Raw genomic sequence first — 57671 nt, forward strand, 5'->3', positions numbered from 1 at the left:
CCGCATCACCCCGGCCACGGACAGGGGGGGGGGGGGTTTCTGCAGGGGTTTGAGGTAGACGCCGACGCCCAGGTCCTCACGGACTTCCCGGCCCACGTGCACCTGCCAGAAACGGCCGTTGATGTCGTAGGGCGGATCGGTGGTCCAGAGGGTCATAATCATCTGGATTGCCTCGCCCACCATGGCGCCGGAGTCCTCGGGCCGGATCCCGAACATCTCCAGGTCGGTCGGAATCGCGCCTGGACCGAAGCAGATGTTCAGCCTGCCGTGGGAGAGATGATCGAGGAAGGCCAGGCGGCCGGCCACATGGGCGGGATGGTGGTAGGGCAGGCATACGGGCGCGGCACCGAGCCGCATGCGGCTGGTAAGCCCCAGGGCCTTGCCGATGAAGATCTCGGGCATGACGATGTTCTCGTAGCTCGACGAGTGGTGTTCGCCGATCCAGAACTCGCTGAAACCGAGCTCCTCCGAACGCACCAGCAATTCCATGTCTTCGTCGTAGCACTGTCCCGGCGGCTTGGCCGGGTCGTGCACCGGCATGAGGAACATGCCATAGTCGATCATTTCGAGCTCCCTTTTCTCATTGAGTTCCGGACCGGCTCGGTTGTGGCTCGCTGCCCGGGTTACAACAGTTCCTGACTGTCGCGCGTGTCCCCGGTGGTTACAACAGTCCCTTGCGGCGCTTGTTTTTTATGGTTTTATCCACGAATCCGGGTCCGCACATAGCGTCGAATCCGCTGCCCGGAAACCGCGCGGCCCATGCATAGACGGCGTTGATCCGTGCTTCGTCGCCGCCGAAGGCGGAGGGCTCGGCCCGTACCGCGTCCAGTGCTTCGATGACGGCGTCCGCCATTCGGTTGTAGAGCCGGTCGGACCAGTCGGGCGCCGGTGCGTCGTCCCCCGGACCGCTATCCACCGCGCCTCCGTGCCCCGTATCGCCGCCCGAACCGTCGTCCCGGCGCGCTTCCTGGTACCACGCCATGGCGTTGAACTGGACCGTTCGCGACCGGGGATAGAAGGAACACATCAGGTTCCAGGGATCGCCTTCCCGTTCCTGGTCGCCCGACGCCCGGAAGTCGGAACGGAGGAGGACGGAAGGGATGTCGAGCATCTTGGCCATCATGAACTCCACCACCGTGCCCGAGTCCAGGTCCGTCCCGTCGAAGTTGAAAAGCCCCAGGTCGCAAGCCATCACCTGCATGAGGTCCTGGTTACGGATGTCGACCATGCGTTCCGACGCCTGTTCGAGGTCCTGGGGCAGGACGCAGGCGTAACGCCCTCCGGACCGGCGGTCGACAGCCCCGGCCAGGAGTTCGTTCCCGGCGAGGTGCTTGTGATCGAAGAGATCGCCGGCGAAGTACACGGTGTAGGTCGTCATGCGCTGCCGCTGCCCGAAGGGTTCTCCAGATCGCGTCCAGTATGACGCTTACCGATTTCGGCCGCCTCAAAGCTACAGCCCGAGACCATCACGCCCTCGTCGATTCGGTCGGTCACGTTCTCGGGCGTCGCCCCGTCCAGGAAGGCGACGCCGTTGGCCTTGCAGGCCTTGAGCACCGTGGTCCGCGCGGCGATCATCTCCGGCGGGTAAGGCGGGTCGTGGCGGTCCGGGTACCCGAAGGACATTCCCATGTCGCCGGGACCCCATTCGGCGAAGGCGATGCCGGGTACGGCGAGGCTTTCGTCGACGTTGGCCAGGGCGCGCTGGTTCTCGATCTTGAGACCGAGCATCAGCTCCCCATCCGGGTTCAGGGGCCAAACGTCGGCCTTCATCACGTATTCCGGCACGGGAAGTCCCCAGCTGCGCGCGGCAAAGCCCTGGCCCCCCGAGCCGCGCTGGCCCACTTCGAGTCCGTCGCCCACGTCCCGGGTATGGAAGGGGTAACGGGCGGCTTCCACGAAGGCCCGCACGGCGCCCGGCGTCTCCGCGTGACACAGCAGGAGACCGTGGACGCCCAGCGCCAGGAGCTGCTTGACCATCCAGGCGTTCGCCCGCATGACCGCCTCGCTGGTCCCGTTCGTGGGCAGCGTGACGATGATGCAGGGCGTCAGATGTCCGGTAGGCGCGGGACCGCCGTCCGCCAGCCCGGTCATGAAGGCCTTGAGACTCGGCAGGTCGAAGAGGCCGTGTTCCATTTCGACGACGAGGTAGTCCTCCCATCTCCCGGAGGTTTCGACGCCTTTTTCGTAACTCAGTTCGCCGGCGCCGCCGTAGTAAATGGGCTGACCTCGCTTGAGCAGTTCGACGGCACGGTTTACGGTGGACATTTCGTAGTCCTCTCTGCAAGTCGTCTGTACGTCAATTCTGAATACCAGCCGCGCTCATAGTTTCAACGAACGATGCGCTTCAAGGCAGGTCGTAGGGCAGACTGTCCAATTGGCCCGTATCTTCGGCCAGACCCTTGAGGTTCTCCGCCGCCATACGCGTGAGCGGAACGCCTTCGCGGCGGGAGATGGCCTCGCTGTCGTATTCCATTTCGCCCGGAACATAGGTGCGTTCCACCCCGGCGGCTTTCGGCGCTTCCCGCATGCGGCGGACAAGTTCGTCGATGCGATCGTAGTAGTCGTCCAGCGGCATCATGGCGCCGATGTCGATGGCCATGAAGGTGTGTCCCTCGTCGCAGGTGTCGTCCGAGACCTTGGACCAGGACAGGATGTCGGTCGTGACCCCCGCGCCGGCAAGCACCCCGGCCAGGGATTCCACCAGCAATGCCAGGCCATAGCCCTTGTGCGCACTGAAAGGCGTCAGGGCGCCGGTGACAGTGTATACGCCGGGATCCGTCGTCGGAAGCCCTTCCGCATCGGTGAGCCATCCCTCCGGGAGCGGTTCGCCGCGGGCCTGGTACGAGGCCACCTTGCCACCCGCCACCGTACTCATGGCGATGTCCAGCACGATGGGCGGCTGGGACCGGGCCGGGACGGCGTAGGAGAAGGGATTGTTGCCGATGGCCGCGCCGCGTCCGCCGGGTATGTTCATGACGACGTCAGTATTGCTCATGGCGACGCCGATCATGGGCCGGTCCGCGTTTTCGACGGCCATGACCGTGTAGGCCGATGCCGCGCCGAAGTGGTTGCTCCGGCGTACCGTGGCCATGCCGATCCCGCACGCTGCGGCCTTGTCCATGGCCACCGTCATGCCACAGTGCGAGGCCACCATGCCCACGGCCCGGCGGGCGTCGATCCGCGCCCAGGCGGGACCGTCGTCCATGACTTCCGGTACGGCGGTTACATCGATCCCGCCGTCGCGCATCAATTGTACGTATCGCCTCAACGCGACCGTTCCGTGCGTGAAGATCCCGCGCATGTCGGTGCGGATAAGGACATCCGCCGTCAGCCTGGCGTCCGCCCTTGAGAGTCCCGCCGCGGCCATCGCCGATGTACAGAAGTCCGCGAGCGGTTCGGGCGCCGTACGCAGGACGTAGAGTTGATCTTCCGATGAAGTCCGGCGGGAATCGGTAACCAGTCCGATGCCTTTCTGAAGGCGTGCTTAACCGTCGCCGCGGACTCCGGCGGCGACCCTTTCGAAACCACTGATCAGGTAGCTGTAGTCGCAGTCAACCTGTATCCAGTCTACGCCCCGGCTGCTCCAGCGACGGCCGAAGGCGTACTGCGATCCCATGCCCATGCCGATGGAAAGGCCCGCCTCGTGCCCCACGTCGATGATCCGCTCCATGGCGGCCACGATCTCGTCGTCTTCGAGCCGCCCCAGGGTGCCCATGGAACCGCTCAGATCCACGGGCCCGATGACCAGGCTGTCCAGGCCGGGTATGGCCGCGATGGCCTCCAGTTCACGGTAGGCCTCTGCATGTTCGATCTGGACCGAGACGAAGAGGTCCCGGTTCATGTCGTCGACATAGGCGTCGAAATCAGCAAACGCCCGTCCGTAGTTCGACGGGCGATGGGGGCCGAAACCCCGGTCTCCCGCGGGCGGGTATCGACAGGCGTCGACCACGCCTCGCACCTCGGCGGCGGAACGGACCTGCGGGACGACGATCCCGGGCGCGCCGGCGTCCAGGATGGGCTTGACATGCCCTATGGCGCTGGAAGGCACGCGGACCAGCGCGGCGGTACCCCCCGCACGCGCAGCCATCAGATGCCTTGTGACCGTCTCCAGGTTCATCGCCGTGTGCTCGGTGTCGATCCAGATGAAGTCGGCCGAATCGCACAGGGCCTCGGTCACGGCCGGATCTGTGAAGGTCACGGCGGGACCGAGACACAGTTCACCGCCGGCCAGCCGATCTCTGAATGCGCTGATTTCCCTGGAAAACAATCGTACTCCCTGGACGATGCTATGTCGCCACGGTCCCTAGACCGCACCTTTCTGCCAGGGGCCCCAGATGGCGTAAGTCAGCCCGGGCCGCTGCATGTTGACGAAGAGCGTTTCGCCGTCCGGGCTGAAGGTCGCCCCGGCGAATTCGCCCCGGTAGGCGATGCCGGCCACGTCACGAGCCACATCGAATACCCGTCCGTCCTTCGTCAGGCCCCGGATGTGCTGAATGCCGTTCCGGTTGTCCTCGCACACGATCAGGCCGCCGCGGGGACTCACGCAGACGTTGTCGGGCGCGGCCATGAGCGAGGCGTCGGGCGATTCGAACAGGAGCGTCAGCTCGCCTTCGTCGTCACTTTCGGGGCGGTATTCCCATACCTGTCCGAGGCCTTCGTCGCCCCCGGTAGTCGCCGTGAAGAAGATGCGTCCGTTGCCGTGCCAGCACCCTTCCAGGCGGTCGAAGGCGGCGCCGCCCTTGTCAGCCCCCTCCTGGTACACCAGGTGATTGTCCAGACCTGCCCCCGCGGGATCAGGATCTTCGATCTCGACCCAGATAACGGGCAGGGCATTGCCCATGGTCTGGCCATCGCGCGTGTCAAATCCGGGCCTGTCCTTGACGGCAAGCATGCGCAGGCGTCCTCCCCGGGCAAGCTCGCTGGGGTGATCGGGGATGTACTGGAAGAATCCGCTCGGATTGTTGTCTTCGGTCTCGTACACGATACCGGAGGCCGGATCGACGGCGATGGCCTCGTGGACGAACCGTCCCATCCCGGTCAGAGGCTCGGCCGCCACGCTCTCCTCGGCGTGAACCGGCACTTCGAAGCAGTACCCGTGCTCCTTGTCGTACCCGCCCAGATACTGGAGCCAGCGCGCACTGAAGAACCGGTCCGTGCCCATCGTAGTCTCTTCACAGGTGATCCAGGACCCCCAGGGCGTGGGGCCGCCGGCGCAGTTATGAAGCGTACCGCCCACGCTGACGAAATCGCGGACCAGTTCGCGCGTCCGTGGATCTACAATGAGCGTGGTGACGCCGCCGGGCGCCGTGGGATCGTAGGCCGCGTCCCGGTTGCCGATGGCTTCCACCGGTTTACCCGTATTTATCTCGTGGTTTCTCAGGAGCCGAACCATCCCGTCCATGGGAAAGGCGGCCATGCCGTCGTGGGCGGGCGGCGTGGGATGGCCGTCCGACATGAGCCCGCCTTTCTTGCCGAAAACGGTATAGGAGAATCCCTGCGGCAGTTCAAGCATGGTCTCCCCCGTGTTTTGCGAGGGCACGGGAAAAAGGGGTCCGTATCCCCCTTCCCCGCGGGGCGCAACCAGGTGGGCGTACCCGTCGGCCATGGCTCGAGCGCGCCGGGCGATCAGGCCCTGCAGTGCCGTGGCGCCGACGGTCAGCGCGCTAGCGGATATGGCGGTGTTTCGAATGAAGGAACGGCGGGTCAGACGGGACACTTTCGAGGATCTCCTTTATTGATCATACTGCGATGGCGGCGATTACCTGCGACAGCAGCGATAATCCAGCGACAACACCGAAGCGCGAGGACGGATCGGGTCACAATCGGATCACGAAATGAATCGCTAGGCAATGTAGTCATTCCAACCCGCAAAAGCAAGACGCGTTACGTGGTATTTCACGTCCTGCTTCAACCGAATTTGATGAAGACGAGTCCGGCGACGATCATCAGCACCGAACCCACTTTCAGCGCGGTGACGCGCTCCTTGAGAAAGACGAATCCCAGCACGGCTCCGAGCACCACGGCGAACTCCCGCAGCGCGACGATGTAGCCGACCTGCCCCACGGTCATGGCGAAGAGAATCATCAGGTAGGCGGCCGTGGATCCGATGCCGATCAGCGCCGCGGGCCGCCAGGTCTCCGCGAATCCGCGCCACCGGATCCCCAGGTGACGGACCGCGACGAAGGGCGTGGCGAACAGGGCGCTCAAAAAAAACATGCCGAAGATGTATACGACGGGATGGACGATACTCACGCCCACCTTGTCGACGAGGGAGTAGCTCACGATCGTGGCGCCCACCACCAAGGCGGATGCGAATCCGCGGTTGACGGCCCTCGTGTGCCGGAAGACCGATACCCCCATCAACAGAATGCCGAAGCAGATCAGGCCGATGCCGGCCACCCCCATCGGCGTCAGTTCCTCACCGAGCAGCAGCCAACCGAGGAATCCTGTGAGTCCGATGCCCGATCCCCGGGCGATGGGGTAGACCAGAGAGATCTCTCCGTGTTCGTAGGCCCGAGCCAGGAACAGAAAGTAGAAGGTATGGATGACGCCGGTGGCGAGCACGTAGAACCATCCGGCTTCCAGCATGGAGATGAATCCCGCGGGCCCCATTCCAGAGGCCACGATCGCCACGAAGGGCAGAAGGAACAGGCAGCTGATCCAGAGGGACCACCAGAAGACGGTCAGATTCCCAGAGCTGCGCCGGGCGACGAAATTCCACGTGGCGTGCAGGACGGCGGACAGCAGAACGAAGACGAAGAGGTCAGTGGGCATGGACGGGTAAGTTGAACCGGCAAACACGCCTGTCAACGGTTTTATGGTGGCTTGACAGGCACTCGGTGCACGGCTAACTTTTTCTTCCGGAATGCATTTGTTACAAGCATCTCCTTTTGCGAAAGACAGTCGTATCCAATTCCAGTTTTTCGTATAGCACTGCCCTCATTCCTTCCAACCACCGAAAGGAACCCCCGATGCCCCTGAAATTCGCGTACCTGGGCCTCTGGCACAGCCACGCCGGCATGCATATCCGCGACGCCGCGAGCCGGCCGGACGAGTTCCAGCTCGTCGGCGCATACGAGCCGGATCCCGCGATCCGGAACACGAAGCTGGGTGACTGGGTGGCGGACCTGCCGGACATCCCCGTCTTCGATTCGATCGAGCAGGCGTTGGACAGCGATGCGGAAGCGATCATCTGCGAGGGCCGCGTCTCGGAGAACCTGGACTACGCCGAACGGGCGCTCGCGGCGGACAAGCACGTGCTTCTCGAGAAGCCGGCGGGCGTGGACATGGCCCAACTCGAGCGGCTGCACGACACGGCGCGTCGCAAGAACCTGCACCTCCAGATGGCCTACATGTGGCGATATAATCCTGCGGTCGCCGAAATGATCCGGCTCTGCAGGGCCGGCGCGCTGGGCGATCCCTTCTACTTCAGGGGGCACATCCCGAAGCCCATGGGGTACCACGCCAGGCTGGTGGAGGAACTCGACCGGTACAAGGGTTCCCTCTATTTCGAGATGGCCGGGCACCTGGTCGACATCATGGTGACGTTTATGGGCGAGCCACGGCGGGTGGACGCCACGTTCGGGCAATTCCACGGCGAACGAAAGCACGTGGACAACGCGGTGGTCGTCCACCGGTTCGACGGCGGCGGCCTGGGGACGATCGACACCGCGTCCATGCACGTGGAGAGCGGGCTGACCCGGCGTATCGAGTTATACGGGGCCCGGGGCACGGCCATCCATACCCCGATCGGTTCGAACAACCTGACGCTTTCGCTGGCGGATGCCTTCGAAGGCTATGCGGCGGGATGGCAGGAGGTCACCGTTCCCACGCCGCCGGGACCGCCTTCGCTGCTGACCGAACTCGCGGCCTGTATATCCGGCGCGAAGGAGCCGGACTATACCCTGGACCACGATATGGCGGTGCATCGCACCCTCTTCGCGGGGTGCGGCATCACCGATGGTTCGGCGATGACGGACGTGCCGCATTCGGTAAAAAGCGGTTGACAGTAGCCGCGAATTCCGTATATTAATGGATAGACGACGCGGGGTGGAGCAGTCTGGTAGCTCGTTGGGCTCATAACCCAAAGGTCGGAGGTTCAAATCCTCCCCCCGCTACTTTGATCGATCAGGGGCGGTTCCCGGACCGCCCCTGTTTTTGTTTGTGCCGCTTCCGCCGTCTGGACCGCACGGCGTTGGGTCGCTTGTGGCAAGAGATCCGCGGTGAAACGCCCCAGACCGATCATACCTGAAACTTGTGGCAAAGGAACCCCGATGGCTGAAATGACCGGCTACCGGTACATCGCGGAGATGCTGCGCGGCTACGGGATCAGGGCCGTCTTCCACGTTCCCTACGTTCTGGACGGCGCCCTCGTGGAGATGGAGAAACTGGGCATCCGGCGGATCCGGTGCCATTCCGAGAAGGCCGCCGCGTACATGGCGGACGGTTACGCGCGGGTCGCCCACGGTCCCGGTATCGCCATGGCGCAGTCCGTGGGCGCGGCCAATCTCGCCGCCGGGCTCCAGGACGCCTGGCTTGCGTGCTCCCCGGTCATCGCCGTAACGGGCCGGTGGATGCCCCACTACCTATACCAGCAGGCCTACCAGGAGATCGACCACCGCCCCCTCTACGATCCGGTCACCAAGTTCAATGCCTACGTGGACGGCGTGGAACAGATCCCCTTCCTGCTGCGCCAGGCCTTCCGCGAGGCCACCACGGGCGCGCCCCGTCCGGTCCACCTGGACTTTCTGGGCCTGTCCGGCGATCTCGCGGCGGGGTCGAAGCTCGACGCCGAGGTGACCGTGGAGCCGTCCTTCGCCCGGTATCCGGCCTTCCGGCCCGAACCGGAACCGGGTCGTGTCGCGGATGCGGCGCAGCGCATCGCGCGGTCGCAGCGGCCGGTACTGGTTGCGGGGGGAGGGGTCACCGCATCGGGCGCGAAGGCCGAGGTGGTCCGGTTGGCGGAGAAGCTCTCCGTCCCGGTGGCGACTTCCCTGAACGCCAAGGGGGCGACACCGGAGAACCACCCATTATCCGCAGGCGTGGTGGGCACCTATTCCCGCAAGTGCGCCAACGAGATCGTTTCGGAGGCGGACCTCGTGATCTTCGTGGGCAGCCATACGGGCGGGCAGGTCAGTCACTTCTGGCAGATTCCCCGGCAGGGGACGCCGGTCATACAGATCGACGTGGACCCCGCCCAGATCGGCCGCAACTATCCCGCCGAAGTCGCCATCCAGGGCGACGCGAAGGCGACGCTGGAACGCCTCATCGAGGTCGTGGCCCCGGTCTTGGACCGAACGGCCTGGACAGAGCGCGTGCGCGTACTCGTCGACCAATGGCGGGGCGAATTCGACGATCTGCTCAAGTCTGATGCCGTACCCATCCGCCCCGAACGTCTGTGCCGCGAAATCACCGAATTCCTCCCACCCGACGCCATCCTCCTTTCGGACACGGGCCATGCCGGCATGTGGACGGGCGCCATGATCGAGATCACGAACCCGGGACAGACGTACCTTCGCTGCGCCGGGTCCCTGGGCTGGGCCTTCCCCGCGGCCATGGGCGCGAAGTGCGCGGCGCCGGACCGTCCCGTCATCTGCTTCACCGGCGACGGCGGATTCTGGTACCATCTCGGGGAACTCGAGACGGCCGCCCGATTCGGGATCAACACCGTCACGGTGATCAACAACAACCGGTCCTTCAACCAGTGCCGGGACGCTTTCGAAGATGCGAGCGGCGGGCGGGACCAAGATTCAGACGACCTGTGGGTCTTTGAAGACATCGATTTCGCCGGGGTGGCCAAATCCATGGGATGCAAAGGGATACGCGTGGAAGAACCGGAGCGGATCCGGCCGGCTCTTGAAGAAGCGATGGCGGCCGACGGACCGGTTGTCGTAGACGTGGCCACCGATATCGACGCCATGGCGCCGAAAGCCTACGTACCGGAATAGAACGGGCGATTGTCTTTACCGAATCGTGGTCCATATCACGCATCGTTCACGATGGTCCGTCGGACGCCCAGTCCACGGACGCCCTCCCTCCGGGCATCCCAGCCTTCCACAGAAACTGTTTCCTGTTTGTCAAATAGTTAGTACATTACAATCAAACAGCGACGCTTTCTCAGCATTTCCAGAATCCAATACTGGCTATTACGCGATTCCAAAGGCAGGAGGTCTACCATGCGCTGTCTGGTATTCGCATTTGCCATGATTTTCGCCGGATGCTCGTCGTACACCCAGCTTGGATCTGGCGGATCCGGCGACTCGCGCGGTTCAAGCACGGCGGACGGTTCGGAAACGACAGTAGTCTGGCTGGACAGCCAGGGCGCGTTACCATCGGTCGGGTACTTCGACGTGCAGACCATCTTCAACGTGTCTGAACTGGGGCCCGGTTCCTACATACGCGTCGCGGCCATCCACATCACGGGGACGGCGCGGGAGGCCCTCGTCAATAAGTTGCGGCTGAGCGCATCGCAGATCGGGGCGAACAGGCTGCTCATCGTCAAGGTGGAGGAGACCAAAGAGGAAGTCTCGCTCTATTCCGAACTCGAGAACGTGGCCCGGTTTTTCTCCGGAGAGAAAGCAGACGCGGACCTGAGCAACGAAGCCTACACGCTCAGGATCGACGCGATCGCGATCCGGCAATCGGATGACCTGACAAACATTCTTCCAACCCGACAAGGGCAGGACTGGCCAACCGTCTATCGACCCCGTTCGTCCTATGATCGGCCGACCGTTTATCGGCCCCGCCGGCCCCGCCGGCCCTATGACCGGCCGACCGTCTACCGACCGCCTCGACGGGATAACCGTCCGATGGCGAAGCCGCCACGACGGGATGACCGGCGACCGGTGAATCCGCCGACACCAAAGGATGAACCGCCGATCGTAGCGCCGCCCCCTCCGAAGGATGACCGTCCACCCGACAGGACGCCTCCACCGAGGGACGAACCGCCCGAGATGAAACCGCCGCCACCACCTCCGGAGGAAGACAGGTCGTCCCGTAAGCAGCCCCGCATGAAGACCCATCGGCCTTGATACGGTAAGGTCAGAAACGGGCACTTTCCGCGTCGGGGAGGATGCCGCCTTCATCCCTGGGCAGGACCGAAAGGGGCAGGGCAATAGAGGAGCCCGCATCGACCGGGAGCGTGATCCCCGTGATCCAGCGGGATTCGTCGCCGGCCAGGAAGGCGGCCGCGTTGGCCACGTCCCAGGCCGTGCCCTCGGTACCCAGCGGCGTGGAGCGCCGCCGGAGTTCCCGGTGCGCGTCCGAGAGTTCGGCGGTGAAGGACCCGTGTAGGTGCCCAGGGGCGATGCAGTTCACGCGGATCCCGTCCTTGCCGTGCTGTACCGCCATGTTGATGGTCAGGGCGATGACCCCGCCCTTGGAAGTCTCGTAGGCGACGTTGTACGACCATCCGCTCCGGAATCCGTCGATGGACGCCACGTTGATGATGGATCCTCCCCCGGAATCCATCATTGCCGGTATGGCGAACCGGCTTGCGAGCATCATGGCCTTGAGGTTCACCGCCATGATCTCGTCCCAGTGCTCCTCTTGCACGTCCACCACCGTACCCGGATGGCTGAGACCCACGTTGTTGAAGAGGATGTGCAGCCCGCCGTACCGGTCCACCGCGGTCTCGGTCATGGCCCGGCAGTCCGCCGACCGGGTCACGTCCCCGGCGAAGACCGACGCCGTGCCCCCTTCTTCCTCGATGACGGCCAGCGTCTTTCCGGCGTTCTCCGCGCTTCGGTCCGCCAGCAGCACCTTCGCGCCTTCTCGGGCGAGGAGCACGGCGGTCGCCTGCCCGGTGCCCGCCACGTCGCTATGCGCGCCCGCGCCCGTCACGACGGCCACCTTGTCGTCCAGACGGGGTTTACGAGGGTTCATCAGAAGATCTCCGCGCCGCCCGCCACCACCAGGTCCACGGCCGTGAGGTAGTCCGATTCCGGTGAGGCCAGGAAGGCCACCGTTTGCGCCACGTCGTCGCTCCGGGCCACCCGTCCCAGGGGTGAAATACCGGCCTTTTCCTGGATAAACGCCCTGTGGGCTTCGCTGTTCTTCCACGATGTGCCCTGGACGGCGCCGTCGGATACGGCCTCTTCGATGAATCCCAGGCGCTCGGTATCGACCGCGGTAGGCGATACCGAGTTGACGTTGATCCCGTGGGGACCGAGTTCCTGCGCCAGGGCCTGGGTGAACCGGATGATGGCCGCCTTGGACGCGCAGTAGGCCGAGAACCGCTTCCTCCCGATCCTGCCCGACGTGGAGGCGAGGTTGATGATCTTGCCGCCCACACCCCGCTCGATCATGTGGCGCGCAGCGGCCCGGCACATGAGGAACACGCCCTTTGCGTTGACGTTCATCTCCTTGTCCCAGGCTTCCTCTTCCATGTCGACGACGAGCACGCGGTCCTTGCCCGGCAGGGAGCCGGCGCCGTTCACGAGGATGTCGATGCGGCCGAACCGGTCGATCCCCCCGGAAACGAGCCGTTCCACCTGGTCGGCCTGCGAGACGTCGGCCAGGATGGCCTCCGCGCTGCGCCCCGCCGCCTCGATCTCCCCGACCACGGAGGGCAGCCCCTGCCATTCCGACGAGTCGCCGGGATAGGGATTTGCGACCCGGTCGCTGACGATGACGTCGGCGCCTTCCTTCGCGAGCCGCGTGGCGACGGCCCGGCCGATGCCACGTTCCCCACCCGCGCCGGTGACCAGGGCGGTTTTGCCGTGCAGGTTGTACATTATTGACCTTCTGGACGGATCACTCGAGTTCTGTTTCAGACGCTCAGCAGATCTGCGAAGAAACCAATCACGCCGTAAACCGCACCTGGAGACCCAGGGCACGCACGATACGAACTACCGTGGAGAATGCGGGATTGCCGTCCTCCGACAGTGCTTTGTACAACCCTTCCCGGCTCATTCCAATCTCACGGGCCAGCCAGCTCATGTTCCCCGAACGGGCGATATCGTTCAGGGCGGCACGTATCAGGCTGCCATCTCCTGGATCTTCTTTCGCGCATGCTTCCAGGTAAAGACGAGCGTCTTCCAAGGTGCGCAGGTGCTCCGTCACTTTCCACTTTGAAAATGAAATACTCATTTCCACCTCCAACCTCTCGCCAGCCTGACGGCGTAATCTTGCCCAGTGATCCTCACTCGCCCTCTCTCCGCGGCCTCACCACGGTTTCGCCGTCGTCTTCCACGATGGGGTGGTGGTAGATGTAGGGCGGTTCCAGCACGGCGCGCTGGGCCTCGGTGAGCTCCGAGGTCCATTCGGGCAGGTTTGTTTCGTAGATGCCGCCGGCGTAGTGCAGGTACTTGGGCGTGTACCGGTACAGGGCGACCCGCCGGTCGTGCTTGCCGTGCCAGGGCAGGGTGCCGTGGGCGGTGGCCTCGTTGAAAATCACCAGGTCGCCGGCCTTCTGTACGATGTGATGGACCAGGTTCTGGTTGGCCTCCCAGGTCAGGATGTCGTCGGGACAGGGGAAGTTTGCCTTGTGGCTGCCCGGGATGACGCAGAGCCCGCCCGCGCCGAGATCCACGTCCGCCAGGGCGAACTGGCAAACGATAAGCCCCGAGCGCATGCGGCCGTTATGATAGTGGTAGTAGCGGGATCCGTTGAAAGTCGCGTTACCGGAGCCATGGATCTTTAGCCCCTCGCAACCCGCTTCGGCGACCAGCACGTCGACGCCGTGGTCAAGCTTCCAGCCGCGGCCGAAGAGGGTGTTGAGATAGGGTATGATCTTCGGATGGGCCAGGAGGTCGCGGAAGGGCTGGCACCAGGGCTGCGGCCAGGTGAGCATGCCCTCGTAGTGGCGGAAGGGGGCGTACTTGCCTTCGAAGGGCCTGCCCCGCCAGTCGCCGCTGAGTTCGTTGGGTCCGTCGTAGGAACCGAGCCGGTCGGGATTGGCGTCGAGGGCCGCGTTCAGTGCCTGTACTTCGTCCCCGTCCAGGAAACCGCGCACGTGAAGAAAGCCCTGCAGGTCGTACAGGTACTGTTCCTCTTCGCTCATGGTGGAAAAGGCCGGCGATTCGGGCATGGGGCATCCTCCCAGAAGCCTGTTCGTTCCCATCCGATTGGCGGGCGCTGAAATCGTGTGTGTCGACGTACAAAATGAAAGCCTTCCCGGTCCGGTACGCAACAACAAAAGGAGCTTCGAGGAAGGCGCGCCGAAGGACACAAAATGCCTTGACAGCCATGCCCGTCCCGGTTAACGTCCCCAAGTCCATTTCCGTGGTGAATGCCGTGGTGGTGAACGCCGTTGCGCAACCCGGAACGGACGCCGGATTTCCCCTGGAAAACCACGCCCCAAAACCGCGGAATGCCGTGTCCGAAGAACCCGAAGTACCCGAACAGATCGAAGCGCAACAACTCGACCGTCCGACGGTACCCGAACTGGACGAGATCCTGGGCGTTCCCTTCAAGGTGCTCGACGACGGGTTCGTCCGCGTCGTGGACTACATGGGCAGCGATCATTCCATCGTACAGGCCGCCCGCGTGTCCTACGGCGTCGGTACCCGGCAGGTGCACCAGGACCGGGGGCTGATCCGCTATCTCATGCGGCATCAGCACACCACCCCCTTCGAGATGTGCGACATCAAGTTCCACCTCCGGGTGCCCATGGATTGCTGGCGGCAGTGGATCCGGCACCGGACGGCTTCGGTCAACGAGTACAGCACGCGCTACTCGCTGGCGATCGACGCGACACAGACGACGTCACCCGATGCGTGGCGGTTCCAGGCGGAGGGCAACCGCCAGGGCAGCGGCGGCTTTGTGGACACCGAGCGGGGCGCCTATTTCTCCGAGAAGGAACGGGAGCTCCAGGAGGCCGCCCGGACCCGTTACGAAGAACGTATCGAGGCCGGAATCGCCCGGGAACAGGCCCGCAAGGACCTGCCCCTGTCCACTTACACGGAAGCCTACTGGAAGGTGAATCTCCTGAACCTGCTGAGGTTCCTCTTGCTGCGCATGGATGATCACGCGCAATGGGAGATCCGCCAGTACGCCCATCTGATCGGACACCGCATCGTGTCGGCCTGGTGTCCCATCGCATGGCAGGCCTTTCTGGATTACAGCGTGAACGCGATGCACCTGACCCGCCTCGACTGGGAAATCATCCGGGCGATCCAGGCGGGCGATAATGGAAGGGTCAACGAACTGCTGGTGGAATACCGGTTCGTTTCAAAGTCCGGCAAGCTGCGCCGCAGCCGGGAGCGGGACGAGCTCGAATCCAAGCTTCAGCAGCTGAACATGCCGGTTCCGTGGCGGTCCGGAGACGATCCCGCCTAGCACGACCGGAAAGCGGTGACCGATGAACCGAGGCAGACCGGAACCCGTATCCCGCAGATACGATATCGCCGACGCCGGCACGCGGCACGGTATCCTCGAAGCCCTGGAAAACCTCGGCCCGACGGAGCGCAGGACCGAAGACTGGTGCGACTGGGTACTGGCGTTCGAGGACGAAGGCGAAAGACTGGTCCTCAAGCAGTACGGGAAAGGCACCCTGATGATCCAGGGCAGGGCGGGTCATCTGCTCCAGGTGATCCTGCACGTGCTTTCACCCTTCCTGGATGAGCCCGCTGAATCGGCCGCCGATGGATCCGGCGGCGGTAATGGATCCGGCGGCGCCGGGACACGTAAGCTTCCCCTTCCCCACATCGGGACGGACGAGTCCGGCAAGGGGGATTATTTCGGTCCGCTGGTGGTCGGCGGCGTCCTGGTCGAAACCGGGACCCGGGAGCGGTTGGTGACCCTGGGCATCCGGGATTCCAAGAAGCTGGGCGACGCCACGTGCCGCAAGCTGGCGGCCGAGATCAGGCGGATCTGCGTGGGAAAATACCGCGAGGTGATCATACCGCCGGAAAGATACAACACGCTGTATGAGGAATTCCGGCGGGAAGGCCGAAATCTCAATCATCTCCTGGCCTGGGGACACGCCCGCACCATCGAGAGCCTGCTGGAAGGTACCCCGTGCCGACTGGCCGTGACGGATCAGTTCGGCAACGAAAGCTACATTCGGTCCCGGCTCATGAAAAAGGGCCGGGAGATCGAACTCATCCAGGAACACCGGGGAGAGCGGTACCTGGCCGTCGCCGCGGCGTCCATTCTCGCCCGGGACCGGTTCCTGGAATACCTGGAAAGGCTGTCGGGCGAAGCCGGCCTCATCCTGCCCAAGGGCGCGAGCGCGCCGGTCGTCGCCGCCGGCAGGAAATACGTCGCACGGCATGGCGTGGAAAAACTGCCTTCCGTAGCCAAGATGCACTACAAGACCACGGCCCAGGTGGTGTAAACCCAGGTAGTGTAAACCCAGGTAGTGTAAACCCATAGAAACGCGGACCGCATGCGACAGACCACGCTATACGCCCACACGAAATTCCAGATCGCGCCGGTCGATCCGAGGATCTTCGGAGGATTCCTGGAGCATATCGGCAGGGCCGTCTACGAAGGCGTGTACGACCCGGACTGCACGCACGCGGACGAAGATGGGTTCCGCACGGACGTGATGGATGCAATGAAACGTCAGGCTATGACCGTCATGCGGTATCCCGGCGGCAACTTCGCGTCCGGTTATCACTGGATGGACGGCGTGGGTCCGCAGAAGCTGCGTCCCACCGTGCGCGAACTTGCCTGGCAGAGCGTCGAGCCGAACGCTTTCGGTACCGACGAGTTCATCCGTCTGTGCCACAAGATGGACTGGCAGCCCATGCTCACGGTCAACCTCGGCACGGGCTCGCCCGAGGAAGCCCGGAACTGGGTCGAGTACTGCAACTGTCCCGCGGGCACGAACTTCGCCGACATTCGTGTGGGCAACGGGGAGGAGATGCCCTACGACGTCGGCCTGTGGTGCCTGGGCAACGAGATGGACGGCCACTGGCAGCTCGGCCATGTGCCGGCGGACCAGTACGCGATCCGGGCCCAGCAGGCCGCGAAGATGATGAAGGACGCGGACCGGCGGATCGAATTGGTCGCCTGCGGCTCCTGCTCCGTGGACATGTTCGACACCTACATGGAATGGGACCGGCAGGTCCTCGATTACCTGGGTGATTACGCCGACTATATCAGCCTGCATCGTTACGTGGGCAACCCGAAGGACGATACGCCGGACTACCTGGCGGTCACGAACTCCATCGACCGGCAGATCGAGGAGATGGACGCGGTATGTCGTTTCGTCCAGGCCAGGCGCCGGAGCGACAAGCGCACGTACCTGTGCTTCGACGAATGGAATGTCTGGTACAAGAACCGCGAAACGGACGGTGAAGGGAAGTTCGCGCCGCACCTCGTGGAGGAGGTCTACAACCTCGAAGACGCCCTCGTCGTTTCCGGTTTCCTGAACAGCTTCGTGCGCCACGCCGACTCGGTCCGCATCGCGAACATCGCCCAGATCGTCAACGTTATCGCGCCGCTGATCACCCGGGGAGACGACCTGCTCGTGCAGTCCATCTACCACCCCTTTACCATGTACGCGCCGCGACAGGAAGGCACGTCACTCCGGACCTTCGTGGACGGCGCGGGATACATGAGCGAAAGCTACGGGCGGGTGAACTACATCGACGCCGCCATGATCCAGAACGACCGTAAACTGCATGTCTTCGTCACGAACCGCAGCACGGACACCGACGTGCCCCTGCGTATCGTGCTCGAAGACCGGCGGATCGAATCGCTGGTCAGCGCCGAGATACTCACCGGAGGCCAGGACCCGAAGGCGGCCAATTCGTTCGAGCAACCCGACCTGGTCGGGAAGCGGCCCTACCAGGAGATCAAGGTCGCCGGGGGCAGGTGCCAGTGTTTTCTTCCCCCGCTGTCCTTCGCGGCGATGACCTTCGAACTCGAGAAGTGGTAGGCCGCGACGTCCCATCCATCCCATGACCGCATCTGCCAAACCCCGGAAACTGACCCGCCGCGAAGCCCTGAAAATCAGCGGCGGCGCCCTGCTCGGCGGCGGCGCCCTGCTCGGCGCGGCCGTGTCCAGCTGCGGCGGCGGCGGTGACGACGGGACGGGCCGAACCGGCCAGGCCGGCCAGGCTGACCGGACGACCGTGCGTTTCATGACGGCCCAGACGCTGGAGAAGCACCGGTCTCTGGAACCGCTCATCGCGGAATTCATGGAGATCCATCCCGGGATCCGGATCGAACACATCAAGGTGCCCTGGGACCAGGCCCATTCGAAGTATCTCACCGCAATCCTGGGGGGCGCGCCGCCCGACGTCATGACCATTCCCAGCTGGTGGGTGACCGAGTTCCGGGCCATGGGCGCCCTCGAGGACCTCGGACCCTGGGTGCGGGACTGGCCCCATCTCCAGGGCTACTCGGAACAGGTGAAGAGGCTGACCAGGGCGACCATGGCCTTCGACGGGGACCAGGTATTCGGCCTGCCCACGGAGGTGGCCGTCCGCTCCATGTTTTACCGCACCGAGTGGCTCGACGAACACGGCCTGGCGCCGGCGGAGACACGCGAGGAGTGGCGTGTGCTGCTTGAAAAGATAACGGATCCCTCCCGCCAGCGTTACGGTTACGCGCTTCGGGGGGCCCGGGGCGGTTTCTGGTCGTGGTGGGCCATCGCCCAGGAATTCGCCGGGTCGAACGCCTGGTTCGACGAAGACCACCGGTGCATCATCAACAGTCCGGACCACGTGGCGGGCTTGTCCTACTGGAACGACCTCTACCAGGACGGCCTCGCGCCACCCGACTCGCTGAACTGGGGCTTCAACGAACTGGTCCAGGGATTCTGGTCGGGGCTTTGCGGCACGATGGAGCAGGACCCCGAGGTCGTCCGGACCTGCCTGGAGCACGGCCTGGACGAAGACAGCCTCGCCATCACGGTCATGCCCGCCGGTCCCAGGGCCCGCGTGGCTCTTTCCGACGGGGGATATACGTCCATGTCGTCGGCTTCCCCGCACAAGGACGAAGCCTGGACGTTTCTCGGCTGGCTGATGGCGCCCGATCAGCGGCTCAGGTACTGCAGGGACGTCAACATGATCCCGCCCTTCGCCGACGCGATGGAGGACCCTGCATTCGGTCAGGGTCTCTACCGGTCTTTCGTGGAAATGGTCACGGATCCGTCCATCCTGCAGAACTGGTATCCCAACTACCTGCCGGAGATGGGGGAGTTTCTGGAGGTGCGGGTGACCGAGGAGCACCAGAAGATGCTGCTGCGGCGACAGTCTCCCCGGGAGACGCTCGACCGGCTGTCCGACTTCCTGACCCGGGCGCAGAGGAAGTACGTGGACCGGTACGGCCCGGATTCGCCGAGGCCGCCGGAGTAGCGCGACAACAGACCTTTCCGTGCGAAAGCGCGTTGGACCGTGCAAGCGACCGATTCGCTGTTGTGAGACCCACACGATGCCTCATCACGCCAGACCCCTCAGGAGAATCCGTCACCTCACCCGCCGCGACATGCTGCGGCTCGGCGGAACCGCCGCCGCGGGCGCGGCCGTCCTGGGCTGCGGAGGCGGGGACGAACGCCGGACCGTCTCGGTCTTCAGCCCGATGGGCGAGGTGAAGAACCAGGCCCTCGCCCGTCAGGTAGACCGCTTCATGGCCTCGCGAGACGACCTGCGCGTGGAAGTGATGCCCGTGCCGTGGGACCAGGGCCACGCCAAGCTGCTCACCATGATCGCCGGCGGCAACCCGCCCGACGTGATCACGGCGACCGGCCAGTGGATGGCCGAGTTCCGGGCCATGGGCGCCATCGAGGACCTGACGTCCTGGCATGCGTCATGGCCCCACCGCGACGCCTTCACGCGGACGGCGCTGCTCCGGTGCGAGAGCAGCACGGCCATCGAGGACGGCCGGGTCTACGGCCTGCCCCTGGAATTGACGACGCGGGCCATGTTCTACCGCAGGCGGTGGCTGGACGAGCAGGGACTGGAACCCGCGGCGACGCGGGCCGGCTGGCGCGCGTTGCTGGAGCGGATCACCGACCGGGACCGGGGCCGTTACGGCTATGCCCTACGCGGGGCCCGCGGGGGCTTCTGGACCTGGTGGCCCATCCTGGAGGAGTTCTCCGGCACAAACGAATGGTTCGACGGGGACCAGCACTGCATCATCAACAGCCCGGAGCACGTGGAAGGACTGACCTACTGGAACGATCTCTACCGGGACGGGCTGGCGCCGGCGGACGCGGTGAACTGGGGATACAACGAACTGGTGCAGGGATTCTGGTCCGGGATCTGCGGCTGCATCGAGCAGGACCCGGAAGTGGTGCGCACCTGCCTGGATCACGGCATGGACGAGTCGACCCTGGTCACAGCGCCCATGCCCGCCGGGCCCCGGGCCCACGTGGCCTCCAACGACATCTGGATCCTCTCCATATCCAGGGAGGCGAAGAACCCCGACGGCGCCCTGGCGTTCTACGAGTGGATGATGGCACCGGAGCAGCTCATCGCCTACAGCAAGGACGCGAGCGTGCTGCCGACGGTGAAACAGGGCATGGACGACCCCTACTTCGGCCAGGGGTTCCTGCGCCCCTTCATGGACATGGCCACCGATACGAGGCTCCTGCAGAACTGGTACCCGAGCTACCTGCCCGAAATGGGTGAATTCATCGAGGTGCTGGTCACCGAGGAACAGCAGAAGATGCTCCTCGGCCGACAGTCGCCGCGGGAAACACTCGACCGGCTGGCGGACTTCCTGGGCCGGGCCCAGCGGCGTTACGTGGAACGCCACGGACCCGATACGCCGCGGCCGCCCAGGCTGTCCGAGCCGTCCGAGCAACCCCTCTCGCCATGAAGAAGGCCGATCCCTACCTGCTCCTGGCGCCGGCCTACCTGCTCATCGCGGGATTCCTGTTCTACCCCATGGCCACGGTGTTCCTGCTTTCACTGCGGGAATACCAGCTCATGGATCCCCTCAATACGCCCTTCGTCGGATTGGACCAATACGCCATCATGCTCGGGGACGAGTACTTCTGGCGGAGCCTGTGGAACTCCGTGGTCTGGGTGGTCGTATCGCTGTGCTTCCAGTTCCTGCTCGGTTTCTGCCTGGCGCTGCTGCTCAACAGCGCGCGGTTCAGGGGCCGGGGGATCTTCCAGGCCATCGTCTTCGCGCCGTGGGCGGTTTCGGGCTTCCTGATCGCCATCATCTGGGCCTGGCTGCTGAACGGGGAATTCGGGCTGGTCAACGACCTGCTCATCCGTGCCGGCCTGCTGGATCAGAAAGTCGGGTTCCTGTCCCGCGAGGAGACGGCGCTCCTCTCCTGCGTGCTCGCCAATATCTGGTTCGGGGTCACCTTCTTCGCCGTCATGCTCTTCGCCGCCCTGCAGGCCATCCCGCCGAGTCTGTACGAAGCGGCCGACATGGACGGCGCCACGGCCTGGCAGTCCTTCTGGCGCGTCACCGCGCCCATGGTGAAACCGGCCATCGTCATCACCATTCTGCTCCGGGCGATCTGGATCTTCAACTGGGCGGACCTGATCTGGGTCATGACCGGGGGCGGTCCGGCCGGGGCTTCCCGCACCCTGGCGCTCTACGTGTTCCAGAAGGCCTTCCTGGGCCTGGATTTCGGGTATTCGGCCGCCCTGGGCGTGGCGCTGACCGTGGTCTCCCTGGCCTTCACCGCCGTATTCCTCCGCGTCACCCGGTTCTACGGCGACGAGGCCGCCATTTGAGGCAGCTATTAAAGGCAGGGACGATGATCCGTATGCATCCATTGCGCCGAGGGGTTCAGTTCACCGGACTGTGCGCGTTCTTCCTCTTCGCCGTTTTTCCCGTGTACTGGATGGTGGCTACTTCCCTTACGCCGGCGCAGGACCTCTTTGTATGGCCCCTTCGGTATTTCCCGGCGGCGCCGACGCTGGAACACTACGCCGAGGTCTTCCTGCGCACCGACATCCCCCGGTTTTTCACCAACAGCCTCACGGTCGCCAGCCTGGCTTCGGCCTGTACGCTCACCGTGTCCGTGCTGGGAGGCTACGCCCTGGCGCGCTACCGGTTCCGGGGACGCCAGGTCACCCTCCTGGTCTTCCTGGCGACCCAGATGATGCCCGTGGTAGTGCTCATCGTCCCGCTCTTCATCATCTTCCGGATACTCGGCCTGCTCGACACGCTCTACAGCCTGATGATCGTTTATACCGTGTTGAACATCCCCTTCTGCACGCTCATGATGCAGGGCTTCTTCGCGGGTGTCCCATCGGAACTCGAAGAGGCCGCCATGGTGGACGGGTGCAACCGGATGGGCGCGATCCTGCGCGTGGCCGTGCCGCTGGCCCGTCCCGGGCTGATCGCCACCTTTCTCTTCGCCTTCATCGGCGCATGGAACGAACTGCTCTTCGCGGTGATGTTCCTGAACTCGGAATCCACCTTCACCCTGCCCGTGGGCCTGTACAACTTCATCAGCAAGTACGACGTCCACTGGGGCCGCATGATGGCCGGCGCCACGCTGGCGCTGCTTCCCGCGCTGGCCGTGTTCGCCTTCGTGCAGCGGTACATGGTCAGGGGATTGGCCCTGGGGGCGGTGAAGGGATAGGGGTTAAGGGAGGCGTTAAATCAGGGCAGCAGGACCGGGCGCACCCAGACGAGGTACAGCTGTTCGCCGGAGCGGATCACCTGGTTGACGGTCAGCAGCCCGTAGGCTTCGCGAGCCGATGATCCGGTGAGCGTGCGGTATCCCCGCGGACGCTTCCCCGTCACCTCGGCCAGGTCGATCGAATCCAGCGGCCAGTCCACGGCTTCACCGGACTGGTCCGCCATGTACCGGGGCAGAAGCTGCACGGCGATCTCGACGCGGTCGGGGACGAAGGGTTCGGCCCTCGGGTGGGTGAACCCTGCGAGGAAGAGGTTGAACTTGTACATGGCGTTCCACGCCGGCGCGATCACGTCGTTGACGGAACGGGCCTTGAGCAGCGCGGGCGAGTAGGTGTGCAGGCTCGGCGGGGAGTGCATGCCGATCCAGATGGTCACCTTGTCGTTGTTGTCGCGATAGGGCTCCTGTATGCTTCTGGCGTAGGTCAATTCGTTATCGAGCCATTCGTTGGTCAGGCTCGACAGGCCGAAGGTGGTCTGCATGACCAGGTACAGTCCGGGCACTTCCTCATCTACCAACCGGACGTAGCGGTGCAGCGCCTGGGCATCGTCGTCCCGGAAAACGACGAGGCCGTTGCCGTAGATCACGATCTGCGGCGTACGCGAAAGGAAAACCTCGTGCACGGTGGTCGATGCACGTACCATTTTACGCCAGATCGCCGGATCGCCTTCGGATCCATGGGCTGTGGGGGCGCCGAGGAGTGCCGCCAGCGCCATCAGGACGCCTGGAATCAAGTTATTGAGTGTGCCGGTCCTGCCGGTCCTGCCAAATACGTTATTCATAAACTGTCTTCCCAATTCCGATACTCATGCGTTGCAATCGTTGCGACCGAAAGATGATCGAGGAAAAGCGCAGCTTTCACAAGCAGCGCAAGTGGCGGTGTCCTAACTGCGGCCGTAGCCGGTTTCAGCGGAACAGGTCACGGAGATGGTCCGCACGGTCCGCGAAGTACCGCCGTGGGGACTGAACATTCCGCTTCAACTTCCCACCTGCTCCGCATGCTCTTCGTAGGTCGCCCGGTGCTCGGGATCGATCTTGATGAGCATGTCGTAGGCTTCCCTGGAAGATTCCGCATCGGGCACTTCGGTGGGTGATTCCGCGCTGAAAACATCCGCCAGCTGCAGGTAGTGGGCGTTCAGGAACTCACTCAGCCACTTGTCTCTCGGGTTCTTCTCGTGGATTTCCGCCATTAAATCCACGGCCTCTCGGCAGAGGGTGCGGGCCTCCACCAGCTTGTTGTCCTTTTGTGACGCCAACCCCCGGTAGTACCGGTTCCGGACCAGGCGGTAGGGCCTGTAGCCTTCGGCCAGAATCCCGTCGATCAGGTCCAGCCGTTCGTCCCACCCCCGCTGGAATTCGCGGCTGAACCGGCCGTCCAGCGCGATGGCGTTGGCACGCTGGAAATGGCTCTGGCCGCCGAACTCCGTGTACTTGTCCAGCGCGTGTCCGATCATGATGTGCACGTAGTAGTCGATCAGCCACGTCAGGGCGTTGAACTGTTGGTCGTCATGTTGCAGAAAGTCTTCCCGTTCGTACTCGAAAAACCACCACCGGTCCAGGTACTTCAGGTCCGTTCCGCTGTACACGGTCAGGCGCGAGCCGTACTGGGTCTTTACCGCGCTGCCCATGAAGGCCAGAATGGCTTCGATGCCCACGTGTACCGGCTCGGGCAGGTCCTCTTCCAGCCAGTCCCATTCTTCGATGTAGTCGGCGAGCGTAAGGCCGAAGTCCGCCATCTGCTCGCGGTGCAGGACGGGCAGGGCTTCCAGGTGCGCCATGACGTCGGCTCTCACCTGTTGCCCGCGGGCCTCCTGCGGTGGAATCGCCAGCAGGCAGAGCGCCAGTACGCCGGCCGGTATCCACGGTCTTTTCCGACTCTTTCGGCGGTTCATCACATCCATGCGCAGGCTCCCGGCATACGGGGTACCGCTACAGCCGTCGTTTGTCGAAAAACTAACCGCGGGAACGCGGCGTGTCAAGCCTATCCCGCACCGCCGCAGCCGCGGTGCCCGCCCTGGCGCGAGCCTTGACACCCGGGTCCCGGGACTGTATTTTGGCCGTCCATAGCGGATGGTGACACGGACGATCGGTCCGGTGCGGCCAGGCAAGCGGGGCCACGGGGCCGATCAGCGTTTCGGAAGGGTGCATGTTCGGACAATCCCTGGCGGAAACCCTCGCCCGCGAACGCGGGACCATATACAAGAAACCGGGCGGCAAGGCCGTTCGTATCGCCCTGGTGTACCCCAATACCTACTACCTGGGTATGTCGAACCTGGGGTTCCAGACCATCTACCGTCACCTCAACGAACGGGACGACGTCGTCTGCGAACGCGCCTTTCTCCCGGAACCCTCCGGCCTTGAAGCCCTGTCCAGGTCCCGGAAACCGCTGGTTACGCTCGAATCCGGGCTGCCGCTCGGTTCGTGCGACATCGTGGCCTTCTCCGTATCTTTCGAAAACGACTATCCCAACCTGGTCCGCATCCTGGAACTCGCCCGCGTGCCGGTGCTCGCGGCAAGGAGGACGCGCTTCGATCCGATCGTGCTGATCGGCGGCGCGATTACCTACATCAACCCGGAGCCCCTGGCGGATTTCGCCGACGTGATGGTCATCGGCGACGGCGAAGAGGCGGCTTACGCCTACATAGACCGCTACCTCGCGGACCAGGGACTGGACCGGGAACGCCATCTCGCCCGTACCATGTCGCTGGCGGGCATGTATGTACCTTCCCTGCAGACCGCTTCCCCCGGTGACCGGGAGGGACCGGCGGATTCCGCGCGGATCGCCAAGCAGCAGGTGCGCGATTTCGAGGACTATCCCGCCCATTCCGCCGTCCTCACGCCCGACACCGAGTTCGGCGACATGCTGCTTATAGAGATTTCCCGGGGGTGTCCCCGCCGGTGCCGTTTCTGCGCCGTGAGTTACGTCTATCCGAAGTTCCGCGCCCTGAAGCCGGATACCATACTCGACGTCATCCGGTCCAAGAACGCGTCCCTGGCGCGCGACGGCAAGGAGGGGCTGAAGGCCGTGGGCCTGGTCAGTTCGGCCATGTGCGACTATCCCCACCTCGACGAACTCTGTGCGGGCCTGGAGGAAACCGGTCTCCGCGTAGGCGTTTCGTCGGTTCGGGTCGACCTGGTCCCGGACAGCCTGCTCAGCCTGATGCTGAAGACGGGGCTGCGTACCATGACCATCGCGCCGGAGGCCGGATCGGAAAGGCTGCGCAAGGCGATCAACAAGCCTATATCCTCGGAAGAAATCCTGACCGGCGCACGAAGGATTCTGGAGAAGGGCATCAAGCACCTCAAGGTGTACTACATGGTCGGCCTGCCGACGGAGACCGACGAGGACATCGAGGAACTCATCGAGATGACGCGCCGGCTTGCCCGCCTGCAGCGGGACTGCGGGGAACCGGGTGGACGGCTGCGGTTGAGCATCAACCCCTTCGTGCCGAAAGCGTTGACGCCATTCCAGTGGAGTCCCATGGCGTCTCCGAAGGAGGTCAAGCGCAAGTTGAACCGCATACAGAAAGCCCTGCGCGGCACGGCGGGGGTGGACGTCAAGCACGAGAGCCTGAAGTCCGCCTACTTCGAGGCCATCCTGTCCCGCGGCGGCCGGGAACTGAGCGGATTCCTGATGGAAACCGCGCGGCGGGAAGGCGACTGGAAACGCGCCGCGGCGGAGCTGGGGATGGATACCTCGCAGTATCTCGGGGACATGGCGGACCTGCGGTCGCTTCCCTGGGATTTCATATCGACGGAGAAGGAGAACCACCGGATCCAGTGGGAGTACCGGAAGAGTCACCAACTGCCTTATCGCAAACGGCAGCCCGCGCCCAGCGCCGGCCGGCCGGATGCGGGGCATCCCGCGGTCTGACCCCTGGACGGAGAAGCCGGGGTCAAACCATCATTTCAAGTCAGTGGAGGCGAAAGATGCGTATTCCGGGTCTATTGATGGCCGCTTTTTCCATGTTGTTCCTGGCCGCGTCCTGCGGCGAATCGTCCGACCAACCCGAAACCAGCGGAGAACCCGCAAACATGTTGATCATCGAAACCACCCTGGGCACTATAAAATGCGAATTGTACCCGGACAAGACGCCCATGACCGTGGACATCATCTCGAGCCTGGCCGAAGGCACGCGGGAGTGGATCCACCCGGTTACCAAAGAGACCATGACCGGCACGCCTTACTATGACGGCGTGATCTTTCACCGGGTCATTCCGAACTTCATGATCCAGACCGGCGATCCGGCCGGCACCGGCAATGGCAGCCCGGGATTCGTGTTCGATGACGAATTGCGCGAGGAACTGCGTTTCGACCAGCCCGGCCGCCTGGCCATGGCGCATCGCGGCCCCAACACCAACGGCGGACAGATCTTCATCACGGTGGCGCCTACGCCCCATCTCGACATGGTACATACCATCTTCGGCCAGGTCGTGGAGGGACAGGAAGTGGCCGACGCCATTTCGGAGGTGTCCACGAACCAGTCGCGGCCCGTTGAAGAGGTCAGCATCATCAAAATGACCGTGGTCCGAGGGGAGGGCGAGTAAAGGATGAGACGGATACGAATCACCGCGATGACCGCCGCGCTGGCGGTGCTCGTCGCCTGGTCCGCATGGGCCGCGGCGAGTCCGCCCGCCCAGTCGAACGACGCGGCGAATCCGCCCGCCCAGTCGAACGACGCGTCGTCGTCGGAGACCGGCGAACTGGCCTCCCAGGCCCTGGGGCCGGGGACCTACGCCGTGTTCCAGACCAACATGGGCGTCATCATTTGCAAGCTCTTCGACCGGCTGGCGCCCGCCACCGTGGATAACTTTATCGGGCTCGCCGAGGGCACCCGGGCCTTCAAGGACCCCAGAACCGGGCGGGAGGTAAAGCGCCCGTTCTACGACGGGACCCTCTTTCACCGGGTCATACCCAACTTCATGATCCAGGGCGGTGATCCCACGGGCACGGGTCAGGGCGGCCCGGGATATGAGATCAAGGGCGAAATCCGGGGTTCGCTGCGCTTCGACCGTCCGGGCCGGCTGGCCATGGCCAACGCTGGATCGCCGGATACCGCGGGCAGCCAGTTCTTCATCACCCACGGTCCGAAGTCATACCTGGACGGAGGCTATACCATCTTCGGCCAGGTCATGAAGGGCCAGGAAGTGGTCAACGCCATCGGCCGCGTGCAGACGCGGAGCGACCGGCCCCTTTTCGATATCGTGCTGGAGAAACTGACCATAGAGCGGGTGCAGTAAGACCGGCCGAACCACGGACTACAGGGGGAATCGGCATGAGGTGCGCATTCCGTGGGCATGCAGGTTTGAGAAGAGCGCTCCCGCTGCCGTGGTTAAGCGCCCGGGCGCTCCCGCTGGCGTGGTTAAGCGCCGCCTGGCTGGTCCTTGCTCCTCCGGGCGACCTGAAGGCCTTCGAACCGGCCACACCCCACCTGGACGCCTTCCTGGCCGGACTGGAACAGCGCGAGCCGCAGCCCGTTCCCCGGGGGTTGCGCGCCTTTGCCGGCGATTCCACGGCCCTCCGGCTGAACGCGGCGGACTTGATTGACATGTTTACCGCCGCGGAACAGGATACGCTCACGCTGTTGCGGGTCAACGTGGTCCTGGCCCGGTGGATCGCCGAACGAAACGTACCCCTCTATGCCGACGGGGAGGCGATCGACGAAGCGCTGACGAAGGGGTTTTCCCTGGGCCTCACCTTTCCCCTCCACCACGTCGCGTACCTCTTTTTCAGCCCCGACGCCGCCCGGTCAGGCGATTTCCTGGTCCACATCCGCGCGCTCTACGACATGAACTACACGTTCCGCTTCGACCGGGACATCCTGAACGCCGACGTGATCGTCCACGGCGCCGAGACCGCGTACACCGATGACGGCGGTCCCAGGACGAGCTACCTGGTGAAGCTGGCTCTGCACGACGAACTGGAATGGGCGAGGTACACCGACTTCGAGGGCCTGTCGGGCCGGAAGCGGGGCGTGGCGGGGTTCTTCCAGCGGGTTTTCTTCTTCATTCCCAAGACCCTGGACGGCCTGGAACTCTGGGACGGACACCTCAAGATCAAGGCCTTCGTGGACCAGAACATCGAAGACTTCGAACGGCTGGAGCGCTACCACGTGAGACGCTAGCCTTCCTGGCCGGGATCGCTACCGCGTGAGGCGTTAGTCATCCTGGACGCCGTCCTGGCCGTCTTCCTGGCCGGGATGGATTCCGCCTAAGGGAATGCGGCGGGCGAAGAGGTACCAGGCGACCACGATCAGGATACCGGCCGCCCCCGCCATGAAGGCCACCAGGCGGGCCGCCAGGGCGTCCAGCAACAGGCCCGTCCCCAGGGTCGAAATGGAGAACGCCAGGGTGAACAGGCCGTGGTCCGCGGCGAATACCCTCCCGCGGTAGTCTTCGTTCACCACGAGTTGAAGCCCCAGGGAAGAATAGACCCACATCACCATGCTGCCCGCGGCGGCGAGGATGATGCAGACTGCCGCCAGCCAGATGGACGGGGCCTGCGAGAACAGGATGAAGAAGGCACCGTAGCCGATGAGTCCGACCAGGATGCCCGTCCTCAACTGACCCAGGCGGACCGTGTCGAAGAACTTGATGAACACGGCGCCCAGGAGCGTCCCGATCCCCCGGGCCGTGTACAGGATGGCGATGCCCGTGTCGCCCGCGCGGTAGACCTGTCCCCCGAACACGGCGTAGAGCAGCACGGCGCCGCCCCCGGCGAGTCCCCAGGTGGCCTTGCCCGGCAGGTAGACCCGCGTGGGCCGGTCGCGCCCGATATACTTCATGCCTTCGATGAAATCCGACAGGAACCGTACCGGCTGCCCCGCGCCGGACGCGGCGGGAATGGCGATCCGGGCCACGAAAACCGCCGATACCACGAAACTGAAGGCGTTCAGCTGAAAGGCGGCGGACCGGCCCAGGTGATCGGCGACCAGGCCGCCCACGGCGGAACCGATGGTCAGCATGGCGGCCCAGGTCGTGCTGGACAGGGCATTGGCCGCCAGCAGCGCCTTGCCCCGGGCGATGCTCGGTAGTGCGGCCGTCCGCGTCACGTCGAAGAAGGGCTGCAGGCCGGACAGCAGCGCCATGAAGAGGTACAGCATCCAGACGTCGTCCGCCGTTTCGACCAGCAGGAATCCCAGGGCGACGCCGGCTCGGAGGATATCGGCCGTAATCATCACCCGCTTGCGGTCGTACCGTTCGGCGACGACGCCGGCCAGCGGGGTCATCAGGAAGGGGGGCAGCATCTGGCAGATCGTGACGATGCCCAGGGCGAGACCGGAGCCGGTCAGGGCGAGGGTCAGGCCCAGCACGGCGATGGTATTGAACCAGTCTCCCGCGTTGGATACGACCTGCGACAGCCAGACGAACCGGTAGGTCCGGTTCTCCCTGAGCAACCGGGTGTACGAGAGGGCCGAACCTGTTTTTGTCGTCACGGGCCAGACCTGCGGTTGACAAGGGCGGGTGGTCCGTATACCCTTCGGTTAATCACTTTGATGGTAAGACTGCGGTTGGAGATGTTACAGGAGGCATGCTGATGAGCAAGCTGAAGTCGATCATGCACAACCGGACACACGGCCACCTGGGGGAAACGCGACGCGACTGCACCGACTGCGTCCACGTCATGCCCGGCATGCACGGAGACGAGGTGACCTGCGAGATCTATACCTTCAAGTACGAGGCCTACAAGGTCCCGAGGCGAAGCTCCCTCTCGCCCTCCTTCGCGAACGACTGCGGATTCTACCAGGCCATGACGCCGGTGCAGAAGGCGGAATCGGAACGGAAATTCAGGGAATTCTACAAGCGCCTGAAGTGAATGGACGGCATCCGGCGGCGATACGCCCGCCGGGACCGCGAGGGCCTGGCCGGCCCTCAGCTCGAGCTGACGCGCGCGCCGCTACTCGTTCATGGACTTGAGGAAATTCACGTTCGTCGGCGTCCGGGAGAGGCGCTCGGTCATCAGTTCCATGGCTTCCACGGGTCCCAGGCCGTCCAGGAACTTCCGCAGGATCTTCACCTTGCCCAGGATGTCCGGTTCAAGGAGGAGTTCCGCCTTGCGGGTGGACGACGCGCTCAGGTCGATCGCCGGGAAGATCCACCGGTTCGCCAGCTTGCGGCTGAGCTCCAGTTCCATGTTGCCCGTGCCCTTGAATTCCTCGAAGATTCCCTCGTCCATCCGGCTGCCGGTCTCGATCAGCGCCGTGGCCACGATGGTGAGGCTCCCGCCTTCCTCGATGTTCCGCGCCGCGCCGAAGAAACGCCGCGGCTTCTGCAGCGCGTTGGCGTCGATACCGCCGGACAGGATCTTGCCGCTGTGGGGCGTCACCGCGTTGTGGGCCCGCGCCAGGCGCGTGATGCTGTCGAGCAGGATGACCACGTCCCGGCCGTGTTCCACCAGGCGCTTGGCCTTCTCGAGGACCATGTCCGAGACCGCCACGTGGCGCTCCGGCGGCTCGTCGAAGGTGGAGCTGATCACCTCGCCCTTGACCGAGCGTTCCATGTCGGTCACCTCTTCCGGCCGTTCGTCAATGAGCAGGACCATGAGCACCACCTCGGGGTGATTGTCCGTGATGGCGTTGGCGATCTCCTGCAGCAGCATGGTCTTCCCGGCCTTCGGCGGCGACACGATCAGTCCGCGCTGCCCCTTGCCGATCGGCGTCAGCAGGTCCATGACCCGCGTCGGCAGCTTGTCCTTCATGTATTCGAGCTGGAAGCGCTCGAGCGGGTAGATGGGCGTCAGGTTGTCGAAGAGCGTCCGTTCCTTGCTTGCCTCGGGATTGTCGAAGTTGACCGTGTCCACCCTGAGCAGCGCGAAGAAGCGCTCCCCGTCCTTGGGTGGCCGGATCTGTCCCGAGATGGTATCCCCGGTGCGCAGGTCGAAGCGCTTGACCTGGGACGGCGCCACGTAGATGTCGTCGGGGCCGTGCAGGTAGCTGTAGTCCGGCGACCGGAGAAACCCGCAGCGGTTGTCCGGCAGCACCTCGAGTACGCCCTCGCCGAAGATCACGCCTTCCTTCTCCGTCTGCGCCTGGAGAATGCTGAAGATCAGTTCCTGTTTCCGCAGGCCCGTATAGCTCTGCAGGTCGAGCTCCTGGGCGATGGAGTACAGGTCCGGCAGGGTCTTTGTCTTGAGTTCCAGGATGTGCATGCTTCCTTCCCTTTGTAAAAAACGTTCGGTGAACTCCCGTGAACGTCCGCCGTCCGGGCGTTCCTTAAGGCGCCGATTCCCGCGACGCGTCGTGGGGAGTGTTTTTGAAGTCAGACTGGGTTGTGAACATGGTGTGCGGCGGAAACGTCGGCTTGCGAACGGGTCGTTTCCGGCAGTCGGGCCCGGGCGTGCCGCGCCTGGAGACGCGCGGCTTTTCTGGTTCTGGTTATGCCATCAGGATACGGGCAAACGCAACTTGCCTTGGTGATGGGGTAATCCCGTAGAATGCGGTACCGGCCGTCATGAATCTTGTTCTAAGGAAGAATCGGCTTTCCAATGAGGAATCAATCAGGGGAACGTGCAAGGATCGGGTTGCCGCCGAGTCGGCGACACGGGTAAATATACGGGTTTATGTCGTGCTGTCAAGTCCCAAGCCCACTTTTTTTTGTGAATGCGTACATTGCCGGGCCCTTCCGCGGAGCGGCCTACTCGTTCATTTTGGGGTCGAGGGCGTCACGGAGTCCGTCGCCCATCAGCTGGAATCCGAGCATGGTGAGGGCGATCATGATGGCCGGAAAAGTCGCCAGGTGCCAGTAGGACCGGATGTAGTTGGCGTTCTCGCCGACCATCTGCCCCCAGCTCGGCGTGGGCGGGCTGATGCCGATGCCGATGAAGCTCAGGCCGGCCTCCGCGAAGATGGCCGACGGGATGCCCAGAGCGAGGGCCACGATCAGCGGTGTCAGGCTGTTCGGCAGGATGTGGGTCACGACGATGCGCAGGTGGCTGCCGCCCATGGCCTTGGCCGCCCGGACGAACTCCTTCTCCTTCAAAGACAGAATCTGCCCCCTCAGGAGACGGCATACCCCGACCCATCCGGTCACCCCGATGGCGACGAAGATGTTGAAGAGCCCAGCGCCCAGCCACGACATGATCAGGATGATGAAGAGCAGCCCCGGAAAGGCCGACATGATGTCGACCCCCCGCATGATGACGCTGTCCACGCGGCCGCCGGCGTACCCCGCCAGCGCGCCCAGGGGAACGCCGATGGCGAAGATGATGGCCTGCACGAGGACGCCCACCGTCATGGAGATCTCCGCGCCGTAGATGACCCGGCTGAAGAGGTCGCGGCCCAGGCCGTCCGTGCCGAAGGGAAACATCCACGACGGTTCCTGCCAGGCGACCAGGAAGTTCTGCTTGGTGTAGTGCAGGGGCGCGATCCAGGGCGCGAGCAGCGCCGTGTTGCTCAGCAGCAGCACCAGGAAGAGTCCCACCAGGGAGAGCTTGTTGCGGGAGAAACGCCGCGTGGCGTCCGCCCAGAGCCCGCTGTCGTGTTTCTTGAAATACCGGTAGGCCCGCGGCCAGAGCAAGGTGAACTCCGTGGCCAGCGCGACGCGGAAGATCTGTCCCGCCCAGGAGAAGAAGGGCTCGAGGCCGTCCCAGCTCATGGACTCCGACAGGCTTTCGGGGATGTCCTCCGTGCCGTAGGGGTACTGGTCCATCCAGGGGCCGAGGAGCCACCACGCCGCGAGCAGGGCGACGACGCCCGCGGCCACGAAGTAGGACTTGCGCTGGACCACCGTGTGGCAGAAGGACGCCCATCTTCCGGTTTCGTCCCGGTGTCCCAGGCGGTGCATACGGGGCAGGTAGAGCACCAGCTGGATCGCCAGGGCGATCCGCCCCACCTCGAGGATCATGGTGTCCCAGCTCCATCCCAGGATCGCGCCGAGGACCCAGACGATGCCGACTTCGCCCGTTGTGCCGATCGGATCCATGCCTAATCCTTCCTATACCGGATGCGGGGGTCCACCAGCGCGTACATGAGGTCCGTGATGACGTAGATCACGACGATGAGCGACGACCAGAGCAGGGCCGTGGACATGATCATGGGGTAGTCCCGGGCGAACACGCTCGTGGTGAAGTACCGCCCCAGGCCGGGGATCCGGAAGATCGTCTCGATGAAGAAGGACCCCGTGATCAGGTTGGCCATCATCGGTCCCGCGATGGTCAGCAGGGGGATCAGGGCGTTCTTGAACACGTGCACCACCACGACCGAGATTTCGGTGAGGCCCTTGGCCCGGGCGGTGCGCACGTAGTCGGCCCGGATGGCCTCGATCATGTTCGACCGGGTATACCTCGCCACCACGGCCATGTCTCCGAGGGACAGGGCGATCACCGGCATGACCCAGTCCTTGGGCGAATTCCAGCCTCCCGTTTCGAAGAGGTGCAGCCACAGGGAAAAGACGACCGTCAACCCGACGGCGACGACGAAACTGGGCGTGACGATGCTGAATACGGCCGTGAGCGAGGCGACGTAATCGATCCAGGTGTTCTGGTATACCGCCGCGAGAATGCCCAGCAGCAGTCCGCCGGTGAGGGCCACGATCAGGGCCATGCTGCCCAGGTGGACGGAGACGGGCCAGGCCTGGGCGATGAGCTCCTGGCAGGTCTTGCTCTGGTGCTGGAAGGAATAGCCGAAGTCGCCCCGCACGACATTGCTCACCCAGGAGATGTACTGGATGTGCAGCGGCTGGTCGAGGTTGTACTTCCGCATCAGGTTGGCGCGGACCTCGGGCGTCAGCGGTATGCCGCCGGTCTCTCCGCCCGCGTCGAAGGGACCGCCGGGCACGGCGTGCATGATGGAGAAGGTGATGACGGAGACGGCGAAGAGTACGGGGAAGATCCAGAGTATGCGGCGGACCAGGTACCGGAAGCCCAGGTTCAGTCCGAGGAGGAAAATGCTGGTGACCGCGAGCATGATCAGCGTGCGGATCAGCATGACGTTCTGGGAGTCGGTGCCCCACAGCGCCAGGCTTACGGCCGCCAGCGCGATGGCCCGCGCGGCCAGGTTCGGCACGCGAAACCGCCGCAACAGGGTGGAAGCGGCGACGAACAGGAGGAGCCAGAGCGTCGCGAGGGCGGTATTGAATACGCCGAGCTGCGGCGCCGCGACGGCCAGGGCGACGATGGTGATCAGCGTCTGGACGCCCTTGACGAAGGCCGCGTCAAGCTTGCGCCGGTTACCCCAGTATCCCGCGGCCAGGACGAGCAGCAGCCACAGGACGCCAATGATCCCTAAAACGGGCATCCGATCGTCTGATCCTTTGCTTGTGCAGGAGAATCACTTGCGATACCGCGATTCGAGGGATGAGGAAACTGCCTGGTGGGGCGAGCCCGTCCGACTGGCCGCGGCGCCAACGGAGTCCGGCTCCGCTGGATGCCAGACAACCTAAGGTCCACCGGGGATTCTGTCAACGTATTTCGGTCGCTCCCACGGGGCAAAAACCTGTTGATTCGCCGGGCCGTTTTGTTGTTTCATAGGGGTTATGGAATACCTGTACAATGGATTACAGGAAGCGGTCCGCCTGCTGTTCACGGGCGAATCCGGCGTGTACACCATCGTCGGCGTTTCCGTTTTCGTCGCGGTGTCCGCGATCCTACTGGCCTCCGTGATGGGACTGCCCGCGGGCTACCTGCTCGCCACCCGCCGGTTCCGGGGCCAGCGCTTCGTGACCACGGTACTCAATACGATGCTGGCCATGCCGACCGTGGTGATCGGCCTCTTCGTCTACTCCCTGATCTCCCGGCGCGGCCCGCTCGGCTTCATGGAACTGTTGTATACACCGGGCGCCATGATCATCGGCGAGACGCTCCTCGCCCTGCCCATCGTGGCCGCCTTCACCCTCTCGGCCTTTCGTGCCGTGGATTCCCGGATCACGGAGACGGCCCTTACGCTGGGCGCCACGACGGCTCAGACCGCCCGCACCCTCATTTCGGAGGCCCGGTTCGGCATCATGGCGGCGGTGGTGGCCGCCTTCGGGCGGGTCATCGCCGAGGTGGGCGCGGCCATGATGCTGGGCGGCAACATCAAGGGAAGCACGCGGACCATGACGACGGCGATCGCCCTGGAGAGCAACAAGGGGGAGTTCGGCCTGGCCATCGCCCTCGGGATCATCCTGCTGCTTACGGCGTTCGGCGCGAACATTCTCTTTCACTGGCTGCAGGGGTTCGACGACTGATGGCCGATCCGATGACGGCCGATCCGATGACGGCCGATTCGAAGACGACAGGTCCGAAGACGACAGGTCCGAAGACGTCCGGTCCGATTATCGTGGGCGAGCACCTGGCGCACCGGCACGGTTCCGGGTTTCATCTGCAGATCGAAAACCTCGCCCTGTACGCCGGAAGGACCTATGCCGTCTACGGAGCGAACGGATCGGGCAAGTCCACGCTTTTGAACATCCTCGCCTTGCTGACCCTGCCGCAGGAGGGCCGGATCCTCTTCGAAGGCCGGCCCGTGAACGGGGCTGATCCGGGCCGCAGCCGTCAGTACCGCCGCCGCGTCACGCTGCTCATGCAGCACGTGTACCTGTTCCGGTCCACCGTATTCGAGAACGTGGCGTCCGGCCTGCGGTTCCGCGGCATGGCGAAGGAGGCCATCGAAGCACGCGTGACCGGCATGCTGGACAAGGTGGGCCTTCGCCAATTCGCCCACCGGCCCGCCCACAGCCTGTCGGGCGGAGAAGCGCAGCGCGCGGGACTCGCCCGGGCCCTGGTCACGGACCCCGACGTCCTGCTGCTTGACGAGCCCACGGCCAGCGTGGACGCGACGCACGGGAAACAGATCGAGGCGATTCTCGCGGAGACGTGCCGCCATCGGCGCATGACCGTCGTGCTGTCGACGCACCAGTACGACCAGGCCTATCGCATCGCCGACGAAGTGCTGATCATGCGCGACGGGCGGATGCTCGAGAAGGGACCGGAGAACGTCTTCAAGGGCCACATCGAGGAATCGGCCGACGGCCCGGTCGTAATATTGGACGGCGGTGTGACCCTGCGATCGGACACGACCGCGCGCGGACCGGCCCACATCGTCATCTCTTCGCAGGAGATCCGGCTGGCGAAGTCGCCGGCGAAGCCACCGCGCACGCCGGACGCCGAAAATACGCTCACGGGCGTCGTGAATACGCTCATGGGTGTCGTGACCGCCGCCGCGGTGGACGGAGACCGCATACGCCTGGACGTGGACGCCGGTCCGCGCCCGGACGCGGAGGCTGGCCCGAACTCGGATGCGGCGTCCGGACCGCGCGCGGATGCGCCGTCCGGCCTTCGCCTGACCGTCCACGTGGCGCGGGCGTCTTTTTCGGACATGGGCATCACTGTCGGGGATACGGTGCATGCCGCCATCGACGCCTCGGCCGTCCGGGCTTCATGAACGACCAACCACGGAGGAACCAATGACCACCCGGGAACCATCAAGCCTGGTCATGGGCAAGGACGAGTTGCTGATGGACGGGAAGTACCTGTCCACGCTCCGGGAAGCGAACGAACTGCTGGACGACGCGGAAGCACTGCGGGAACGAATGGCCGAGGACGGCTACCTGCTCATCCGCGGCCTTCACGATCCGGATAAGGTCGCCGAAGCCCGCAGGGTCGTGCTGGAGAATCTCCAGGCCAACGACCAGATCGATCCGGGCTATCCCCTCGACCTGGGAGTGGCTGCGCCGGGCAAGCGGGGCGCCTTCTTCGGCGGCGCCAAGCGGGTGACGCACACGGACGAGTTCCTCGCCGTGGTCAATTCCCCCGAAATCATGGGGTTCTTCGAGCGGTTCCTGGGCGGCCCCGTCCTCACCTTCGACTATAAATGGCTGCGGGCCGTGGGCCCGGGCGACAATACCGGGGCGCATTACGACATGGTCTACATGGGCCGGGGCACCCCGAACCTGTATACCGTGTGGACCCCCCTGGACGACGTGTCCTTCGACATGGGCCCCCTGGTCATCCTGGCCGGCTCCCACCAGTTCGAGGCCGTCAAGGAGACCTACGGCCAGATGGACGTGGACCGTGACCACGTGACGGGCCACTTCACCAACGAGCCCATCGAGATGGTCGACCAGTACGGGGGCCAGTGGCAGACGAGCGAATTCCGGATGGGGGACGTGATCGTCCTCGGCATGTACACCATGCACGGCTCCGTCAACAACACGTCGAACCGGTTCCGCATCAGCACCGATACCCGCTACCAGCTGGCCAGCGAGCCCGTCGACCACCGATGGGTCGGCGAAAACCCCGTCGCCCATTACGCGTGGACCGAAGGGAAGACCGTTTCCATGGAGGAGATGCGGCGGAAGTGGAAGGTCTAGCGCGGATCGATCGGTTGTTCCGTCCCACCCAACCAGCGGAAAGACGCCTTGCACCTTAAACGAACCCTTTTCGGCCCTCTTGCCGGCCTGGTCCTGCCGCTCGCAATATTCGCGGTCTCCGCGTGCCAGACGTCGGGCGTCCGCGAGCGCGTGGCATACCTGGCCGAACCCATCGGCGACGGCCAGGTGGCCGCCGTGGTCGACTCGGTGCGGATCCGGCAGACCATCACCGACCTGGTGTCCTTCGGCTCGCGGGTGGCTGGCTACCCGGGCGCCACCGAAGCGGCCCACTACCTGGTCGGCCGCATGCGGGAGATGGGGCTGGAGGACGTGGAGCTGGAGGAGTTCGTTGCCTCCGTCCCCCATGACGAGGGCGGCGAACTGGCCCTCCTCGACGACGCGGCCCTGGAATCCCGGACGATACCCATACACGCCGTGTGGCCCAATCTGGTCCGCACCTCTACGACGCCGCCAGGCGGGATCACCGGTAAGCTATACTACGTGGGCAACGGCGAATGGGAGGATTTCAACGACATCGATCCCACCGGCGCCGTCTTCCTGATGGATTTCAATTCCGGCGTCAACTGGCAGCGGGCCGCCCAGCTCGGCGCCGGCGCCGTGATCTTCGTGGAACCCGACAACACCACGCGGGTGGACGGCGAGGAGAAGTATCTCCAGGTCCCGGTGGACTTCCCCCGGTTCTGGATGGCGAAGGAACAGGCCCGGCCCCTCGTCGCATACCTTGAAGAAAACGGCCCCCTGACCGTCCGGGCAAAGGGCCGCATGACGTGGAAACGCCTTCCCGCTTACAACGTGCTGGGCAAGATCACGGGCACCCACCCGATGCTCAAGGACGAAGTCATCGTACTCGAGTCCTACTACGACTCCATGTCGCCCGTGCCGGCGGTGTCTCCGGGCGCGAACCAGGCCTCGGGCGCGGCCGCGCTCCTGGAGATCGCCCGGTACTTCGCCGCCCACCCGCCGGCCCGCACCGTGTATTTCCTGGCGACCTCGGGGCATTTCCTTTCCCTGAGCGGCGTGGACGACTTCACGAACCGCCATACGCGCAAGACGTCCTATTTCGCGGAGAAGCTCGACGAACCGATCGACATGAAGCTCTTCGCCGGCATCGATCTCTCCAGCGCCCGGGACCAGATCGGGGTCGCCTACGCAGGCATCCTCTTCGCCGGGAACTCCTTCGAGAAACAAAGGTTCTTCACGCCCTTCGGCCGTACCTTCATGGGGTACGCGGACGAAGTGATCCGGCGCGGCTTTTTCCCAAACGACGCGTTGATGAACGTCATCACGCCGTCCCAAGGCATCCTGAGCACGGAGTTCTTCCCCGCGGGCAACATCGCCCTCGACGCGGAACTGGTCTTCTGGACGGGGTTTCCCGCCCTTACCTTCGCCACCGTGTTCGACGTGCGGGAGTACGTGGACACCCCCCTCGACGAAATCGACCGGGTGAACATCCGCAACGTATACACTCAGACCTTGCTGCTTTCGGAACTGTTCGGCAGGGCCGTCAACGACGCCATGCTCTTTCCGGATTTCAAGATGCAACTCGAAGACCGGTTCGTGCGGGGCCGCATCCGGGTGGTCGAATTCGATCCCCGGGAAGACTACATCCCGAGCAAGCCCAAGCCGGGGGCCGTGGTCCGCTTCCGCCGCTACAACAAGACCATCAGCGGGGTGAAGAACGAGATCTTCGTCGTGGCCGACAGCACCGGCGTGGCCGAGAGCACCGCGCTGGAGGCGGGCCGGACCTACCCGACGGAAGGTTTCGTCATGGACCCCGAGACGGGGGAAATCATCTACGCGCCGGACCGGGGTCCCTACGGCGAAGGCGCCTACCCGCTCGAGATCACGATGGACTGGGTGGACAAGGAGAAACCCACGGTGGTCTTCCGGTCCGACGCGACCAACCTCTACGACCTGGTGGACCCCCGGTTCCTGACCCGGCTCAACGAGGCGGTGGTGCTGGACGAATCGGGCAATCCGCCCCTGGAATGGGGCATGACCTTCCAGGAAGCCGGCTGGACCACGGGTTTCTCCTACGAGGAGGACACGGCCGTCGTCTTCACGCCGCCCGATAGCCGGTTCAAGGTCACCATGTCCACCGGCCTGTTCGGCCGCCGCCTGATCCTGACCAATGCCGACGAAGCAAACCCGGAGGGGGTCGGCTTCGAGTCGGGGGTCGGCGCCATCCCGCTGACTTCCTACCAGGTGGCGCGCGACATGTGGCACCTGGACGAGGCGCGGATCGGCGCGCTCAGATCCGTCGGCGTGAACAACACCCGGCTGGACGATTTCCACCGCGAGTCGGGCCGCCTGCTGGACCTGGCCGAAGCGGCCCGGCAGGCCCTGCAGTGGGACCGGTTCATCAAGTACGCCCGGGCCGCGTGGGGATACGAGTCCAGGGCCTACCCCGACGCGACGGGAACCGCCAACGACGTCGTGGAGGGCGTGCTCTTCTACATGGTACTGGTGATCCCCTTCGCCTACGCCCTCGAGCGGCTGCTCTTCGGCTTCGCCAATATCTATAAGCGGATCGGCGCCACGGCCGGCATCTTCCTCGCGGCGTACGGGGTGCTGCGCTTCACCCACCCGGCCTTCCAGATCACCACGGCGCCCGACATCGTCCTCCTCGCCTTCATGACCTTCGTACTCGCCGCCGTGGTCATCTGGCTCATATCCCAGCGGTTCAGCCAGACCATGAGGGAGGTCCGGCAGCATGCCCACAGCGTCCAGACCACCGACGTGCGGCGCTCGAGCGCCCTGGGCACGGCCTTCGCCCTAGGCATCGGCAACATGCGCAAGCGCAAGGCCCGGACGCTTTTGACCTGCGCCACGCTGGTCCTGCTGGTCTTCACCGTGCTTTCCTTCACTTCCGTGCAGACCTTTCTCCGGATCCAGAAGGTGAGCACCGACACGGAGGCCGCCTACACGGGTTTCCTCGTACGGAACCCCAACTGGGCGCCGCTCCAGAAGCAGACGCACCAGTACGTGCGTTCCGAGTTCGGGTCGACCGAGGCCGAGGACCGGGGCATCACCATCGTGCCGAGGTCCTGGTACGCCGGCGCTTCGCCCGGGGTGAAAACCTACATCAAGGCGGAGCATGCCGGGGCCAATGGGGCCATCCATTCCACCTACGCCTCGGGCATCCTGGGCGTGATGCCGGACGAACGGATAGTCAGCGGGCTGGACCGGGCCCTGATATCGGGCCGGTGGTTCGAAGGCGACGAGCGCGACGTGTGCATCATTCCCACCGAAATGGCGCGGCTGCTGGGGATGGCGGAAGGGGCCGACGGCCCGGCAACGACGGACGGTAACGGCGGCCCGGTGAGGGCTGAAGGGTCCGGCGGCCCGCGGGAGATCCGCATTTTCGGCAAGCCCTTTACGGTCATCGGCATATTCGATTCAGCCGTGATGGACCAGATCACCGACCTGGACGGCGAACCGCTCACTCCCGTCGACTACACGGCGACCGGACGCGATCTGCTCACGGAAATCGCCCTGATGGACTACGAGGAAGAACCGGTGGAGATGGTCCGGTTCGAACACCTCCCCGCGGCGAACCTGATCCTCGCGCCGCAGGCCTATGTGAACGACCTGGGCGGAACCCTGAGGTCCGTGGCGGTCCGGTTCCCGACGGAGGATGCGGCCGAAGCCCGCCTTGACCGCTTCATGCAGCGCCTGGGGATCCCCGTGGTGGCCTCAGTCGGCGGCGAGGTCGCGGTGCACAGCGCCATGTCGCTGAGTTCCCTGTCCGGCCTGGGCAACCTGTTCATCCCCATGGTCGTCGCCGCCCTCATCATCCTGAACACCATGATGAACGCCGTCTACGAGCGCTTCAGCGAGATCGGGGTATACAGCGCCGTGGGCCTGGCGCCGGCCCATATCGGCGCGCTCTTCATGGCCGAGGCGGCCATGTACGCCGTCATAGGGGGCATGTCCGGCTACCTCATCGGCCAGACCGTGGCCCTGGGCATCACGGAATACCAGTTGCTCGCGGGACTCACGCTGAACTACTCGTCTCTCTCCGCCGTGGCCTCCACGGCCATGGTCATGGCAGTGGTCATGCTGTCGACGATCTATCCAGCGCGGCAGGCCTCCCAGATGGCCGTCCCGGACGTCAACCGGCAGTGGTCCTTCCCCGATCCCGAGGGAGACGACTGGCGTTTCGAGTTCCCCTTCACCATCAGCCGGAAGGAGACACTCGGCCTCTGCGCCTACCTGACGCGGTTCTTCGAGTCGTACGGCGAGAGCACCCTGGGCAGCTTCATGACGGACGAGGTGGCGCTGATTGGGACGAACGGATCTGCTCCGGCAGCAGGGCGATCGGGCGGCCGGACGGCCAGCGCCGGTCCGGGTGAGATGCGGGTGTCCGATGCCGGTCCGGACACGTCCACCTACGAAATCAGCATGAAGACCTGGCTGGCGCCTTACGACACGGGGGTCAGCCAACGCGTGTCCCTCCACGCGACCCCCGCCGAGGAAGAACACGATCTGTACGCGGTGTGGGTGCACATCTACCGTCTGAGCGGCGACGTGGATTCATGGCAACGGCTCAACCGGCGTTTCCTGAATGTGCTGCGCAAGCAGTTCCTGGTATGGCGCACCGTGGACCAGGAGGTCAAGACGGTCTACGCGGACGAGGGGCGAGAGATGATCGCGGCAACGACGGGAGAAGCTGTCGTGGGAGACGCGGGACAGGTATCATGAAAGGCGACGGCAACGGAAGCCCCGGTGGTCCTAGTAGTTCCGGAAATCCCGGAGGCACCGGAGGCCCCGCTGGCCCCGGAGGCCCCTGGCTCAGGACGCTCATGGACCAGAACGTACGGGTCATGACCCCGGGATCCGCCACGGAGGATCGCGTCACGGTCATCGAGGCCGTCGAACCGCCCCACAGCCCGCCGCCCGTATTCACCCGGCACGCCTTCATCGAGATGTTCCTGGTCGTCAAGGGCGCCTTGACCTTCCAGTTCCTCCACGAAAGCGCCTTCGTGCTCGAAGCCGGAGAGATGGTAACGGTTCCCGGATGGAAACCCCATTCGTTCTGGAACGACGGTGATGATCCCGCCCGAATCATGCTGATCTGCACGCCCGCGGGACTGGATCGGTTCTTCGAGGCTTCCGACCGGTTGTTGCGGCGCATTCCCGTCGATACGTCCGATCCTGAGGAGTTGAAAGGGGAGATGGCCTGCCTGCGGGAAGAGTTTGGGCTGGAACACGTGGCGCCGCCGCCGGGGTGACAGGGTCTGCGGTGCCAGGTGGGCGGTCCTACCAGACAGCCTTCTCGTAAAAACTGCGGAGCACGTTGTCCGAAGTCACCAGCGGGGAGTTGTGCAGAGAAGCCGTGGCTACGATCGTCCGGTCGACAGGATCCCGGTGATTCCAATCCAGTTGCAGATTCCTGATCCAGGTACTCAGATCCACGGGCAGTATTTCCACCCGACTGGTTTGCTCCAGGTTTTCCAGGTATTCCCCGCCGGAAAGTGGCAGTACAAGCCCGCCCCGCTCCACTTTGATCCCGATCTCCCAAATCGATATCGAACTGACGCCTACGCGGTCGGCCTGTGAGATGGCCTGTTCGGCGGTTTTGGACAGGCGGCCCGGATCCAGCGTCCAGAATATCAGTGAGGACGTATCCAGTACGACCATTACGCTTCATCCCATTCGTCGGTGGTGGGCGTGTTGATGTCCTCGTGGTAGACGACTTTCCCGCGTAGTTTCTCGAACACCCTGTCAACCGGTTGCTTTGTTCCAATGGGCCGAATGCGCAGCACCGGACGCCGGTAGTGCGTCACGATCAGCTCCTCACCCGATTCCTCGATTTCCCTGAAGACCTGGAGCATGTTGGCCTTGAGCTTGCTTTTTGAGATGGTCGGCATGTGGTCCTCGGGTGATATAAAATGACTATGGTCATGTCTATGGTCATATAGTAAGGTCTGTTTCGATATTCGTCAACCTTAATTAGAGGAGAATCTTAGGACTACACGTCCACGGGCCGCAGATCCAGGGCCAGATCGCGGAAGTCCTTCACCCGGTGGAGGGTGATCAGGTTGGTGTCGTGCTGGTTCTTGCCGCCCCGGGCGGTGCGGGCGACGACCAGGAGATCGTCTCCGGAGATAACCTGCGAGGCGTAGCTGAAGGACTCCACCATGCTCCTGCTCATGGCCACGCAGCCGGCCTGGAACCAGTTGAGCGCGTCCACGCTGTACATGAGCATCAGGATGCGCCGCTCGTTGCCCGGGGGACCGCTGAAACCGATGCGGCGAAGGGGTTCCCGGTCCTGCCACGGGTTGGTGGACAGGGTCACGGTCGTCCAGTACAGGCCATCTTTCTCGTCGTGGACGATCTGGAATTTGCACTGGGCGCCCGGCATGGGGTGGAACTGGACGAACCGGTAGTCCAGGGTCTCGCCGTCGTCCTCGACTCGGCCGATGGAGGCCAGGCTCGACGTCGTGTGGCCGTCGACGATCGTGCGCATGATCATCCGGATCTCGCCGTCCACCCGTACGATGTTGCCTTCCAGGAAGCTGTCGGCCGGCACCTTGTCCTCCCCGCTCTCCGGATACCTTCGTTGAGAAAGCACGTCCGGGATGCCCGGGAACCGGACGTGGTTGGATATGCGCCAGGCCGCCGGATCGAGCAGATCGCGCGACAGGTCGCCGGCCACCACCAGCGACTTCCAGTCGAAGCGGCTCGGCGCGTCGCAGGTCTCGAAGGCCCGGTAGGCGTAGCCGTTGTGGATTAGCACCGGCGTGGGCGCACAGTGGTGCCTGCCCTCGAAGAGCGTGACCGGTCCTTCCCAGGTGAGGCCACCGTCTCGGGATCGGCCGATGACGATATCCCGGCTCCTCCGCCGGTTGCCGATGAGGTAGGCATCGTCTTCGTAAGACCAGATGGTTGCCCAGATGAAGTCCAGGTTAGCCGCGAGGGTCCACGTGGCGCCGTCGTCGTCGCTGATCAGCACTTCGGTCTGATCCGGCACGCGTTCCTTGAGCGGGCTGGGGCGAAACCACTCGTAACTGGCGAGCAGGCGTCCCGAGCGCATCCGGGCGATCGAGGGCGAACCGGCGTACACGTTCTCCGGATCGGGCGATGAGGCCAAAACGAGGTAGTCGTCGGCGAGCTGTTGGTTCATTTTTCAAGAGCTCCGGGAGGATGAGATGGACAGTCGGTCTGTGGGATTGAATATCGATTTTACCGGGAAGGAATGGCCTTGTCAACATAGCCATTGATCTGAACATAGCCCTTGATCTGTTCCGCCCACCTTATGTATCATAGAACCGATCACCGAAATCCCCATCGCAATCTTTCTGAATAGTCCGAATTAAAGCAACTGAACCGGGTAAGCCGGGAGGATACGCACATGGCTGGTAGAACTCACCTGTCCCGCAGAGACGTGCTGATCAAGGGAGGAATCGCGACAGCCGGCATGACGCTGCTGCCTTCCCACGTGCTGGCCCAGTTGGACCAACTGGCGCGGGACGAAACGCCTGTAAACTGGATCGACGAATTCGGGCCGCCCCGAAGCCCCGATTTCGTGCTGCTGGACTGGAATGGCCTGGAGTCGTGGATTACACCCGTGGAACAGTTTTTCTCGGCCAGCCACTATCCTGAACCGACTGTCGACGGTGATACCTACAGTCTCGAAATCACGGGCGCGGTGAGACAGAGGCTCAACCTGAGCCTGGAGGAGATCAAATCCATGCCGCGCAGGGACCTCGACTTCACCCTCGAATGCTCGGGCAACCGGGGCGTTCCCGTCTTCCGAGGCGGGGTGTACAACGCCCGGTGGACCGGCACGCCGCTGGCGCCGATCCTGGAGCGGGCGGGGATGTGGGATAATGGCATGGAGGTGGTTTTCTTCGGGCATGACGAAGGGGAGGAGGTCATCACGCCCCGCCGCAGCGAGCCGCTGACCATGAAGCAGAACTTCGCCCGTTCGCTCACCATGGCGCAGGCCATGGACCCGGACATCCTGCTGTGCTACGAGGTGAACGGCCAGACGCTGCCGCCGAAGCACGGCTACCCCCTGCGCCTTATCGTACCCGGCTGGTACGGGATTACCCAGGTGAAGTGGCTGAAACGCATCGAAGTGCGCACCACCCGGTACATGGGCCGCTTCATCTCGCGGGATTACGTCACGATCCGCGAGGAGACTCACAACGGAGAGACCGTGTGGCGCCAGGAGTCCGTGGGCAGAGGCCGCATCAACTCCGTCACGGCGCGGGTCACCCGGGTTGGTCCCCTGCACCGGATCTACGGCGCGGTCTGGGGCGAACCGCTCAGGGCGGTGCAGGTGCGCATCGACGACGGTCCGTGGCAGACGGCGGAGATCATCGAGGGAGAGGACGCCGAGTACGCCTGGAAGTTCTGGCGCCTGGACTGGGACCGCCCATCTCCCGGCGAGCATACGATCACGTCGCGGGGCGTAACGACGGCCGGCACGGTGCAGCCGGCGCCGGACGACCCCTACCTGGCCGGCAAGAAGACCTACTGGGAGAGCAACGGACAGGTAACCCGTACGATACGGACCTTCGAAAGCTAGGGAACCGTTTCCCGATCCATGATCATCGATTCCCACGCGTACTGCTTTCCGCCGGGTGACGCGAAAGCCGGGTATGGCGATGCCCGGGACCACCTACAGTGGATGCAGGCCGAACACGCGGTCCATCACCAGCCGGCCTGGCGGGTCCGGGACCGGGTCCCCGCTTCGTCGGAGGCGATCGCGCCGGCGGCGCCCGGCGACTGGTCCACGCTCCCCGACGTGGATTTCCGCGTCGATCGTACCCACGGCCGCGTGGTGTGGACGATCGACGGCGAAGACTACACCAAGCAGTTCTACCCGCCCCACCTGCGCAATCTCGAATACACGCCTGGCGACCTGATCGCCGAGATGGACTACGCGGGCGTGGACGCCGCCCTGCTTCATACCAATCCCATGCTGTGCCGCGACAGCGCCTTTCAGGCCGCGTGTGTCGAAGCCGCCCCGGACCGCCTGTACTCCATGGCACCCGTGGACGAGTGGCGCATCGCCGCGAAAACGGACCGGGTGATCGAAGAGATCGAACGGGCCGTGCGGGATCACGGGCTGCACGCCGTCAAGTTCAATGCCTCGCTGGCCTACCGCGGGAGCGGGAAGCCGTGGAGCCACGGCGCCTACCAGCCGTTCTGGGACGCCGTGACCGCGTTGAACGTCCCGGTTTTCTTCACCCTCGGTGCCGGACCCGTCCTCGGCTACCATGCCGACCTCACGCAGGGGTACTTAGGCGAACTCGCCGTGCTCATGGACTGGATGGACCGGTACCCGGACACGGTCTGCAGCATCACTCACGGTTTCCCCTGGCGCATGTTCATAGACGGCGACCGCCTGGTTCTGCCGGACGGCCTGTGGAGACCCTTCGAAAACCCCAACCTCAGCCTGGAAGTTTGCTTTCCCGTGCGGATCGGCGATCTGTTCGACTATCCCTATCGCGAGGTCTGGGCCGCGCTGGAGGAGATGGTCGGCCGGATCGGGTCGGACCGGTTGCTGTGGGGCACGGACATGCCCTTCCAGAACCGGTTCTGCACTTACCGCCAGTCCCGGGACTGGATCGAGAAGTACGCGGATTTCCTAAGCGAGGCGGACCTGACCGCGATCATGGGCGGTACCGCCGCGCGCATACTGGGCATCGCCAGCACCCGCAAGTTTACATAACACGGAGGATTCCATGCACGTCGGCACCCAGCAGTTCAGCACGGCGGACGAAGACCTCGAGTATCTCGCCCGTCACGGCGTTTTCAACAAGAACGAGAACAACATCACCTTTCACCGCGAATACGGTTGGGACGTGGAGGAACTGGCGGCGAAGAAGGAGAAGTGCGCCCGGTTCGGGATCGACATGGAGATGGTGGCGCTTCCCATCGCCCAGTTCAACGTGGACGGCGGCCAGGTGCCCAACTACATGCTGGGCAACTACGAAGAGGGCGACAAGGAAATCGAGCTGGTCTGCAACATGGTGCGCCAGGCCGCGGAAGCGGGTATCCCCGCGATCAAATACTACCTGTGCGAGATGGAGAACCAGCGCACCGAGAGCGATCCGCCCGGCCGCGGGGGGTCGATCTACAGCACCTGGCACCTGGAGAAGGCGAAGGACCGGCCGGCCAGGTACGACGAGCCCGTGACCGCCGAGATGAACTGGGCCCGCATCACCTACTTCCTGGAGCGGGTGATCCCCGTGGCGACGGAGTGCAAGGTCCGCATGGCCTGCCATCCCTGCGACCCGTGGCTGCCGCCCGGGTACCGGTGCGTGGACCGTGTGCTGGGTGGCTTCGATGGTTTCATGCAGTTCATCGAGATCTGCCCCAGCCCCTATCACGGCGTCAACCTCTGCCTGGGCTGCATGGCGGAGAGTTCTCTCGATCCCCTCAACGAGGTGCCGGACATCATCCGTTACCTCGGATCGCGCAAGAAGATCTTCCTCTGCCACTTCCGCAACATCGTGGGCGGGCGCAACAAGTTCCAGGAGGTCTGGCCGGACGAAGGCGTGATGAACATGCACCGCAACATGCAGGCGCTCAAGGAGGTCGGCTACGATCACATGTGCGTGCCGGACCACGCGCCGGGACACAAGGATCCGGACAGCTACCGGCAGGCCTTCGCCTACGAGTTCGGCTACATCCGGGCCATGATCCAGGCCGTGATGGACAAGGGGTAGGGCCACCCGGTTCTTCAGAATATACTCAACCATCTAATCGGTATTTGACCGGCAATAGCTTGTCGAAATACGTTGCCACGTATGTTTTAATTTCAAACAATATATCGAATATTATTGACAATCATGTTCGATTTTTGTATATGTTCTATTACGTATCGCCAACCGATCCACCACTGCGAGGGAGGTGAGTAATGGATCTCAGAGAGCTCGGACAAAGACTGCGTTATGCGCGGGAGTTCAGGGGGCTCAGTCAACAGGCGACAGCGAAAGCCATTGGTGTGACAAGAACGGCAATTACTCAGATGGAGTCCGGTAACCGGTCAGTTTCGACACTGGAACTGTCAAAACTCGCTGAGTGTTTTAGACGACCGATAAGCTACTTTTTTCAGGAGACTACCGAGGAAGAAGATATACTAATCTCGCTATACCGAATTGCACCTAATTTGAAAAGCAATCGTGCAATTCGAAATCGAGTTGGTCAGTGCCTAGACCTCTTTCGAGAAGGCTTGGCCATGAAAAAGATCCTCGGTATAGAATCCCGTGCAGGTCTACCCGTGTATGATATTCAACCCCCTCGAACCAGAGGCGATGCTATTACCCAGGGCAATAAGGCTGCTACAGAAGAGAGGCGTCGGTTAGGCATAGGTGAGTCTCCGATTCACAATATCACGGAGCTAATTGTGTCGCAGGGAATCTGGGCTTCCGATGCAAAACTGCCACAAGAGATGTCGGGACTTTTTGTTAATCATAGCTCATTTGGATTGGCGATTGTCGTTAACTCAGATCATTCGCGAGGTCGGAAACAGTTTTCCTATGCACATGAATATGCCCATGCACTTATGGACAGGGATGGGAATCTAGCGGTCTCCAGTAGAGAAAACTCGTCCGAACTGGTGGAAGTACGAGCAAACGCATTTGCCGCGTCTTTTTTAATGCCTGCAGGAGGCGTATACGAAGAACTAAAGGACTTGGATACGGATTTCCCTTACCAAAGGGTTCATACCGTATACGATGCTGCCCGTGGAGAGCCATTAGAAGGAGTCATACGTACGTCACCAAGTTCGCGTGGCGTGACCTATAAAGACGTGGCGAAAATAGCACATCGTTTTGGGGTTAGTTATCAGGCAGCACTATATCGAATGAAAAGTCTAAGGATAGTATCTGACCAGGAAATGGACCGTCAGATGGCATTAGAAGATCTAGGTAAGGAGTTTCTCAATGAGTTAAGCGATTCCGAAAGTGTAGAAAGAAGGGATTTGAAAAAACCATCTGATCGAGAACTGCGCTTTGAAGTGGCTGGTCTTGCAATTGAGGCCTTCCGAAGAGATTGTATCTCCCAAGGCCGACTTCTAGAACTAAGTAAGTTGCTAAAAATAGATGGTCAGCAATTTATCGACTTTGCATTGAAGGCGCGTGGGAATTGAAAATGTGTATGGTGAAAAACAAGCCCAAGATCGTAATGGATTCAACAGTGATAGTCAGTCTATTACGTACAGATCGCTTAGCAATATTCAGCCGATTTGCCCACGGTCGTCTGCTGATAACAAACCATGTATTAGTGGAGATAACAAACTGTTTCCCCGATCAATTGAAGTCATTTGAGTATCTGGTTGATCGCGGGATTTTAAAGCAGATCTCTGTCAGTAACAAGGACGAACTGTTGGTGTTCCGTGATCTATGTAAACTAAACACGTTGGGTATTGGTGAATGCGCTGCCATTGCGGTTGCTGTAACAGGAAATCGAATCTTGGCGATAGATGGTAGATGTGCCTCAAGTCAAGCCAGAAGGATGCAACCAGATCTTCGCATTTTAAGCACCAAGAATCTAATGGATACTTTGCTTAAGAATAACGTGATGGATGAAAACAGACTCAAGACAGCATTAAATGCACCATTTAATACGAGTTCCGACCGACCCCCAAACACAGGCGTCGTGGAGTCTTCTTAGATTGTCAACTGTTTACCTTTTGAAGTCAGTCTGATTAGAAACCATTGACTCGGTAGATGACAAATTATGCCCGATAGCAAAAAGTTTTACGTTCTTGCTTTGGATGGTGGCGGTACAAGAGGGGTATATTCCGCGCAACTTCTTTCCAAGCTTGAAACGACATTGGGACGTAGTATCAGAGACTGTTTCCATCTTATAGCTGGATCAAGCACCGGTTCAATTGTAGCGGGTGCGGCTGCAACAGGTATAAAGATGGAAAAAACCGTTGGTTTTTTTGAGAAATCGGCCAAAAGGGTATTCAAGAAACGTTTTTATCGATGTGGATTAACAAAAAGTAAGTACCGAAATGAGCAACTTAGGGAAGTTATTACAGATTCACTTCCTTCAATAACTCTTGGCGAAATTGAAACACCGCTGATGATAACTGGTTCCGATACGAGTACCGGCAAAGCGAGGGTATTCAAGTCAAGATACTTAAAGCAACTTGGAGAACCTTACGTAATGGATGGGAACTTGCTATTGAGCAAAGTGATTCTAGCTTCGTGTTCCGCACCAACATTTTTCGATCCAACAGATATCGATGGTCATCTAGTTGTCGATGGCGGTCTCTGGGCTAACAATCCTTCGATCATATCGCTTTCCGAAGCTATTTCGAAATTCAACAGGGAGGTAAAAGATGTCAAAATCCTATCCATAGGGACAGGACAGAAAACCGAAAGCATATACGCTAGACAGAAGCACTGGGGATTACTTACAGGATGGGGTGGGGTCAAACTCGTTACGTATTTCCTTGACCTGCAGTCTCAAGCTTCCAAGAACATGGCCGAGTTAGTCCTTGGTAACAACTATCTTCGTCTTAACCCATCGATAGGAGACTGGAACCTGGACGATACAGAGCACTTGGAAAACCTACGGTCTCTTGCTGACATGGATTACTCGTACAATGTAGATGCAATAAAAGCTTTTACAATTCCCGATGGAGGTTAAAAATGAAACATCCTCAATACTTTGTTGATTTCCTAAAAAATGAAGTCAACCTGAATCCGGATAGGCTTGAAACACTCAAAAGTAGGTCTAGTGCAGTAGGTAAATACCTGCGCGACAACCTGGGTTTATATCGAAAGACGGAACGACAGGGATCGTATGCTACTGAAACGATAATTAAACCAGTTAACAATCATGAATATGACGCAGACTTGCTTCTTTACATGAAGTATGATGCGGACAAAGTACCTCGGGAATACATAGAGGATGTTTACAGTTGCCTGAAGAAGAATAAAACCTACAAGGATAAGATCCACAGAAAGACCCACTGCGTTATAATTGACTATACAGGGGATTTCCATCTGGATCTCGTCCCTTGTATTGAAAGCAACGGTAGCTCATATGTGTGTAACAGACAGACTAACAAGTACGAACTCACAGATGGGACTGGTTATAGGGACTGGTTCATTGGTAAATCCAGAAAGACAAATGGTCACTTAAAACGAGTGGTAAGATTGCTGAAGTACCTAAGGGACATTAAGCAGACCTTTTCAATACCCTCGATTGTATTGACGACTCTTGTCGCAAGGGAAGTACTAGAGTGGGGTGACGAGAACCGCTATAGTGATATTCCAGAAACATTGAAAACAATATCTAATAGGATCAACGGTTTTCTACAAGCCAACCACTACTTACCTTCAATCGCTAATCCCGTCATTCCATCAGAAAACCTCGCCACAAACTGGAGCCAAGATCAGTATACGAACTTCAGAAGCAAATTCGATCTATACAATAGTAAAATCAATGATGCTTACGCTGAAAATGACCACAACGAAAGTGTTAAAAAATGGCGAAGTGTTTTCGGTGAGAAATTCGGTAAGCTTAATGGTACAAACACGTACAGGAGTGCATTGGGTACTACAGGAATTACCTCATCCGTGACCCCTAGGAAGCAGCACGCTGGTTTGCACGAGATTGCCAGAGAATTCCCACTTAATGATAACCAGATACAGAGATTATTGGACCAGTTTCCACGTTTACGTTATGAACCAGAACCAAAAAGGATCGTCGGTGGAATTGACTTCTGCGCCTATTACGACACAAAGTCGGGGAAACTTGAAATTGGCGACTTAGAAGATGCACGAACACATCCTCTGTTTATTTGCGATAGTTATGAAATCAAAATATGCTTGAATTCTGTGGATCTAAATGGCTGGCCAGCTGTTTATGAATCTGGTGGCAGACATTACGAGATTGCTACCCGGTACAGAATACCTGAAGTTGATCTACATTTCTATCCGAATAGTGGTGCCTGCTGTCTTGGAATAAGAAGATCACGTCCAAGTACACGATTTGATGTCATACAGTTTGTAGCTGACCTGGTTATCCCGTTTCTATACCGACTTTCTTATGTAGATAAGTTCGGGTTGGAAGCTGCACGTAGGGATCTTTGGGGTGAGTATTCCCATTCGGATGGTATACAGGAGTATATAACAGAAATGTTAGTATACGCTGGTAAAAACCCAGGACGGAATACCAGTTGTCCGTGCGGAAGTGGAAAGAAATACAAAAACTGCCATATGAATGAGGTAGAGCATACATTGAATGCAGTAAATAGCCTGTGATATTTCTGAGAAATAAGGCTAAGATACTTCCGGAGTATTAAAAGTGATCTCAAAACGCATACTACCCGGCGAGCGCCTCGACGACGCCCAAATGGACGTGATTCTCGAGGACTTTTGCAGGAATGGTGTCACCCTCATTCCCGGGGTGCTGACGAGGGAAGAAATCGACGCACTCCGCGAGGTCACGGACCGTTGCTTCAACGATCCCGTCCTGGCCGGCACCGATTACTTGAGCGGCCAGGGAGACGGATTCGTGCTGCGGAACACGCTGGAGCTGGACGCGGTGTTCGTGGACATGCTGATCCGTGAACCCATCCTGAGCCTGGCCGAGGCGGTCGTGGGGGAGGACTGCAAGTTCTGCGGTCAGAACGTGATCCGCAACGCGCCGGGACAGGCGATCGATCTGTGGCACGTGGACGACCGGGTGGAGTTCCCGCTGCCGGACGACGTGCCCCGCCACGACCCACGCATCCGCATGCCCGTGCAGTGGTTCACCATCCAGATGGCGCTCACCGACATCGACACGGTCGAGGACGGCCCGACGCAGTTCGTCCCGGGCAGCCACTATTCCGGCAGGGACCCCAACAGCCAGGAAAACCCCGAGTTCGATGGACGAGGGCCGGTATCGGTCTTCTGCAAGGCAGGAGACGTCTACCTGCAGAACAACCAGTGCTGGCACCGGGGTGCGCCGGTTACGTCGAACCGGATGCGCTACGTCTTCCAGTCCCAGTATGCCGCCCGCTGGGCCCACCGGCGATTTTCCGAATACCACCACGTTCCCGTACCGCCCACGGTGCTGTCCCGGGCGTCCGACCGGTTGCGCGGCGTGCTGGGCGTGTGACGTAACGGACTCCGGCCTAGCCCCGGCATCGACCGGGTGTGCTTGGTGGATTAGTGCACGATGGTCTCGAACTGCGCGGGCAGCGCCACCTCGAGGAGTTCGAGGTCGGTCGAACGGTCTGTGAGCGACGTCTTCGTGTGCGGAGGAATGACGTAGGCGTCCCCTGCCTCGAGCCTGTGGGCAACCTGGTTTTCCCCGTTCAGCGTCACCTCCCCTTCCATGACGAAGGTGAAGAGGATATCGCCCGTGTGGCTAGTGACCTGTTCGCCGCCACCAGAGGAGCGGCCGTCCGGGCCGCCATCCGTGCCACTTCCACTCGCGTCGCTTCCACTCGCGTCGCCGCCGGCCGCACCGCTGTCCGCGCCATCCGTCGCCCGGGCGACCTGCACCGAGGCCACGCCGTCCGTCGCCTTTCCGATGCCCGTTTCCCTCGCTTCGAACCCAGCAATTCTCCACGGTTCCCACACCGCGTCCTTGAGCTGGTGGCGGCAGAAGGTCTGACCGCCGAAGACGCGGTCGGGATTCAGCACCTGGGTCGGCAGCTCGACCTCGTGGTCGATAGTGGTCACGTGGTCAGCCGGGACGCCGATCTCGATCACCTGGAGGTTCTCGGACGATTCGAGCACACGGTGCCGTATTTCCGGGGGCTGGATCACGCAGTCCCCGGCCTTCAGCATGAAGGGCGGCCCCTGGTCCTCGTAGACGAGCTTCACCTCGCCCCGGTAGGCGAAGATCAACTGGAATCCCACGGTGTGGTAGTGCACGACGTCGGGTACGGGTCCGGCGTCGGGTATCCGGATGTGGGAGGCGATGATGCTCCCACCCAGGCGGCCTGGTACCAGGTCGCGGTAGTGCATGCCCGCTCGGCCGATCACCCAGGGCGTGTTGTCCTTGAGCCTCCGCACGAGGAAGGCGTGCTGTGTCGGCGGGATCTCGAGCGGCGGATCGGCCTGTACGATCTCGATTCGGGTGCCGTTCGGCGCGGTGAGTTCGGTCTCGCCGCCAGCGAGGGCCGCCGGATCGCGGCACAAGATCCGCAGCGTGCCCGGTGGTTCGGAGGCATCCTGCTCCAGCCGGATGGTGAGTCCGTGGCCGGAGAGGACGGAGACCGTCGGGTAGTCGGCTGGGTAGATCTTGTCCATGCGGAACCCGAGGGTCTTCATGAAGAACCCCAGGTCCGCGGTCAGGTCCTCGGACGGCAGCCGGATCTCGGCGCCCTGGATATTGTCCGCGCGGTTGGATTGTTTGTCGTCATGTAACTGCATCGGCCTGCTCCTTCAACCTTTGAATCGATACTTCTCCACGACGTCCATGTTCAGCTCCGTTCCCAGCCCGGGTTTCTCGGGAAGCCGGAAGTAGCCGCTTTCCACGACCGGCGGATCGGTCAGCAGGTCGTCGCGCCAGGGGGCGTCCCACTTTTCGTCCACGAACTCGAGCACCAGGGCGTTCGGGATGTTGGCCATGACGTGGAGGCTCGCAGTCGTCGACAATGCGCTGTTCGGATTGTGGGGCGAGACCTGCATATAGTAGCTTTCGGCCATGGCGGCGATCTTCTTGGTCTCCATGATGCCGCCCGTGCGCACCACGTCCGGCATGATCATGTCGACGGCCTGGGCGGCGATCAGGTCCCGGAAGCCGAAGCGCGTGTACCGGCGCTCGCCCACGCACACCGGCACGTTGACCGACGCCGTCACCCGGGCCAAGGCGTCGATGTTCTCCGGGTGGACGGGCTCCTCGTAGAACAGCAGGCCGATTTCCTCCAGCCGGTTGCCGATGCGGATCGCGGCGCTCGTGGTGTACCGGCATCCCACGTCGGTGCAGAGGTCCACCTCGTCGCCCACGGCCTCGCGGCACCGGCGCATGTGTTCCAGTGCGAGCTTTTCTTCGCGAAGCGTGACGGAACGCGGTGAATCGATACGCTCCCCGTTGGCCAACTGGTCGGCGGGGAAGTACGCCTTGATGGCGGTAACGCCCTTCTCGGCCAGCGCCGCGCATTCCTCCGGGTTGGACGCATGGCTGTAGAACCGGATGCGGTCGCGGCACGGTCCGCCGATGAGGTTGTAGATGGGCTGCCCGGTGACCTTGCCCACGATGTCCCACAGGGCGATCTCGATGCCGCTGACGGCCGCGATGACCGCGCCGGTCTGCCCGATCTGCTCCAGGGCGTAGTACATGCGATGGTACAGGTACTCGATGTGGAAGGGATTTTCGCCGATGATGAGCTTGCCCAGTTCCTCCACGGATTGGGCGATGATCGTACCGCCCGGCCAGTTCGTGGCGTCCCCCAGGCCCACGACGCCCTCGTCGGTATGGACCTGGACGAAGATCCATGGCGATCCGATGTCCCGGGTTTTGCGCCAGGACTCTACCAGATGAACTTTCACATCGGTGATTTTCACAGACTTCCTCCGGGCGTCATCCAGGCTGCGCGCGGTTCGAGCCGCCGCCCTCAGTCCCGCCGCAGGTGGCTGAACTCCGGTTTGGGACCGCCCTCTTCCCGGTCCCACTGCCACAGTTCCGTGTAGGGAGACTGGGCCTGGAAACCAAAGATGACCGGTCCGTCCTCGCCCGCCCGTTCGAGCACGTCGGGCTTCACCACGCGGGCCATCTCGTATTCGCACTTGGTCCAGCGGCGCCGCCAGGGGCTGAGCACCGCGTAACGCGGCTCGTCCGTCTGGTTCTTCGTCGTGCCGTGCCAGGTGTTCACGTCGAAAAGCACCAGCGATCCTTCCGGGGCCACGGCGGTCCGGGCATTGTCGTAGGCCGAGTCGGGCACGTCCAGGTACTCGTAGCGGTGGCTGCCGGGAACGAACTCGGTGGCGCCGTTGAGTTCAGTGAAGGGACTCAGGCAGAAGATCACGTTGAGCGCGATCGAATGGCTGGTGATCCGCCGGCCTTCGTCGGCTTCGGGCATGGAAGCCTCGCGGTTGTGGCCGGTAATGCCGCTGTCGGAATGCAGGCCGTGACCGCCCTCTCCGGGCATCACGACCGACCCGTACACGGCGCTCAGGAGCGCGTCGGAACCCAGGAAGTGGCGGACCAGCCGCAACAGGTCGGGCAGCTGGTAGAACCGCTCGAAGACCCGTGCCTTGTTGAACAGCCACTCGAAACTGCCCCGTTCCTTGTCGGGGTAACGGGCCTTCAGTTCCCTGCGCGCTTCGGCGCACTCGTCCGCGGTCAACTGGTCCGTCAGGATGGTGTAGCCCTCGACCTTCAGGTCCAGCACATGGCTTTCAAATTCCGCCTCTGTCATGCCATGGTCCCTCTTACCTTGTAAATGTCAGAGTCTAACGTCCTGCCAGATCGTCGCCCAGGTCGGTCGCGTCCACCTTGCCCTTCTCCAGGCTCACGCCGACAACGAATAGTTCGAGGTCTTCGCCGGTATGGTTGTAGATGCCGTGGGCTCCGCCCATGCGATTCGGGATAGCGTCCCCGCGGACGACCTCCTCCGTCTCGTCATTCACCGTCATCCGGCCCCGGCCGTTCATTATCATATAGGCCTCATCGACGATCTCGTGCCGGTGGTAACCTACGGAAGTGCCTGGCGGCAGCAGTATGTGGCAGAGATACTCGAAATTCGTCTGGAAATCCCGGCTGCCCCATACCTCCCGAAAAAACACTTCGCCCTTGCCGCCGTGGTGCCGTCGAGGTTTCAGCAGGGCGCGGTCGAAACACCCCACGGGCAGGCGATCCGTGGATTCCAGCTCGACCCCGATGCGCGGGTCGTCGAAATCCTCGTGCTTCGGTTTGCGGACCGTATCCACGC

52 protein-coding genes and 1 tRNA gene (1 of these 53 running past the window's edge) are annotated in these 57671 nt (G+C 62.5%); 29 read left to right on the forward strand and 24 right to left on the reverse strand.

The genetic code is table 11. The features are described 5' to 3' along the window. From F4Y38_12430 to F4Y38_12460, 7 genes are all read right to left on the reverse strand, one after another. Positions 1-564, reverse strand: a 564-nt coding sequence (locus tag F4Y38_12430; protein ID MXY50087.1) for an LLM class flavin-dependent oxidoreductase, incomplete at its 3' end; no start/stop codon positions are given. A 97-nt stretch (positions 565-661) separates the two neighbouring features. Then, complete coding sequence (locus tag F4Y38_12435; protein ID MXY50088.1) at positions 662-1378, reverse strand: nucleoside 2-deoxyribosyltransferase; 717 nt, start codon at positions 1376-1378, stop codon at positions 662-664. After that, complete coding sequence (locus tag F4Y38_12440; protein MXY50089.1) at positions 1375-2265, reverse strand: hypothetical protein; 891 nt, start codon at positions 2263-2265, stop codon at positions 1375-1377. Before F4Y38_12440 ends, F4Y38_12435 begins: the two co-directional genes overlap by 4 nt. Before the next feature lie 79 nt (positions 2266-2344). After that, positions 2345-3367 (reverse strand): Ldh family oxidoreductase, encoded by a 1023-nt coding sequence (locus F4Y38_12445; protein ID MXY50090.1) that lies wholly within the window; start codon positions 3365-3367, stop codon positions 2345-2347. A gap of 117 nt (positions 3368-3484) precedes the next feature. Then, positions 3485-4285: a hypothetical protein gene (locus tag F4Y38_12450; GenBank protein ID MXY50091.1), complete on the reverse strand. Its 801-nt coding sequence runs from the start codon at positions 4283-4285 to the stop codon at positions 3485-3487. Positions 4286-4303: 18 nt separating this feature from the next. Beyond that, positions 4304-5716 carry a DUF839 domain-containing protein gene (locus F4Y38_12455; protein ID MXY50092.1) on the reverse strand — a complete coding sequence of 471 codons (1413 nt, stop codon included), beginning with the start codon at positions 5714-5716 and terminating at the stop codon, positions 4304-4306. A gap of 191 nt (positions 5717-5907) precedes the next feature. Beyond that, positions 5908-6774: an EamA family transporter gene (locus F4Y38_12460; GenBank protein MXY50093.1), complete on the reverse strand. Its 867-nt coding sequence runs from the start codon at positions 6772-6774 to the stop codon at positions 5908-5910. A gap of 197 nt (positions 6775-6971) precedes the next feature. On the opposite strand from F4Y38_12460, the gene F4Y38_12465 reads away from it, so the two are divergent. The 4 genes from F4Y38_12465 to F4Y38_12480 all read left to right on the forward strand — a co-directional run bounded on the left by F4Y38_12465 (position 6972) and on the right by F4Y38_12480 (position 11030). Beyond that, positions 6972-8006: a Gfo/Idh/MocA family oxidoreductase gene (locus tag F4Y38_12465; protein MXY50094.1), complete on the forward strand. Its 1035-nt coding sequence runs from the start codon at positions 6972-6974 to the stop codon at positions 8004-8006. 37 nt (positions 8007-8043) lie between these two features. Continuing rightward, positions 8044-8117 (forward strand) — tRNA-Met (locus F4Y38_12470). A 165-nt stretch (positions 8118-8282) separates the two neighbouring features. After that, a complete protein-coding gene (locus F4Y38_12475; GenBank protein ID MXY50095.1) occupies positions 8283-9947 on the forward strand; it encodes a thiamine pyrophosphate-binding protein in 1665 nt (554 codons plus the stop codon). A gap of 228 nt (positions 9948-10175) precedes the next feature. After that, positions 10176-11030, forward strand: coding sequence for a hypothetical protein (locus F4Y38_12480; protein MXY50096.1), 855 nt, complete (start codon positions 10176-10178; stop codon positions 11028-11030). Positions 11031-11040: 10 nt separating this feature from the next. On the opposite strand, the gene F4Y38_12485 is transcribed toward F4Y38_12480, so the two are convergent. The 4 genes from F4Y38_12485 to F4Y38_12500 form a co-directional block, all read right to left on the reverse strand. Next, positions 11041-11883, reverse strand: coding sequence for a glucose 1-dehydrogenase (locus tag F4Y38_12485; protein MXY50097.1), 843 nt, complete (start codon positions 11881-11883; stop codon positions 11041-11043). After that, positions 11883-12734 carry an SDR family oxidoreductase gene (locus F4Y38_12490; GenBank protein MXY50098.1) on the reverse strand — a complete coding sequence of 284 codons (852 nt, stop codon included), beginning with the start codon at positions 12732-12734 and terminating at the stop codon, positions 11883-11885. Before F4Y38_12490 ends, F4Y38_12485 begins: the two co-directional genes overlap by 1 nt. Positions 12735-12801: 67 nt before the next feature. Continuing rightward, positions 12802-13089, reverse strand: coding sequence for a putative addiction module antidote protein (locus F4Y38_12495; GenBank protein MXY50099.1), 288 nt, complete (start codon positions 13087-13089; stop codon positions 12802-12804). Positions 13090-13141: 52 nt separating this feature from the next. Then, positions 13142-14029, reverse strand: a complete 888-nt coding sequence (locus F4Y38_12500) for a phytanoyl-CoA dioxygenase family protein (protein ID MXY50100.1) — start codon at positions 14027-14029, stop codon at positions 13142-13144. Between the two features lie 158 nt (positions 14030-14187). Between F4Y38_12500 and F4Y38_12505 the strand changes: the two genes are divergently transcribed. The 7 genes from F4Y38_12505 to F4Y38_12535 all read left to right on the forward strand — a co-directional run bounded on the left by F4Y38_12505 (position 14188) and on the right by F4Y38_12535 (position 22453). Then, on the forward strand, positions 14188-15279 hold the full coding sequence (locus tag F4Y38_12505) for an FAD-dependent thymidylate synthase (protein MXY50101.1): 1092 nt from the start codon (positions 14188-14190) through the stop codon (positions 15277-15279). Between the two features lie 217 nt (positions 15280-15496). Then, positions 15497-16279, forward strand: a complete 783-nt coding sequence (gene rnhC, locus F4Y38_12510; GenBank protein MXY50102.1) for a ribonuclease HIII — start codon at positions 15497-15499, stop codon at positions 16277-16279. A 51-nt stretch (positions 16280-16330) separates the two neighbouring features. Next, positions 16331-17830, forward strand: a complete 1500-nt coding sequence (locus F4Y38_12515; GenBank protein MXY50103.1) for an alpha-N-arabinofuranosidase — start codon at positions 16331-16333, stop codon at positions 17828-17830. 22 nt (positions 17831-17852) lie between these two features. Continuing rightward, positions 17853-19253 carry a sugar ABC transporter substrate-binding protein gene (locus F4Y38_12520; protein ID MXY50104.1) on the forward strand — a complete coding sequence of 467 codons (1401 nt, stop codon included), beginning with the start codon at positions 17853-17855 and terminating at the stop codon, positions 19251-19253. A gap of 76 nt (positions 19254-19329) precedes the next feature. Beyond that, entirely contained in the window at positions 19330-20718 is a 1389-nt protein-coding gene (locus F4Y38_12525) for a sugar ABC transporter substrate-binding protein (protein MXY50105.1), read from the forward strand. After that, the gene (locus F4Y38_12530) at positions 20715-21596 is read left to right on the forward strand and encodes a sugar ABC transporter permease (protein ID MXY50106.1); all 882 of its coding nucleotides are present in this window, start codon (positions 20715-20717) and stop codon (positions 21594-21596) included. Before F4Y38_12525 ends, F4Y38_12530 begins: the two co-directional genes overlap by 4 nt. 23 nt (positions 21597-21619) lie before the next feature. Next, positions 21620-22453 (forward strand): carbohydrate ABC transporter permease, encoded by an 834-nt coding sequence (locus F4Y38_12535; protein ID MXY50107.1) that lies wholly within the window; start codon positions 21620-21622, stop codon positions 22451-22453. A 20-nt stretch (positions 22454-22473) separates the two neighbouring features. Here the strand turns inward: F4Y38_12535 and F4Y38_12540 are convergent, their stop codons facing one another. Both F4Y38_12540 and F4Y38_12545 read right to left on the reverse strand, forming a co-directional pair. Continuing rightward, positions 22474-23292, reverse strand: a complete 819-nt coding sequence (locus F4Y38_12540; GenBank protein MXY50108.1) for a hypothetical protein — start codon at positions 23290-23292, stop codon at positions 22474-22476. Between the two features lie 195 nt (positions 23293-23487). Continuing rightward, a complete protein-coding gene (locus F4Y38_12545) occupies positions 23488-24411 on the reverse strand; it encodes a DUF4835 family protein (protein ID MXY50109.1) in 924 nt (307 codons plus the stop codon). Between the two features lie 245 nt (positions 24412-24656). On the opposite strand from F4Y38_12545, the gene F4Y38_12550 reads away from it, so the two are divergent. From F4Y38_12550 to F4Y38_12565, 4 genes are all read left to right on the forward strand, one after another. Next, positions 24657-26384, forward strand: a complete 1728-nt coding sequence (locus F4Y38_12550) for a radical SAM protein (protein ID MXY50110.1) — start codon at positions 24657-24659, stop codon at positions 26382-26384. Between the two features lie 92 nt (positions 26385-26476). Beyond that, complete coding sequence (locus tag F4Y38_12555) at positions 26477-27058, forward strand: peptidylprolyl isomerase (protein ID MXY50111.1); 582 nt, start codon at positions 26477-26479, stop codon at positions 27056-27058. Between the two features lie 27 nt (positions 27059-27085). Beyond that, positions 27086-27751: a peptidylprolyl isomerase gene (locus F4Y38_12560; protein MXY50112.1), complete on the forward strand. Its 666-nt coding sequence runs from the start codon at positions 27086-27088 to the stop codon at positions 27749-27751. Between the two features lie 65 nt (positions 27752-27816). Next, positions 27817-28635, forward strand: a complete 819-nt coding sequence (locus F4Y38_12565; GenBank protein MXY50113.1) for a hypothetical protein — start codon at positions 27817-27819, stop codon at positions 28633-28635. A 33-nt stretch (positions 28636-28668) separates the two neighbouring features. On the opposite strand, the gene F4Y38_12570 is transcribed toward F4Y38_12565, so the two are convergent. Continuing rightward, positions 28669-29985 carry an MFS transporter gene (locus F4Y38_12570; GenBank protein MXY50114.1) on the reverse strand — a complete coding sequence of 439 codons (1317 nt, stop codon included), beginning with the start codon at positions 29983-29985 and terminating at the stop codon, positions 28669-28671. Between the two features lie 62 nt (positions 29986-30047). Between F4Y38_12570 and F4Y38_12575 the strand changes: the two genes are divergently transcribed. After that, complete coding sequence (locus F4Y38_12575) at positions 30048-30326, forward strand: hypothetical protein (protein ID MXY50115.1); 279 nt, start codon at positions 30048-30050, stop codon at positions 30324-30326. Positions 30327-30407: 81 nt separating this feature from the next. Here the strand turns inward: F4Y38_12575 and rho are convergent, their stop codons facing one another. The 3 genes from rho to F4Y38_12590 form a co-directional block, all read right to left on the reverse strand. Beyond that, positions 30408-31658, reverse strand: coding sequence for a transcription termination factor Rho (gene rho / locus F4Y38_12580; GenBank protein ID MXY50116.1), 1251 nt, complete (start codon positions 31656-31658; stop codon positions 30408-30410). Between the two features lie 485 nt (positions 31659-32143). Further along, positions 32144-33103 (reverse strand): ABC transporter permease, encoded by a 960-nt coding sequence (locus F4Y38_12585; protein ID MXY50117.1) that lies wholly within the window; start codon positions 33101-33103, stop codon positions 32144-32146. 329 nt (positions 33104-33432) lie between these two features. Next, positions 33433-34413, reverse strand: a complete 981-nt coding sequence (locus F4Y38_12590) for an ABC transporter permease (GenBank protein MXY50118.1) — start codon at positions 34411-34413, stop codon at positions 33433-33435. A 568-nt stretch (positions 34414-34981) separates the two neighbouring features. On the opposite strand from F4Y38_12590, the gene F4Y38_12595 reads away from it, so the two are divergent. The 5 genes from F4Y38_12595 to F4Y38_12615 are packed head-to-tail and all read left to right on the forward strand — an operon-like array spanning position 34982 to position 43053. After that, positions 34982-35674 carry an ABC transporter permease subunit gene (locus F4Y38_12595; GenBank protein MXY50119.1) on the forward strand — a complete coding sequence of 231 codons (693 nt, stop codon included), beginning with the start codon at positions 34982-34984 and terminating at the stop codon, positions 35672-35674. Beyond that, complete coding sequence (locus F4Y38_12600) at positions 35674-36870, forward strand: ATP-binding cassette domain-containing protein (protein ID MXY50120.1); 1197 nt, start codon at positions 35674-35676, stop codon at positions 36868-36870. The genes F4Y38_12595 and F4Y38_12600 overlap by 1 nt, the downstream gene beginning before the upstream one ends. 22 nt (positions 36871-36892) lie before the next feature. Next, positions 36893-37798 carry a phytanoyl-CoA dioxygenase family protein gene (locus F4Y38_12605; protein MXY50121.1) on the forward strand — a complete coding sequence of 302 codons (906 nt, stop codon included), beginning with the start codon at positions 36893-36895 and terminating at the stop codon, positions 37796-37798. Between the two features lie 48 nt (positions 37799-37846). Then, on the forward strand, positions 37847-42523 hold the full coding sequence (locus tag F4Y38_12610; GenBank protein MXY50122.1) for an FtsX-like permease family protein: 4677 nt from the start codon (positions 37847-37849) through the stop codon (positions 42521-42523). Beyond that, entirely contained in the window at positions 42520-43053 is a 534-nt protein-coding gene (locus tag F4Y38_12615; protein ID MXY50123.1) for a cupin domain-containing protein, read from the forward strand. Before F4Y38_12610 ends, F4Y38_12615 begins: the two co-directional genes overlap by 4 nt. 28 nt (positions 43054-43081) lie before the next feature. Here F4Y38_12615 and F4Y38_12620 read toward each other — a convergent pair whose 3' ends face one another. The 3 genes from F4Y38_12620 to F4Y38_12630 all read right to left on the reverse strand — a co-directional run bounded on the left by F4Y38_12620 (position 43082) and on the right by F4Y38_12630 (position 44948). Beyond that, positions 43082-43462 (reverse strand): type II toxin-antitoxin system VapC family toxin, encoded by a 381-nt coding sequence (locus F4Y38_12620; GenBank protein ID MXY50124.1) that lies wholly within the window; start codon positions 43460-43462, stop codon positions 43082-43084. Beyond that, entirely contained in the window at positions 43462-43692 is a 231-nt protein-coding gene (locus tag F4Y38_12625) for a prevent-host-death protein (protein ID MXY50125.1), read from the reverse strand. The genes F4Y38_12620 and F4Y38_12625 overlap by 1 nt, the downstream gene beginning before the upstream one ends. 101 nt (positions 43693-43793) lie before the next feature. Beyond that, the gene (locus F4Y38_12630; GenBank protein ID MXY50126.1) at positions 43794-44948 is read right to left on the reverse strand and encodes an exo-alpha-sialidase; all 1155 of its coding nucleotides are present in this window, start codon (positions 44946-44948) and stop codon (positions 43794-43796) included. 228 nt (positions 44949-45176) lie between these two features. On the opposite strand from F4Y38_12630, the gene F4Y38_12635 reads away from it, so the two are divergent. From F4Y38_12635 to F4Y38_12670, 8 genes are all read left to right on the forward strand, one after another. After that, positions 45177-46358, forward strand: a complete 1182-nt coding sequence (locus tag F4Y38_12635; protein MXY50127.1) for a molybdopterin-dependent oxidoreductase — start codon at positions 45177-45179, stop codon at positions 46356-46358. An 18-nt stretch (positions 46359-46376) separates the two neighbouring features. Next, a complete protein-coding gene (locus F4Y38_12640; GenBank protein MXY50128.1) occupies positions 46377-47507 on the forward strand; it encodes an amidohydrolase in 1131 nt (376 codons plus the stop codon). A gap of 13 nt (positions 47508-47520) precedes the next feature. Beyond that, positions 47521-48507 carry a mannonate dehydratase gene (locus F4Y38_12645; protein ID MXY50129.1) on the forward strand — a complete coding sequence of 329 codons (987 nt, stop codon included), beginning with the start codon at positions 47521-47523 and terminating at the stop codon, positions 48505-48507. A gap of 191 nt (positions 48508-48698) precedes the next feature. Continuing rightward, positions 48699-49931 (forward strand): ImmA/IrrE family metallo-endopeptidase, encoded by a 1233-nt coding sequence (locus F4Y38_12650; protein ID MXY50130.1) that lies wholly within the window; start codon positions 48699-48701, stop codon positions 49929-49931. A gap of 8 nt (positions 49932-49939) precedes the next feature. Beyond that, positions 49940-50455, forward strand: coding sequence for a hypothetical protein (locus F4Y38_12655; protein MXY50131.1), 516 nt, complete (start codon positions 49940-49942; stop codon positions 50453-50455). A gap of 66 nt (positions 50456-50521) precedes the next feature. Further along, positions 50522-51442: a patatin-like phospholipase family protein gene (locus F4Y38_12660; protein MXY50132.1), complete on the forward strand. Its 921-nt coding sequence runs from the start codon at positions 50522-50524 to the stop codon at positions 51440-51442. A gap of 2 nt (positions 51443-51444) precedes the next feature. After that, positions 51445-53064: a hypothetical protein gene (locus tag F4Y38_12665; protein ID MXY50133.1), complete on the forward strand. Its 1620-nt coding sequence runs from the start codon at positions 51445-51447 to the stop codon at positions 53062-53064. Positions 53065-53107: 43 nt separating this feature from the next. Then, a complete protein-coding gene (locus F4Y38_12670; GenBank protein ID MXY50134.1) occupies positions 53108-53905 on the forward strand; it encodes a phytanoyl-CoA dioxygenase family protein in 798 nt (265 codons plus the stop codon). Between the two features lie 50 nt (positions 53906-53955). Here F4Y38_12670 and F4Y38_12675 read toward each other — a convergent pair whose 3' ends face one another. The 4 genes in view from F4Y38_12675 to F4Y38_12690 are tightly spaced (at most 50 nt apart) and all read right to left on the reverse strand, a layout consistent with a single transcriptional unit that may run on beyond the window. Beyond that, entirely contained in the window at positions 53956-55170 is a 1215-nt protein-coding gene (locus F4Y38_12675; protein MXY50135.1) for a cupin domain-containing protein, read from the reverse strand. Between the two features lie 12 nt (positions 55171-55182). Next, a complete protein-coding gene (locus F4Y38_12680) occupies positions 55183-56304 on the reverse strand; it encodes a mandelate racemase/muconate lactonizing enzyme family protein (protein ID MXY50136.1) in 1122 nt (373 codons plus the stop codon). Positions 56305-56354: 50 nt separating this feature from the next. Next, complete coding sequence (locus F4Y38_12685; protein ID MXY50137.1) at positions 56355-57158, reverse strand: phytanoyl-CoA dioxygenase family protein; 804 nt, start codon at positions 57156-57158, stop codon at positions 56355-56357. Between the two features lie 34 nt (positions 57159-57192). After that, positions 57193-57671 carry the 3' portion of a cupin domain-containing protein gene (locus F4Y38_12690; protein MXY50138.1) on the reverse strand. The gene runs 337 nt beyond the window's last position, so 479 of the gene's 816 nt are visible here — the last part of the coding sequence; the start codon falls outside the window, past its right edge; it ends in the stop codon at positions 57193-57195.

This window comes from Gemmatimonadota bacterium (assembly GCA_009838645.1).
Taxonomy (GTDB): domain Bacteria; phylum JAAXHH01; class JAAXHH01; order JAAXHH01; family JAAXHH01; genus JAAXHH01.

Coding starts and splice junctions, on each gene's coding strand:
- F4Y38_12600 (MXY50120.1), top strand. CDS start 35,674: ATGGCCGATCCGATGACGGCCGATCCGATGACGGCCGATTCGAAGACG.
- F4Y38_12560 (MXY50112.1), top strand. CDS start 27,086: ATGACCGCCGCGCTGGCGGTGCTCGTCGCCTGGTCCGCATGGGCCGCG.
- rho (MXY50116.1), bottom strand. CDS start 31,658: ATGCACATCCTGGAACTCAAGACAAAGACCCTGCCGGACCTGTACTCC.
- F4Y38_12465 (MXY50094.1), top strand. CDS start 6,972: ATGCCCCTGAAATTCGCGTACCTGGGCCTCTGGCACAGCCACGCCGGC.
- F4Y38_12445 (MXY50090.1), bottom strand. CDS start 3,367: ATGGCCGCGGCGGGACTCTCAAGGGCGGACGCCAGGCTGACGGCGGAT.
- F4Y38_12605 (MXY50121.1), top strand. CDS start 36,893: ATGACCACCCGGGAACCATCAAGCCTGGTCATGGGCAAGGACGAGTTG.
- F4Y38_12460 (MXY50093.1), bottom strand. CDS start 6,774: ATGCCCACTGACCTCTTCGTCTTCGTTCTGCTGTCCGCCGTCCTGCAC.
- F4Y38_12660 (MXY50132.1), top strand. CDS start 50,522: ATGCCCGATAGCAAAAAGTTTTACGTTCTTGCTTTGGATGGTGGCGGT.
- F4Y38_12585 (MXY50117.1), bottom strand. CDS start 33,103: ATGAGCTGGGACGGCCTCGAGCCCTTCTTCTCCTGGGCGGGACAGATC.
- F4Y38_12645 (MXY50129.1), top strand. CDS start 47,521: ATGCACGTCGGCACCCAGCAGTTCAGCACGGCGGACGAAGACCTCGAG.
- F4Y38_12480 (MXY50096.1), top strand. CDS start 10,176: ATGCGCTGTCTGGTATTCGCATTTGCCATGATTTTCGCCGGATGCTCG.
- F4Y38_12650 (MXY50130.1), top strand. CDS start 48,699: ATGGATCTCAGAGAGCTCGGACAAAGACTGCGTTATGCGCGGGAGTTC.
- F4Y38_12495 (MXY50099.1), bottom strand. CDS start 13,089: ATGAGTATTTCATTTTCAAAGTGGAAAGTGACGGAGCACCTGCGCACC.
- F4Y38_12530 (MXY50106.1), top strand. CDS start 20,715: ATGAAGAAGGCCGATCCCTACCTGCTCCTGGCGCCGGCCTACCTGCTC.
- F4Y38_12590 (MXY50118.1), bottom strand. CDS start 34,413: ATGCTCGCGGTCACCAGCATTTTCCTCCTCGGACTGAACCTGGGCTTC.
- F4Y38_12535 (MXY50107.1), top strand. CDS start 21,620: ATGATCCGTATGCATCCATTGCGCCGAGGGGTTCAGTTCACCGGACTG.
- F4Y38_12625 (MXY50125.1), bottom strand. CDS start 43,692: ATGCCGACCATCTCAAAAAGCAAGCTCAAGGCCAACATGCTCCAGGTC.
- F4Y38_12555 (MXY50111.1), top strand. CDS start 26,477: ATGTTGTTCCTGGCCGCGTCCTGCGGCGAATCGTCCGACCAACCCGAA.
- F4Y38_12435 (MXY50088.1), bottom strand. CDS start 1,378: ATGACGACCTACACCGTGTACTTCGCCGGCGATCTCTTCGATCACAAG.
- rnhC (MXY50102.1), top strand. CDS start 15,497: ATGATCCAGGGCAGGGCGGGTCATCTGCTCCAGGTGATCCTGCACGTG.
- F4Y38_12635 (MXY50127.1), top strand. CDS start 45,177: ATGGCTGGTAGAACTCACCTGTCCCGCAGAGACGTGCTGATCAAGGGA.
- F4Y38_12490 (MXY50098.1), bottom strand. CDS start 12,734: ATGTACAACCTGCACGGCAAAACCGCCCTGGTCACCGGCGCGGGTGGG.
- F4Y38_12640 (MXY50128.1), top strand. CDS start 46,377: ATGATCATCGATTCCCACGCGTACTGCTTTCCGCCGGGTGACGCGAAA.
- F4Y38_12505 (MXY50101.1), top strand. CDS start 14,188: ATGCCCGTCCCGGTTAACGTCCCCAAGTCCATTTCCGTGGTGAATGCC.
- F4Y38_12550 (MXY50110.1), top strand. CDS start 24,657: ATGTTCGGACAATCCCTGGCGGAAACCCTCGCCCGCGAACGCGGGACC.
- F4Y38_12620 (MXY50124.1), bottom strand. CDS start 43,462: ATGGTCGTACTGGATACGTCCTCACTGATATTCTGGACGCTGGATCCG.
- F4Y38_12525 (MXY50105.1), top strand. CDS start 19,330: ATGCCTCATCACGCCAGACCCCTCAGGAGAATCCGTCACCTCACCCGC.
- F4Y38_12675 (MXY50135.1), bottom strand. CDS start 55,170: ATGCAGTTACATGACGACAAACAATCCAACCGCGCGGACAATATCCAG.
- F4Y38_12615 (MXY50123.1), top strand. CDS start 42,520: ATGAAAGGCGACGGCAACGGAAGCCCCGGTGGTCCTAGTAGTTCCGGA.
- F4Y38_12595 (MXY50119.1), top strand. CDS start 34,982: ATGGAATACCTGTACAATGGATTACAGGAAGCGGTCCGCCTGCTGTTC.
- F4Y38_12655 (MXY50131.1), top strand. CDS start 49,940: ATGGTGAAAAACAAGCCCAAGATCGTAATGGATTCAACAGTGATAGTC.
- F4Y38_12520 (MXY50104.1), top strand. CDS start 17,853: ATGACCGCATCTGCCAAACCCCGGAAACTGACCCGCCGCGAAGCCCTG.
- F4Y38_12545 (MXY50109.1), bottom strand. CDS start 24,411: ATGGATGTGATGAACCGCCGAAAGAGTCGGAAAAGACCGTGGATACCG.
- F4Y38_12575 (MXY50115.1), top strand. CDS start 30,048: ATGAGCAAGCTGAAGTCGATCATGCACAACCGGACACACGGCCACCTG.
- F4Y38_12540 (MXY50108.1), bottom strand. CDS start 23,292: ATGAATAACGTATTTGGCAGGACCGGCAGGACCGGCACACTCAATAAC.
- F4Y38_12475 (MXY50095.1), top strand. CDS start 8,283: ATGACCGGCTACCGGTACATCGCGGAGATGCTGCGCGGCTACGGGATC.
- F4Y38_12515 (MXY50103.1), top strand. CDS start 16,331: ATGCGACAGACCACGCTATACGCCCACACGAAATTCCAGATCGCGCCG.
- F4Y38_12630 (MXY50126.1), bottom strand. CDS start 44,948: ATGAACCAACAGCTCGCCGACGACTACCTCGTTTTGGCCTCATCGCCC.
- F4Y38_12485 (MXY50097.1), bottom strand. CDS start 11,883: ATGAACCCTCGTAAACCCCGTCTGGACGACAAGGTGGCCGTCGTGACG.
- F4Y38_12500 (MXY50100.1), bottom strand. CDS start 14,029: ATGCCCGAATCGCCGGCCTTTTCCACCATGAGCGAAGAGGAACAGTAC.
- F4Y38_12665 (MXY50133.1), top strand. CDS start 51,445: ATGAAACATCCTCAATACTTTGTTGATTTCCTAAAAAATGAAGTCAAC.
- F4Y38_12685 (MXY50137.1), bottom strand. CDS start 57,158: ATGACAGAGGCGGAATTTGAAAGCCATGTGCTGGACCTGAAGGTCGAG.
- F4Y38_12440 (MXY50089.1), bottom strand. CDS start 2,265: ATGTCCACCGTAAACCGTGCCGTCGAACTGCTCAAGCGAGGTCAGCCC.